Genomic DNA, 54461 nt, shown 5'->3' with positions numbered 1-54461 from the left:
CATTCTCTCCGGCGAGCTCCTCTGGATCCTCATCGCCGCGACGGGTGCGCTCCTCCTCGTCGTCTACGGGCTCGTGCAGCTCGCCTCGCACGGTTCGCGCGGTCAGACGTTCGGCAAGCAGCTGCTGCAGCTGCGCACCGTCCGCGCCGACACGCTCCGTCCGATCGGATTCTGGCGCGCGGTCCTCAAGGCCGGCATCCCCGTCGCCGCGGGCGTCGTGCCCGTGGTGGGAACCGCCGTCGTGCTGCTGTCGCCGCTGTGGGATCGCGAGGGACGCCGCCGCGGCTGGCACGATCATGCGGCGCGCGCGTGGCTCATCGACCTGCGCGCGGTCGACCCGACCGACCCGATCGCGTTCGAGGCCGCGCGCGGCCGGGCCAGGGCGCGCGTCGACGCCGCGCCCGTGCCATTCGCCGCGCCATCGCCGTCGCCATCCGCTGCCGCGCCGTCGTCATCCGCCGCGTCCGCGCCGTCGCCAACCGCCGCGTCCGCGCCATCCGCGCCGGCCGAGCCCGCACCATCCGCATCGGCGCAGGCGCGCGTGCGCCTCGACACGGGCGAGGAGTACCTCGTCTCGGGGCTCTGCCTCGTCGGCCGGATGCCCGCACCCGAGCCCGACGAGCGCGTCGCCTACGCGCTGCCCGTCCGCGACGACGCGCGCTCGGTGTCCAAGACCCATTTCGCCCTCGACGTGCGGGCCGAAGGGATGGCGGTCCTCGATCGCGGTTCCGGCAACGGCACGCGCGTCATCCGAACCGGCGTCGAGTACCCTGTCGCCGTCGGTGTCCCTGTTCCGATCCGCCCAGGCGACCGCATCCGCTTCGGCGATCGCACGATGGAGGTCCTCCATGTCTGACAACCTCATGAGCGCTCCCGACAGCGCTCCCACCGACACCGTGCCGGGGGCCGAGCGCCCGCTCCGCGTCGAGTTCGCCGGCGAGTGGTTCACGGTGAGCCCGAGAGCGCGCTTCTCGATCGGGCGCGAGGGCGACCTCGAGGTCGACGACAACCAGTACCTCCACCGGCACTTCCTCGAGCTGTCGTTCAACGACGGCCTCTGGTGGCTCGCGAACGTCGGGTCGCGCCTCGCGGCGACCGTCTCGAGCGCGGGCGGAGCGGTGCAGTCGTGGCTCTCGCCCGGCGCCCGCATGCCCGTCGTCTTCGCGCAGAGCGTGATCGTCTTCACCGCCGGCCCCACGACGTACGAGATCGGGCTGCACACGGAAGAGGCCCACTACGCCGTCTCGAGTCAGGTGCAGACGTCGATGAGCGGCGAGACGACCGTGATGCCGGTGAGCTTCACGCCCCTTCAGCGCGTGCTCATCGTCGCGCTCGCCGAGCCCATGCTGCGACGCGAGGGCGTGAGCGTGAGCGAGCTGCCGTCGTCGAGCGCCGCGGCCGCCCGGCTCGGGTGGACGATGAGCAAGTTCAACCGCAAGCTCGACAACGTCTGCGACAAGCTCGACCGGATGGGCGTGCAGGGCCTGCGCGGAGGCCCCGGCAAGCTCGCGACGAACCGCCGCGCGCGGCTCGTCGAGTACGCGGTGTCGTCGCAGCTCGTGACGCGCGCCGACCTGCCGCTCCTCGACGACGAGGCGCTGCGGAACTCGACCGAGGAGGACTGACCCCCCATCCGGTTGGATGGGGGCATGCCCTCTCCTCGCGTCGTCGTGTGCGGCCCCTCCGCCTGGAACCACCTCATCGTGCTCGACCGGCTCCCCGAGCCCGTTCCGCACATGCAGTTCGCCGAGCGCGCCTGGCACACGGCGGGCGGCACATCGGCCGGCAAGGCGCTGCACCTTGCCGACCTGGGCGTCGACGTGCGCCTGCGGACGCCGGTCGGCGACGACGCCGATGGCGCGCGTCTTCTCGCGGCGCTCGAGGCGGCAGGGGTCACGGTCGACCGGGTCGCGTCGGAGCGCACCGAGCGCCACGTCAACCTCATGGCCGACGCCGGCGCGCGCGTGTCGCTGTACGTCTCGACGCCCACCACGCCGTCGTCGGCGGATGTCGACGCGGCCGCGCTCGCCGTGGCGGAGGCCGACATGGCCGTCGTCGACCTCAGCGAGCTCGGGATGCTGCTCGTCGAGCAGTCGCTCGCGACCCCGCTGTGGATCGACCTGCACGACTACGACGGCTCGTCGGCCTTCCACGAGCCGTTCGTCCGCGCTGCCGACGTCGTCTTCATGAACGACGACCGCACCGACGACCCCTGGGCGCTCATGCGGTCGTGCCTCGACCGCGGCCCGCGCCTGGCCGTCTGCACGCGCGGAGCGGAGGGCGCGGTGGCCCTGTCGGCGTCAGACGAGCGGTTCGAGGTCGCGGCCGCTCCCGCGACCGTTGTCGACACGAACGGCGCGGGCGACGCCTTCATGGCGGGCTTCCTCGCGGCGACGGCGCGCGGGGCGGCGGTCGACGAGGCCCTGCGCGCCGCCGCCGAGCAGGCCCGCATCGCGATCGGATCGCGGCACCTGCACCCCGCGCTCGAGAGCGCCGTCGGCGACTGAGTCCGCCCCTACACCCGCAGCGCCTCCGCCACGAGATCCTGCACGCACGCGGCGCCGGCGAGCTGCCCCGACGCGACAGCGGCCGCGACCGCGTGCAGCGGCATCGGCAGGCCGGGCGGCTGCGCGATGTCGCCGGCGGCGTACACGCCCGCGCGGCTCGTGCGGCCGAACCCGTCGACGACGATCGCTCCGCCGTCGCTCATGGCGAGTCCGAGGTCCGCGGCGAACGGCGCGGCCTGCCGCCACGCGGTCGACGTGAACATCCCCGCGAAGTGCTCGCTCGAGCCATCCGAGAACCGCGCGGCGACGCCGTCGCCCTCCTGCGCGATCTCGGCGATCCGGCCCGAGCGGATGGCGGCGCCGAGCCGCGCGAGCACACCCGCCACCTCCGGGGCGACGGGCTCGTCACCGGGCAGGACGACCGTCTCGGCGGCGATCGGAGCGAGCATGGCGACGAGGCGCGGCGTGTGCTCGCCGGCCCCGATGATGCCGACGCGTCCGCCCGAGAACTCGTGCCCATGGCAGAACGGGCAGTGCGCGACGGCGTCGCCGAACGCATCGGCGAGCCCCGGGATGTCCGGCAGGGCGTCGGCCACGCCCGTCGCGAGGATCACGCGGGCCGCATCGACGCGATCGCCGTTCTCGAGCTCGAGGGCGAACGCTCCGAGGTCGCCCGTGATCGACACGACCTTCCCCTCGTCCGACGTGATCGTCGGGTAGGAGGCGATCTCCTCGCGTGCCGCGGCCCGGAACGCGGCGGGCGGGCGTCCGTCGTTCGTGACGATGTTGTGCATCGCGCTCGTGGGGGCGTTGCGGTAGACGCCCGAGTCGATGAGCGCGGCCGAGCGGTGCATCCGGCCCAGTGTGAGGGCGGCCTGGAGGCCGGCCGGGCCTCCTCCGATGATCGCGACGTCGTGCATGTGCGGCTCCTTCCGGATGGTGCGGGTTGCGGGAGGAGGCCAGTGTGTGACTTCATGTCGACATGAAGTCAAGTGCGTGGACGGTCGGCGAGCTGGCTGAGCGATTCGGGCTGGCGACGCACGTGCTGCGCCACTGGGAGGACCGCGGGCTCCTCGCGCCCGAGCGCGACGGCGCAGGGCGGCGCCGCTACGGCGAGGCCGACGCGTATCGCGTCGCGGTCATCATCGCGAGCAAGGCCGCCGGGATGAGCCTCGATCAGATCCGCGCGCTCGTCGACACGGGCGCGGCCGGGCGGCATGAGATCCTCGAGCGCCACCTCGCCGAGATCGACGAGAGCATGGCCGCGCTCGAGCGGGCGCGCGCGATGGCGCTGCACGCGCTCGAGTGCCGCGCGCACGACATCTCGACCTGCCCGAACTTCCGCGCGAACGTGGCCGACATCGTCGCGGGCACGCGTCGCGGGATGGGGTTCCCCGGCGCGCGAGCGCAGGAGAATCCGCCGAGAGCAGGACGGCAGGGGCCGATCGGTCCTGTCGCGGCGCGATCGTCCTGATCCCGCGCGGGCGCTCCGGCCATCCGCCGACGACGGATGGCCGGAGCCGGGCTCAGAGGTAGGTGCGCGTGAGCTGCTCGGCCAGGCCCGAGTAGGTCGCGGGCGTGAGCGCGAGCAGGCGCTGCTTCGCCTCGTCGCCGATGTCGAGGCCCTTCACGAACTCGGCCAGCTCGGCCGCGCCGACGCGGCGACCGCGCGTGAGCTCCTTGAGGAGCGCGTAGGGGTCGCTGATCTGCGAGCGGCCCGCGACGACCTCGGCGCGCACGACGGTCTGGATGGCCTCGCCGAGAACCTCCCAGTTGACGTCGAGGTCGGCGAGGAGCACGTCGCGCGAGAGCGAGATCTCGCCGAGACCCCGGCGCAGGTTGTCGAGCGCGAGCAGCGAGTGCCCGAACGCGACGCCGATGTTGCGCTGCGTCGTGGAGTCGGTGAGGTCGCGCTGGAGGCGCGACGTGACGAGCGTCTGCGCGAGCGTCGTGAAGATGCCGCCCGCGATCTCGAGGTTCGCCTCGGCGTTCTCGAAGCGGATCGGGTTGATCTTGTGCGGCATGGTCGACGACCCGGTCGCGCCCGCGACGGGGATCTGCGCGAAGTAGCCGAGCGAGATGTACGTCCAGATGTCGCTCGCGAGGTTGTGCAGGATGCCGCCGGCGTGCTTCGCGCGGTCGTACAGCTCGACCTGCCAGTCGTGCGACTCGATCTGCGTCGTGACCGGGTTGAACGTGAGGCCGAGCGACTCGACGAAGTCGCGTGCGAGGTTCGGCCAGGCCACCTGCGGGTCGGCCGCGAGGTGGGCCGACCACGTGCCGGTCGCACCCGAGAACTTGCCGAGGTACTCGGTGCCCTCGATCTGCCGGATGACCCGGTCGAGGCGCCACACGAAGACGCCCAGCTCCTTGCCCATGGTGGTCGGCGTCGCGGGCTGTCCGTGCGTGCGCGAGAGCATGGGCGCGTCGGCGTGCTCGTGGGCGAGCGCGCGCAGGCGCTCGACGACCGCGCGCAGGGCCGGCAGCCAGACGCCGATGACGGCGCGCTTCACCGTGAGGGCGTACGAGAGGGAGTTGATGTCCTCGCTCGTGCAGCCGAAGTGCGTGAGCTCGGCGATCGCGTCGAGGCCGAGCTCGGACAGGCGGTCGCGCACGAGGTACTCGACGGCCTTGACGTCGTGGCGCGTGACGGCCTCGCGCTCGGCGAGCCAGTCGATCTCGGCCTGGCCGAAGGTGAGGTAGAGGGCCCGCAGCCGGTCCTTGTCCTCGCCCGACAGCGGCGCGGTGCCGAAGAGGGCGTTGTCGGTGAGGGCGATGATCCACTCGACCTCGACCTCGACGCGGGCGCGGTTGAGCCCCGCCTCCGACAGGTAGTCGCCGAGCGGCGAGACGACGCCCTGGTAGCGGCCGTCGAGCGGGCTCAGGGGCTGGATGGGGAATGCGGTCACGATGAGCCTCCGGTGACGGGCTGGCGCGCGCTCGCGTGCGGATGGCGGAAGGGAGCGGCGGGACAGCGGCGTGGCTGGCCCTCCCGATCATACTCAGCGCGGCATCGCGGCCCCTCACCGCGTGCACAGGCGGACGACACGCGCGCGGGCCGTCCACGCGCCCGCCCCGTCGTCTTCCCGGGCCGCCGTCCGCACGATCCTGGACGCATGATGACGCAAGACGAGCTGGCCGCGATGATCGAGATCGCCCAGCGCAGGATGGACGAGATCGCCGGCGAGCTGCGCGAGGTGGCGGCGTCGGTCGAGGGCGTGTCGCTCCTCACGACGTGGCGGTCGGAGGCGGCCGACCGGTTCCGCGCGTCCGCCAGGGATCTCCTCACCGCCCTGCACAGCGCGGCGTTCCGGTGCGAGGCCGAGGCGCGGGCGCTGCCGTCCGCCGCGGCGACGGTGCTCTTCCCCGCGGCATGATCGACGTCGGCTCGGGCGGCGCCGTGGCCGTCGATCCCTCGGAGCTGCGCACCCTCGCGGCGCAGCTGGATGGCGACGCCGCGCGGCTGGGCGACCTCGCGCGCGAGATCGGCGGCGTCGCGCACCTGCTCGGCGACGTGCTCGCGGCGGTCGAGGGGCTGCACGCGTGCGCCTCGACCGTCGCGGCGGACGCCGCATCCGCCGGAGACATCGCGCGGGCGATGCGCTTCGCCGCCGACACCTACGAGATGGTCGAGCTGCAGGCGCGCGCGCTCATGGAGCAGCAGGACGCAGACGCGCGAGGCCCGCTCGCCGAGCTCCTGCGGATGCGCCAGGAGCAGCTCGAGCAGCGGAGCCCCGGCGCGGGCGAGGAGGCGGAGCGCCTGCTGAGCGCGTGGCGCGCCGAGCACGGCGGCGAGTTCCTGCGGCAGATCGACCGGGGCCCTGGCTGGCTGCTCGGGATGTTCGGCCTCTCGGCTCCGCTCATGTTCGCGCCCGTGCCGTTCATCATCCAGGGGCTGCGCCGCGCGCGCACGGGGCGGATCCCCGACGGCACCTCCCTGCGCGGGCGTGCCCCCGAGCCGGTGATGCGGCCGGGGGCACGCGGGGAGCCGGGGCGCGCTCCGCTGTCGTTCGGCGATCTCGCGTCTCGCGTGCCCGACGGCGATGACGCGACGATCCGCGTCGAGCGGTACACGCTCGCGGATGGCCGACGCGAGTTCGCCGTGTACGTCGCGGGCACGCAGGGCGAGAGCGGCACGGTGCTCGACTGGGACTCGAACGTGCGCCTCTACAGCGGCGAGCGATCGCAGGCGTACGCGGCCGTCGAGCGCGCCCTCGAGGAGGCGGGGGCGCAGCCGGGCGACGTGCTGCACGCGGCCGGGTTCTCGCAGGGCGGCATGATCGCGGGCTGGCTGGCGGCCGAGGGACGCTACGACGTGCAGACGCTCGTGACCCTCGGCGCGCCCATGGAGCTCGACACCCGCTCCGACACGGTCGTGGTCACGGTGCGCCACGACGACGACCCGTTCCCGCTGCTCGTGGGCGGCGGGGCGCCGCATGCGCCCGGCTCCGACCGAAGCGTGCTCATCGAGCGCACGCTCGATCCGGCGAGCACGCCGTTCGACATCGCGATCCCCGCGCATCGGCTCGAGGCGTACATCGAGACGATGCGCTCGTTCGACGCCTCGGGGGATCCGAGGGTCGCCGCGCTCGGCGAGCGCCTCGCGCACCTGCAGGAGGCGCCGACCGTCGAGGTGTTCGACTTCCGGCCCGAGAAGTCGCCCGAGCGGTCGGCGCGGGAGGGAGGCGGTGCGTTCTGACCCGCGTCAGCGGGCGCGCTTCTGCTGCGGGCGCAGGATGACGCCGAACAGCCAGTTGATGATGCTGATGAGGATGCCGGCGAGCACGGCGGGCCAGAAGCCGTCGAGCCCGAGACCCCATCCCCACGACGACATCACCCAGGCCGTGACCCACAGCAGCACGCCGTTGAGCAGGAGGGAGATGAGGCCCAGCGTCAGGATGAACAGCGGGAAGGCGACGATCTTGATCGCCGTGCCTACGATCGTGTTCACGATCGCGAACACCGCCGCGATCGCGAGCAGCGTGAGCACGAGCTGCAGGTCGCCGCCGGGCGCGAACGGCGTCACGGTGACATGCAGGAACGGGATGAGGCTCACGATCCAGATCGCGAACGCGTTGACGACGACGCGGATGACGAAGCGCATGCCCGCAGTCTTCCACCGCCGTCTGCATCCGCGCTGGCCATCCGGCGGCGGTCCCTAGAATCGACCCGTGACCACGCCAGAGCCCGTCCTCCCGCGCATCCGTCCCGAGATCGCGGCCCTCCCGCCGTATCGCCAGGGCAAGGCCGCGGGCGTCGGCGGGTTCAAGGTCTCGAGCAACGAGAACCCATTCGACCCGCTTCCGAGCGTCGTCGAGGCCGTCCACGGGGCGTCGGCGCTGAACCGCTACCCCGACGCCACGGCCGCCCGCCTGCGCGAGAAGCTGGCCGAGCGCTGCGGCGTCACGGCCGACGGCGTCATCGTCGGGGCGGGCAGCGTGTCGCTGCTCGCCGCGTTCATCCAGGCCGCCGCGGGGGCGGGCGACGAGGTCGTCTACGCGTGGCGATCGTTCGAGGCGTACCCGAGCCTCGTCCTCGTCGCGGGCGCGACGGGCGTGCAGGTGCCGCTGCTGCCCGACGGGCGCCACGATCTCGACGCGATGGCGGCCGCCGTCACCGATCGCACGCGCGTCATCCTGCTCTGCACGCCGAACAACCCCACCGGGCCGATCATCACGGCGGCCGAGTTCGCGGCGTTCATCGCGCGGGTCCCCGCCGACGTCCTCGTGCTCCTCGACGAGGCCTACGCCGAGTTCGTGACCGACGCGGCGCGCGTCGACGGGCTCGCCGAGCGCGTCTTCGAAGCGCACCCGAACGTCGTCGTCCTGCGCACCTTCTCGAAGGCCTACGGGCTGGCGGCGCTCCGCGTGGGCTACGCGATCGGGCACCCGCGCGTGCTGGACGCCGCCCGCAGCACGGCCATCCCGCTGTCGGTGACCGCGCACGCCGAGGAGGCGGCGCTCGCGAGCCTCGACGCGGCCGACGAGCTCGAGGCGCGCGTCGCCGAGATCGTCGCCCGGCGCGACGGTCTCGCCGCGCGGCTGCGCGAGATCGGATGGCGCGTGCCGGCCGCCGAGGGGAACTTCGTGTGGCTGGACGGAGCGGATCAGGCGGTCGCAGACGCGTTCGAGGAGGCCGGCATCATCGTGCGGCCGTTCCCCGAGGGCATCCGGATCTCGGTCGGCGAGCCCGAGGCCGTCGAGCGCATCCTCGAGGTCGCCGCGGCCGTCGCGCCGGCCTCCTGATCGTCCGCGCATCCGCCGCGACGCATACGACTGTGGGGTGCGGACCACGAAATCGGCGATCCGTTGTCCGCCGTGTTCCCCCGCCCGACCGCCGCAGGGCGATTAGCGTGGAGAAGTGACTTCGTCAGACTTCCTGACCGATCCGGAGACGGTTCGCGTCCTGGCCCCGGACGGGACCTTCGCGCCGTCCCCCGCGGCGGAGCGGTACCTGCCCGTGATCGAAGCGCTCGGCGACGCCGATCTCGAGCAGTTCTACCGCGACATGGCCGTCATCCGCGCATTCGACCAGCAGGCGACGCTCCTGCAGCGGCAGGGGCAGCTCGCCCTGTGGCCGCCGTCGTTCGGGCAGGAGGCCGCACAGGTCGGGTCCGCGCGCGCGACGCGCCCCCATGACCACGTCTTCCCGTCGTATCGCGAGCACGTCGTGGCGCGCATCCGCGGCGTCGACCCGATCGACATCATCAAGCTCATGCGCGGCCTCACGCACGGCGGGTGGAACCCGTGGGAGGAGCGCAACGGCAACACGCACATCTACACGCTCGTGCTCGGCTCGCAGACGCTGCACGCGACCGGCTTCGGGATGGGCCTGAACTTCGACGGCAAGACCGGATCGGGCGACCCCGAGAAGGACGAGGCCGTGATCGTCTACTACGGCGACGGCGCATCGAGCGAGGGCGACGTGCACGAGGCGATGGTGTTCGCCGCCTCGTACAAGAGCCCGACCGTCTTCTTCCTGCAGAACAACCAGTGGGCGATCTCGGTTCCGGTCGCGACCCAGGCCAGCGCGCCGTTCGCCGCGCGCGCGGCCGGCTACGGCATCGGCTCGGTCCGGATCGACGGCAACGACGTGCTCGCGAGCTACGCCGCGACGCGTATGGCGCTCGACGAGGCGCGCTCGACGCCCGGGCCGCGTGCGATCGAGGCGGTCACCTACCGCCGCGGCGCGCATACGACGAGCGACGACCCCACGAAGTACCGCACGGAGGACGAGGAGGCCGCCTGGGCGCAGCGCGACCCGATCGCCCGCATGCGCGCGTACCTCCTCGCGCGCGGGGCATCCGAGGCCTTCTTCGCCGAGGTCGATGCCGAGGGCGCCGACCTCGCTGCCGACGTGCGCAAGCGCACGGTCGAGCTGCCGGCGCCCGTGCCCGCGGACATGTTCGCGCACGTCTACGCCGATCCGCACCCCCTCATGGACGAGCAGAGCCGCTGGCTCGCCGACTACGAGGCCTCGTTCGAGGAGGGACGCGCATGACCCTCGAGACCCTGACCTTCGCGAAGGCCCTCAACGCCGGCCTGCGCCAGGCGATGGCCGACGACCCGCGCGTGCTCATGATGGGCGAGGACATCGGCCGCCTCGGCGGCGTGTTCCGCATCACCGAGGGCCTGCTCGCGGAGTTCGGTGAGCAGCGCGTCCTCGACACCCCGCTCGCCGAGTCGGGCATCGTCGGCACCGCGATCGGCCTCGCGATGAACGGCTTCCGCCCCGTCGTCGAGATCCAGTTCGACGGCTTCGTGTTCCCCGCGTTCGACCAGATCACGACGCAGCTCGCGAAGCTCACGAACCGGCACGAGGGCGCCCTGTCGCTGCCCGTCGTCATCCGCATCCCGTACGGCGGTCACATCGGCGCGATCGAGCACCACCAGGAGAGCCCCGAGGCGTACTTCACGCATACCCCGGGTCTGCGGGTCGTGAGCCCCTCGACGCCGAACGACGCCTACTGGATGATCCAGGACGCCATCCGCTCGAACGACCCCGTGATCTTCATGGAGCCGAAGAGCCGCTATTGGCCCAAGGGCGAGGTCGACCGCAGCGAGCGGCCCGCGCCCCTGCACGCGAGCCGGATCGTGCGGCGCGGCACCGACGTGACGCTGGTCGGCCACGGCGCGATGGTCACGACGCTCCTGCAGGCCGCCGCGCTCGCCGAGGCGGAGGGCACGAGCTGCGAGGTCGTCGACCTGCGCTCGCTCTCGCCCGTCGACTACGGGCCGATCATCGACTCCGTGAGCGCGACCGGCCGCATGGTCTACGCGCAGGAGGCGCCGCAGTTCACGAGCCTCGGCAGCGAGATCGCGGCGACCGTCGCGGAGCGCGCCTTCTACTCGCTCGAGGCGCCCGTGCTGCGCGTCTCCGGTTTCGACGTCCCCTTCCCGCCCGCCAAGCTCGAGGGCGCCTTCCTGCCCGACGCCGACCGCGTGCTCGAAGCCGTGGACCGCGCGCTCGCGTACTGAGAGGATCGACGGATGCAGACCTTCCACCTCCCCGACGTCGGCGAGGGCCTGACCGAGGCCGAGCTCGTCGCGTGGCGCGTCAAGCCCGGCGACGCGCTCCAGGTCAACGACGTCGTCGCCGACATCGAGACGGCGAAGTCGGTCGTCGAGCTGCCCTCTCCCTACGCGGGGGTCGTCGGCGAGCTCCTCGTGTCGGAGGGCGAGACGGTCGACGTCGGAACCGCCATCATCACGATCGCGGAGGCCGACGACGCGGCCCCCGAGGAGCCCCGAGGAGCGGCGGATGGCGCTGCCGCGAAGGAGGGCGGCGGCTCGGTCCTCGTCGGGTACGGATCGGGGGGCGAGGCGTCGACGCGCCGACGCCGCAAGCGCCCCGAGACGCCGCCCGCGAAGCCCGCCGGCGTGCTCGCGAAGCCGCCCGTGCGCAAGCTCGCACGCGACCTCGGCGTCGACCTGTCGGAGGTGCGCGCCACGGGCCCGGCCGGCGAGGTGACGCGCGACGACGTCGTGCGCCACGCCGAGCAGGCGTCGGTGTTCCGCAACATCTCCACGCCCGAGTGGTCGCCGGTCCGCGAGGAGAAGATCCCCGTGGCCGAGCCCGCGGCCCCCGAGGCCCAGCCCTGGACATCCGATCCCTCCCGCGTCGAGTCGATCCCGGTCAAGGGGGTCCGCAAGGCGACCGCGAACGCCATGGTCGGATCCGCGTACTCGGCGCCGCACGTGTCGGTGTGGACCGACGTCGACGCGAGCCGGACGATGGAGTACGTCAAGCGGCTGAAGGCGTCGCCCGACTTCGCCGACGTCAAGGTCTCCCCGCTGCTCATCATGGCGCGCGCCGTCATCTGGGCGGTGCGCCGCACGCCCATGATCAACGCGGCGTGGGTCGAGGAGGAGGACGGCGCGAAGATCCACGTGCGCCACTACGTCAACCTCGGCATCGCCGCGGCGACCCCGCGCGGCCTCCTCGTGCCGAACATCAAGGACGCGCAGAGCATGTCGATGCGCGACCTCGCGAAGGCGCTCGAGCGGCTCACCGTCACGGCGCGCGAGGGCAAGACGACGCCCGAGGACCAGCGGGACGGCACGATCACGATCACGAACATCGGGGTGTTCGGGATGGATGCCGGCACGCCGATCATCAACCCGGGCGAGGCCGGCATCGTCGCGATGGGGGCCATCCGCCAGAAGCCGTGGGTCGTCGACGGCGAGGTGCGCCCGCGCTGGGTGACGACCGTGTCGGGGTCGTTCGACCACCGCATCATCGACGGCGACAAGATCAGCCGGTTCATCGCCGACATCGCGTCGGTGCTCGAGGAGCCGGCGCTCCTGCTCGACTGACGGACGGCCGGCGGGGCGCCGAGGTGACTCCACGGGGCTGCGGGGGTGCCTGCTCGAGTCGCAATTGGCGTCCGCATACCGCGGTTTCGGGCCGCGAAGTGCGACCTGAACAGGGGGGTGGGGGGACGGCGCGCCGGCGTCAGTCCGCGCCGGCACCCTCCCACGCGGGGAACGGGTCGGGCAGGTCGGCCCACGCCTCGGGGCCGGCGGCGAACTCGTCGTCCGTGAGGCACGCCGCGTCGAGGGCGGCGACGATGCCGGCGCGATCGAGGTCGAGGCCGATGAACGCGAGGTCCTGCCCGGCGGCGAGCAGCTCGTCATCGACGCCCAGGTCGTCGTCGGTCGCGAGGGGCTGGAACGACAGCATCCGCCCGACGTGCTCCCAGTGCGCCGTGACGTGCGGCCGCGTCGCGAGGCGGCAGAAGCCGGCCGAGCGGAGCACCGTGCCGAAGACGCCCGCGTCGACGGGGCCGTCGAGCAGGGCCGCGAGACGGCCGGGATGGAACGGGCGCAGCGCCTCGTAGCGCAGCGCGCTCACGCGCGCGTCGGTCATGTGCGGTGCATGGCCGTCGTTGAGCACGGCGATCCACCCCGGGCGCTCCTGCACAGCGGCGTACTCGGTGTGGAGCTCGGGCGCGGACGACGGCGCCGGATGGAGGCGCAGGCGGCAGCGAGGGCTCAGTGCGCTCACGATCGCGAGCGCGAGCGACAGGTCGGGCGTCGAGAGGCGCTCCCAGCCCACGAGGACGACGGTCGACGCGTACTCGATCTGCGTCACGGCCGCGAGCGCGGCGGCCCGCAGCGTCCTGCCCCCGTCGGGCGCCCGATAGGCCAGGTAGTCGTCGCGCCCGAGGTCGTCGAGCAGGTGGGGCGCATCGACCACGCACGTGACGCCGACGAGGCGGGCCGGCGACGACGGATGCGCGAACTCGCCGATGATCTCGGTCGTCGGCGTGCCCGTGGGGAACTCGATCACCGCGCCCGCACGCGTCTCCACCCACGGCGCGAGGGCGATCGCCTCGTCGACCGGGTCGAGCGAGACGGCGAGACGCGAATCGGGGATGACCGTGCGCGCCGTGTGCTCGGCCGTCTCGACCGCGTATCGGAGGCGCTCGGGCGGGCACGTGCCGACCACGGCGACGACGTCGATCTGCGGCATGAGGTGGTCCTTCCGTTGGGCAGGCGGGTCTGCACACGCTACCTTAGTGAGAACCATTCTCACTAACGGAGGTCGTCATGAAGGTCCGCGCATCCCTCAAGTCGCTCAAGAATCAGCCGGGGGCGCAGGTCGTGCGCCGCCGGGGCCGCGTCTACGTCATCAACAAGCTCAACCCTCGCTTCAAGGGCCGACAGGGGTGATCCGATTCGAGAACGATTCTCATTTCGTTTAGTCTGGAGTCATGATCGATCGCCGCCTCGCCCTGCCCGCCGTCATCGCCCTCCCCGCGCTCGCCCTCGCCGGCTGCGCGACGGCGTCGAGCGGTGAGACGGGCGACGGCGGCGACGCCTTCCGGATCGTCGCCTCGACCAGCGTCTACGCCTCGCTCGCCGAGCAGCTCGTGGGGGACGCTGCCGAGGTGACCGCGATCATCGACTCGCCCACGCAGGATCCGCACTCGTACGAGGCCACTGCGCGCGATCAGCTCGCGGTCGACGGCGCCGACATCGCCATCCTCAACGGCGGCGGGTACGACCACTTCATGGAGGAGCTCGTCGAGGCCGCGGGGACCGAGCACGTGCTCACCGCCGTCGAGTTCTCGCACGCCTACCCCGGCAACGAGGGGCATGAGGAGGGCGACGGCCACGACCACTCCGCGGAGGCGGAAGAGGAGCACGACCACGCCGAGGAGGAGGGCGCCTCTCACGAGGGCCACGACCACATCGAGGGCTTCAACGAGCACGTCTGGTACGACCCGCACACGATCGCGCACGTCGTCGAGGATCTCGCGGGCGAGCTCGAGGAGCTCCTCCCCGACGCCGCATCCGACATCGCTGCGGCCGAGGAGGCGCTCGTCGCCGACATCGAGGGGCTCGAGGCGTCGCTGGATGAGATCTCCACCGCGCATGCGGGCTCGCACGTCTTCTTCACGGAGCCCATCGGCGGCTACCTCGCCGAGGCGGCCGGTCTCGAGGACGTCACGACCGACGGCTTCGCGGAGGCGGTCGAGGAGGGGCAGGATGTCGCGCCCGCGACGCTCCTCGCCGCGACTGAGGCGATCGAGGGCGGCGAGGTCGACGTGGTCGTCGCGAACGCGCAGACCGGCGGTGCGGAGACGTCGCGGATCATCGAGACGGCCGAGGCCGCGGGGGTCCCGGTGGTCGAGTACGCCGAGACGCTCCCGGAGGGGCAGACGTACGTCGAGTGGATGGCCGACAACATCGCCGCCCTGGGCGACGCTCTCGAGGGCTGATGCGCGGCGGGGGAGTTCCCGCTCTCACGGAGAACGATTATCAATCCGGGACTAGGCTGACGGTCATGCCCGAACCCGTCCTCGAGATCTCCGGAGCCGCCCTGCGCCTGCGCGGACGCGAGCTGTGGTCGGGGCTCGACCTCGCCATCCGTCCCGGCGAGTTCGTCGCCGTGCTCGGGCCGAGCGGGTCCGGCAAGACCACGCTCCTGCGCGCGATCCTCGGTCTCCGGCAGCTCAGCGCCGGCTCGATCCGCGTCGAGGGCAAGCCCGTCCGCAGGGGCAACCGCCGCATCGGCTACATCCCGCAGCAGCGGCCGTTCACCCCGGGAACGAGCCTGCGCGCCCGCGACCTCGTCGCGCTCGGCGTCAGCGGCTCACGGTTCGGCCTGCCGATCCCGCGGCGCGGCGACCGCGCGCGCGTGGATGCGCTGCTCGACGCGGTCGGCGCGACGCGGTACGCGGATGATCCGGTCGGGTCGCTCTCGGGCGGCGAGCAGCAGAGGCTGCGGGTGGGGCAGGCGCTCGCCGACGCGCCGGGTCTGCTCCTGTGCGACGAGCCGCTCTCGAGCCTCGACCTCGCGAACCAGCGCGCCGTGACGGCGATCATCGACCGCGAGCGCGCCGAGCACGGCGCCGCGGTGCTGTTCGTGACGCACGACGTGAACCCGATCCTCGACTCGGTCGACCGCATCCTCTACATCGCGGGCGGCCGCTTCACGTTCGGCGCTCCCGACGAGGTGCTCCGCACCGAGGTGCTGAGCGACCTCTACGGCGCTCCCGTGCAGGTGCTGCGCGCGGGCGGCCGCCTCGTGGTCGTGGGGATCCCGGACGCCGAGCCGCACCATCCGCACGAGCACCACGATCACGCCCACCATGACGCGGAGGCGCACGCATGAATCCGCGCATCCTGCCCGGCGTCGAGTGGAGCGACGTCTTCTCGTTCGACGACTACGGCGCCCTGCTGCAGCTCGTGTCGAACTCGATCATCGCCGCGGCGGCCCTCGGCATCGTGGGCGGGCTGATCGGCGTCTTCATCATGCAGCGCGACATGGCGTTCGCCGTGCACGGCGTGAGCGAGCTGTCGTTCGCGGGCGCCGCCGCCGCGCTCCTCTTCGGCGGCAGCGTCGTGATGGGGTCGCTGCTCGGCGCCGTGGCGGCCGCGCTCATCATCGGCGCCCTCGGTGCGAAGGCGCGCGACCGCAACTCCGTCGTCGGAGTGCTCATGCCCTTCGGGCTCGGCATCGGCATCCTCTTCCTGTCGCTCTACGAGGGCCGCAGCGCGAATCGCTTCAGCCTGCTCACGGGCCAGATCGTCTCGGTCTCGAGCCCCGACCTCGGCTGGCTCATCCTCATCAGCGCGATCGTCTTCGCGGGCCTGCTGCTCATCTGGAATCCGCTGCGCTTCGACTCCCTCGACCCGCAGTCGGCCGAGGCGCGCGGCGTGCCGACCCGGCGCGTGAGCATCCTGTTCATGCTGCTGCTGGGCCTCATCGTCGCGGTCGCCGTGCACATCATCGGCGCCCTGCTCGTCATGGCCCTGCTCGTGACGCCCGCGGCGGCGGCGATGCGGGTGAGCCACGGTCCGCTCGCCGTGCCGCTCCTGTCGGCGCTGTTCGGATTCGTCTCGGCGGTCGGCGGCATCCTCCTCGCGATCGCGGGAACCCTGCCGGTGAGCCCCTACATCACGACGATCTCCTTCGCGATCTGGGGCGTGTGCCGCCTCATCTCGTGGCGTCGCGATCGGGCCCTGCGCACCGGCGATGCTCAGTCGGCGCCCAGCGCCGCCCCGAGCATCGCATAGGCGCCCGGCCTAGAATCTCTCGTATGGCCCAGCGGAACACGTGGCAGCGCGAGCGCGTGCGCGACGCCCTCAGCGACGCCGAGGGATTCGTCAGCGCGCAGGCGCTGCACGCGGCCCTGCGCGACGAGAACACGGGCATCGGGCTCGCGACGGTGTACCGTGCGCTCGCCGGGCTCACGGCCACGGGCGAGGCCGACACGCTGCAGAGCCCGGACGGCGAGGCGCTCTACCGCGCATGCTCGCAGGGGCATCATCACCACCTGATCTGCCGCCGCTGCGGAAAGGCCGTCGAGATCGAGGCCCCGCCGGTCGAACGGTGGGCACAGGAGACCGCCGCGAAGCACGGCTTCCGCGAGGCCGAGCACATGATCGACATCTTCGGGATCTGCGCCGAGTGCGCGGCCGAGAAGGACGCCGCCTCGGCGTGACATCCGTCACGACGAGCGAGCGCCCCGCGCAGCCGCCGACATCCCGGAGCCGTCTCGCGATCGGGCTGGGAGCCGGGCTCGCGGTCGTCGCGGCGCTGTTCCTCATCGACGCGCTCGCGCCCGCGCTCTTCCCACAGCCGCTGCCCACGCGCGCGCAGGACGGCCTCACGCTCTCGCTGAGCGTGCTCATCGAGTCGCTCCCGTTCGTCGTGCTCGGCGTGCTCCTGTCGATCGTCGTCCAGGTGTGGGTGCCTGCGCACGTGATCGAGCGCGCGCTCCCGCGGCAGGGCTGGGCGCGGCGGGCGGTGCTGTCGCTCCTCGGCATGCTCATCCCGGTATGCGAATGCGGGAATGTGCCGTTCGCGCGGGGGCTCCTCATGCGCGGGCTCACCCCGGCCGACGCCCTGACCTTCCTCGTGGCGGCGCCGATCGTCAACCCGATCGTGATCCTGACGACGCATCAGGCGTTCGGGTGGGACGGCGGCATCCTCGTGGCGAGGCTCGTCGGCGGCTTCGTCATCGCGAACCTCATCGGATGGCTGTACAGCCGCCATCCCGACCCGGAGCGCATCCTCACCGATCGCTTCCGTGACACGTGCGAGGTCGTCGCGGGCGAGCAGGGCGACCGCGCGCGGCGCAGCCTTGCCCAGTTCGTCGTCGAGCTGCGCGCGGTCATGCCGGCGCTCGTCATCGGGTCGGCGATCGCGGGAGCCGTGCAGGTGCTCATCCCCCGCAGCGTGCTCATCGCGATCGGCTCGAACCCCGTGCTGTCGATCGTGGCGATGATCCTCCTCGCGATGACCGTCGCGATCTGCTCGAACGTCGACTCGTTCTTCGCGCTCTCGTTCGCCTCGACGTTCTCGTCGGGCTCGCTCGTCGCCTTCCTGCTCGTCGGGCCGATCGTCGACGTGAAGATGCTCGCGCTCATGCGCACGACCTTCACGGCGCGCGTCCTCGCGGGCATCGTGGCGGTCGTGCTGCTGTCGGCCTTCGTCATCGGGATCGGGGTGAACCTCGTTGCGTGACGATCGGATGGCCGCCGTGCGGAAGGCGGGCGCACGCTGGCTCGGCGTGGGCCTCGCGTCCGTGCTCGCCGTCGTGACGATCGGGCTCGCCGTCACCGGCCGGCTGCAGCTCTACATCAACCCCGCGCAGACGTGGTTCGCGGTCGGGATGGCCGTGCTCGCGCTCGCGGGCACGGTGTGGTCGTTCGCGCTCCCGCTCGGCGCCGAGGCCGACCACGGCCACGACCACGGCCCCAGTGGCGCCCACGATCACGGTGGCGCCCACGCCCACGCCCACGCCCACCACGCCCGCGTTCACGGCCCGGCCGACGGGCACCACCCCGATCAGCATGTCTCGATCGCCGCGGGAAACCGACCGCCATACCCGCCGGGAGTGAGACATGCAGAGGGGCGGCTGGGCGCCGGGGTACGTGGGGTCGTAGGGGCACGTGGGGTCGCGGGGACGCGGCGCGTCGCAGGGGCGGCGGCGGTCGTGGTCGGCGGTGTGGCGGCATCGGCCGTCGCGGTCGCGGCGCTCGTCCTCCCGCCCGCGTCGCTGTCGGTCGAGCTCGCGATGGACCGCGACACGGGCACGCCGCCGCTCTTCGCCGGAGCCGACACCGTCACCCTGGCCGCGAGCGGCGACACGAGCGGGTTCGGCATCGGGGAGTGGTCGACCGTCTTCGCGACGGCGACGAACCCCGACGCCTATGCGGGCAAGGAGGTGACCCTCACGGGCTTCGTCACGCCCGACGAGGAGAGCCCCGACGGCGTCCGCCTCGGGCGCCTCGTCATCACGCACTGCGTGATCGACGCGCAGCCCGCCTCCGTTCCGGTGTCGGTGCCCGAGGGCACGGCCAGCCTCGCCGTCGGCGAGTGGATCGAGGTCACCGGCACGATCGCCGCCGACGCGTCGGGCGCGCTCTCCATCGAGCCCGAGACCATCACGGCCGTCGACCCACCGGAAGATCCGTATGAGTACTGACGGCGGGCGTCCTCTCAGCCGCCGGGAGCTGCGCGAGCGGACCGAGGCCGCGCGAGCCCCCGAGGCCGCGCGAGCCCCCGAGGCCGCGCGAGCCCCCGAGCCGCCCCAGCCCGAGCCATCCGAGCCCGCACCATCCCGCCCCGCGGAGCCCGCGCCATCCGCGCGGCCTCGCCGCTTCGTCGGGGCGATGCTCGCGGTGCTCGGCGTGCTCGCGGTGCTGGCCGGCGGCGGCGCGGCCGTGAGTCTCACGCAGGGGCCGCGCGTGAGCACGGTCGAGGTCGACGCCGAGGCGGCCACGCAGGCCTCGGGGAGCCGCGTCGTCCTCACCGCGAACCAGGCCCTCGCCGACATCGACGCGTCCCAGGTGACCGTCTCTCCTGAGACCCCGTTCACGGTCGACGCGGCCGGGCGCATGGTGGGCGTGCGGTTCACCGTGCCTCTCGACGACGACACCGAGTACACGGTCACGATCGACGGCGCGGAGAGCGTGGGCGGCGGGCCGGCGGCGACGCTCGAGACGACCTTCACCACGCCGCCCGCGGAGATCTTCCTCCTGCAGCGCGACGCCGACGGCGACGACACGATCTTCCGCAGCGACATCTCGGGCGACGCGGCGGTGCCCGTCTACACGGCGGCGTCGATCGACGACTTCCGGGTCACGGGCGAGCACCTCGTCGTCTCGGTGCGCGAGGACGACGCCTCGGCGCTCTACGTCGCCGACCGCGACGGTTCGCACGCGGAGAGGATGCCGCTGCCGGGCGAGGGCACGATCACCGGCCTCCAGGTCTCCAGCCGCGGCGAGCTCGTCGGATACACCTACACCGACCTGCAGCTGAGCGAGACCGAGGGGAGGGCGAGCGTGCTCTTCACAGCAGACCTCCGCGAGCCCGATGCGGAGCCCGAGCCGATGGTCGTCGGCGACGAGGAGCCGAGCATCGCGAGCTGGCGCTTCGTGCCCGACTCCTCCGCGCTGCTGTTCGTCAACTTCGCGGGCGACCTCATCGTCTACGACCCGGCCGCCGAGAATCCGTCGCCGACCGCTCTCGGCACGGCGTTCGCGATCGACGCCGTCACGCGCGGCACGTACACGGCGTTCATCGAGCGCCTGGATGTCGCCGGCGGCGTGCAGCTCGACCTCACCACCGGCGACGAGACCGACCTCGTCGAGCCGTCAGACGACCTCGGGCAGCCGGGTCGCGTGCTGCCGGTGCCCGGCGGAGGGACCGTGCGGGAGTTCGTCCGGCTCGGGGCGGATGGCACGCCCGAGGCCCAGCTGGTCGCGTACGTCGACGACGAGGGCGCGTCGCGGACGCTGCTCGAGGCGACGGGCGCGGATGGCCTGCTCCAGACGTGCGTGTCGCCGAGCGGCCGGTACGCGGCGGCTCTCGTCGCTCCCGATCTCACGACGAACCGCTACGACTACGACGCCCTGCAGCCGCTGCCGACGACGCTCGAGACCCACATCATCGAGATCGAGACCGGCGAGGAGGTCTCGAACCTGTCGGGCTTCGGCATCAGCTGGTGCGACGTCGGCCCGTGGGACTCGGTGACCGGATGACCGACGGTCTCCACGCGGCGACGCGCGAAGAGCTGCGCGGTCTCCCCGTCGAGGTCGCGCCCCGGCTTCTCGGCGGGCTCCTCACGACGACGATCGACGGCGACGAGGTCGTCGTGCGGCTGACCGAGGTCGAGGCGTATCACGGGCTCGGCACGGGCGACGTCCATGATGCCGGCTCGCACGCCCGCATGGGGCGCACCGCCCGCAATGCGACGATGTGGGGCGAGCCCGGCCATCTCTACGTCTACCTCAGTCACGGCATCCACTCGTGCGTCAACGTCGTCTGCGGCCCCGAGGGAGAGGCCGGCGGAGTCCTCCTGCGCGCGGGGGAGATCGTGCGGGGTGCGGATGTCGCACGCCGGCGGCGCGAGGAACGCGGCGTCGCGCGCACGGATCGGGATCTCGCCCGCGGCCCCGGTCGCCTGGGCGACGCCGTCGGGCTGCGCTACCCCGTGCACGACGGGATCGATGCCGTGACCGGCGAGCTGCAGGCCGGCGCGACCGCCCGCCTGCAGCTGCGGGACCATCCGATCGGGTTCGTCTCGGGGCCGCGCGTGGGCGTCGCGGGCCTCGCGGGCACGAGCGCGTTCCCGTGGCGCTTCTGGATCCCGGGAGACCCGACGGTGTCGGCGTTCCGCCCAGGCCGCGGCGCCGTCGAGCCGCGCTGAGGCGCGTGCGCCGCCCGTGGACGGCGCACGCGCCTCAGCGGCTCAGTACACGTAGGGCCATCCGCCCGAGTAGCCGAGCAGGTTGATGCCGAGGCGCGAGGCGCCTGCGTCGTCGTAGTAGTGGTAGAAGAGCACGTCGGCGTCCGCGTCCGCCAGCACGGCCTGGTGCCCGGGACCGTGGATCGATCCGTGGCTCGCGAGGATCTCCGTTCCGCCGCCCGCGGTCATGGCGACGCCGTTGCGGTCGAGATAGGGCCCCGTGATCGACGTCGCGCGGCCGACCATGACGCGGTACGTGCTCGCGGCGCCCTGGCAGCAGCGGTCGAACGACACGAAGAGGTAGTAGTACCCGTCGCGGTAGTGGATGGTCGGCGCCTCGATCGCGCCGCCGCCGCGCCCCGCGATGCTCGCGAACGTGCTGTCGAGCCGGAGGCCGGAGACGTTGCTGAGGCGGATCATCTTGATGCCCGACCAGAAGGATCCGAACGACAGCCACCACCGTCCCGTGTGGTCGATCACGAGGTTCGGGTCGATCGCGTTCCAGTCGTTCGACGTCGTCGACGAGATGATCGCGCCCTGGTTGGTCCAGGTGCCCGGAGCGCCGCTCGTGCTCGTCGCGAGGAAGATCGCGGAGTTGTTGGAGCCGAAGGTCGACGCCGAGTAGTAGAGGTAGTACTTGCCGTTGGCATAGGTGATGTCGGGCGCCCACACCGTGTTCGTCCCGTTCGTGTAGCCGTGCACCCACGGCATGCCGCCGGGGAAGGCGACGCCCGCGTCGGCCCAGGCGGTGCGGTCGCCCGAGGTCTTCAGGGGGATGTTGTCGCCGGTCTGCGCGAGCAGGTAGGTGCCGTCGGGCTTCTTCACGACCTCGGGGTCGTGCGTGTAGGTCGAACCGGTGACGTAACCGGGATTCGGATACGTCGCCGCGGCGGTCGGCTCGGCGCCGCCGGGGGCGACCAGCGGCGCGAGAGCGACCGCGAGGGCGAGCGCGAGGGCGATGCCGGCGCGTCGTCTGCGGTGCGGGCGGGGGAATGCGGCCATGAGACCTCCTCGTCGAGGTGATGGATGCGCTCGACTCCGAGCGCGTGGCCAGTATTCCAACGTTGGAAATGCTGCGTCAAGGGGGAGGCGGGGCCCGGTCGCCCGGGCCCCGGACCTCACAGGCGCGCGGCGACCCACTTCCAGCTGGCCGCGGCCGATTCCTCGGGAGCCATGGTCGCGCGGTCGACCTCGACGATCACCCAGCCGTCCCAGCTCTCCGGAAGCGCCGCGAGGGCGCCGTCGATGTCCAGATCGCCGAGGCCCGGCTCGCGGAAGATGCCGCGGTCGACCGCCGTGCGGTACGGCGTCGGCTCCCCTCGCGTGGCAGCGGCGATCGAGAGATCGAGGTCCTTGACGTGCAGATCGATCACGCGTTCGGCATGGCGCCTGATGAGAGTGGCCGCGTCGATGCCCGCCCACGCGAGGTGTCCGATGTCGAACGAGGCGCCGAGGAGCGCGGAGGGGATGTCGGCGAGAGCCTGCTCGATCTCGGCTTCGGTCTCGATCCAGGTGCCGATGTGGTTGTGGAGCCCCGCACGGACACCCTCGGCGGCGAGCACCTCGGCCGCGCGGCCGATGACGTCGATGACGCGGCTCAGGCGGCCCGGATGGAATCCCGCGCCGACCGCTGCGGCGTCGCGAGTTCGGATCGCGCCCGGCGCCCAGGTCACCTCCGGAGCGAGGAAGATCGTGTCCAGGCCGAAGAAGAGCGATTCCTCGGCTCGTCGCCGCACGCCGTCGAACCATCGCACGCCCTCGGCGGACGCGGGATCGAACAGCACGCCGTGATCCTCCGGGAGGGCGACACTGGCGTATCCCGGGGCGAGGGCGAGGCCTGCGTCCTCGACCATCCGCCGGTAGTCGAAGAGCGTCTGCGTGTCGAGCACCTCCATCATCGTCGCGGCGAATCCCGACGCCCGGATGGCGCGGAGCACGCGAGGGTAATCGGCGCGGAAGGCCGGGTCAGCGAAGAGCCAGAGGCTCTCGCTGTCGGGGTCGGAAGGATCGGCTTTGACGTTGATCCACGGGATCGGGTTGAGCGCGACGCGGTCGGCGCGCAGCAGAGGACGATCGGTCATGGTGTTCCCTTTCGAAGGTGGTCGGGCGCGAGGCGCTGCGCGATGGCGCGGGCGGCGCGCACGGCCGTGATCGCGCCGGTGAGGGTCGCATTCGCGACGACGGCCGTGGGCACGACGCCCGTGCCGGCGAGGTAGAGTCCCTCGATCCCCCACACGCGGCCATCGGGGTCGCACACGCTCGTCCCGTCGTCCTCCGCGCCGCTGCGCACGGTGCCGGTGAGATGCAGCGAGGAGCCGGGGGCGAGGTGTGCGAGCTCGGTGGCGGGGTCGATCGCGCCGAACGCCTCGGCGGTCTCCTGAGCGACGACGAGCGCCCGATCGATGAGGGCGCGGTCGGCGTCGGAGTAGGCGAACTCGATGCGCATGCGCGGCATGCCGGCGAGATCGTGCTCGGTGTCGGAGAAGATGACCCGGTTCTCCGGTCGGGACTCGACGGGGGTGTACAGCGAGACGCCGACGGAATGCGCGATCGCGTGCCCGTCGTCATCGACGTAGGTCACGTTCATGACCTGGCCATGGAACGGCTGGCGCGGGCCGTTGTGGGGGATCCAGAGGGAGTCGGTGCAGAACTCCCCCGGCTGGGCGGTCGGGAGGTCGTCGAGGGTGAGGCGGAAGCGCTCGAGGTCGAGGAGCGCGCGCGACGCGATGAACGCGTGCTCGTTGAGATACCGCCCGAGGGATTCCGGGCGGATGCCCGATGCGTAGAGCAGCTGAGGCGTGCGGAGAGCGTCAGCGCAGACGAGCACCGTGTCCGCACGCACCTCGGTCTCGGCTCCGTCGCGGATGTCGCGCACGCGCGCGCCGGAGACACGACCCTCCTCCACGATGAGAGACGTGACGAGTGCTCCGGTTGCGAGCGCGAACGCGTCGTCGGATCCGTCCGCGATGGGAGGGAAGATCGTCGAGGGGCTCGTCCGCAGCAGAGTCCCGTCGGCGCCGCGGCGCACCGCCATCGGCATCGCCTGCGGGCGCCGGTTGTCCGGGGCGGCCGCTCCGAACCGCGCGTCGAGGACCTCGAGCACCCGGATTCCCAGGGCGGTCGGGCCGATCGACGGCGCGCAGACGCCGAAGACCCGCTGCGCAGCGGCGAGGTCCTCATCCCACTCTTCGTCATCCGCGAAGACCTCCGATCCCGCCGGCCAGGGTGTCGCCGCGGTCCAGTGCACACCCATCCCTCCCGCGTTCCATGCGATCGCCGTCGCGGGCATGGCCTCGGCCTCCTCACCGAAGGCGAGCGTGTGGAACATCCCCGGCGCGACAGCGTCGATGGCGTCAGGCACCGCCCGCACGACCTCGGCGCCCGTGTACATGCCCTGGATCCCGGAACGGACCCGGGTGTTGTACTGCCCCCAGATGGCAGGGTCCGCGATGTCGTGCAGGTGGACGCCCGGCGTGGTGCCGATGGGCGCGCCGGCATCGAGCATCGCGATGCGGGCCGAAGGGGCCTGCTCGCGGAGAAGGCGCGCCGCCGTGGCGCCCATGAGCCCTCCTCCGACGATGAGAACGTCTGCGCGTGGGAGGTGGATCACGGGGTCTCCTTGTCGAGGCGGTCGGCTGAGGCAGGGCTGAGCCGGATGACCGGCCCGAAGAGGGCGACGTCCATGCGGTCGAGGACGAAGCGCAGCGCCCCGATCAGCGGCGCGTCCGCGCCCACGGAGGTCGCGCGGAGCGCCATGCCGGGGGCACCGGCTCGTTCGAGCGCTCTGCGCACGAGGGGCAGGAGGATGTCGGCAGCGTCCTCGGCGCCGCCACCGAGAACGAACAGCGACGGGGCGACGGTCCAGGAGAGGATGACCAGGACGGCTGCGACGTGCTCGGCGTACTCCTCGACGAGCGCCAGCGCGTCGGCGTCGCCCTCTCGAGCGCGCGCGACGAGGGCGAGCGCGGCGCGTCGTTCCGAGGGGTCGGGCGATGTCAGCGCCCCGACGGGCGTGTCGTGGATGGCGTCGGACGGGAGTGGTCCTGCCTCGATGAGCTCACCCGCGCCGCCCTGGAAGCCGCGATGCACCGTGCCCCTGATGAGCGTGCCGATGCCCGTGCGGGCGCCGAGGATCGCCCAGATGACGTCATCGTGGTCGCGGGCGACGCCGTGCCAGCGCTCCGCCAGGGCCGCGAGGTTGGCGTCGTTGTCCGCGAACCAGGGAACGTCGATCCGGGCCGCGAGCTCGTGCGGAAGGGAGACGCCGGCCCAGCGATCGGTGTGAACGAGGCGCCGGACCACGCCGTCGTCGTCGATGGCGCCGCCCGAGGCGATCGCCCCGGCGCGGAGTCGGGCGGGCGACGCGCCAGCGTGCTCGACGGCTTCCCTGACCAGCTGCGCGACGTCGTCGAGCGTCGCGGCGGGGTCGCCGTAGTCGCGCAGTTCGCGGCGCGCGCGGCCGAGGATCCGCCCGCGCGCATCGGCGACGACGGCCGACGCCTCACGCGTCGTCACCCGCGCCGCTGCGAGCAGCGCATGGTCGGCGCGGAGCTCGAATCGCCGGGCGGGGCGGCCGGCGGATCCCGTCGTCGGCACGCGCTCGAGCTCGTCGACCCAGCCGGCAGAGACGAGCTCGCGGAGGATCAGCTCGACGGTTCGGCGGGAGAGGCCGGCGGACTCTGCGACTGCGCTCATGCTGAGCGGTTCGGTGGCGACGGCGAGGGTGCGCAGGGTCACTGACGTGTTGACGCGGCGCAGCGCGCGGGGATCGATGCCGGCGATCGCGGCGTGACGCGCCGTCATTTGAGGCCCGCCGCGGCGATGCCCTGCACGAAGTGCCGCTGCAGGAGGAGGAAGAGGACCAGCACGGGGAGCATGATCACGAACGCGCCCGCGAGCACGAGCCCGTAGTCGAGGACGTGCGCGGAGGCCCGGCTCGTGGCGGCGAGGGCGACGGGGAGCGTGTAGGTCTCGGATGACTGGGCGACCACGAGCGGCCAGATGAAGTTGTTCCACGACGTGAGGAACGACATGATCGTGATCGTCGCCACGGCCGGTCCTGCCAGCGGCAGGAAGATCCGCGCGAAGATGCGGAACTCTCCCGCCCCGTCGAGGCGCGCCGCTTCGATGAGCTCGTCGGGTACCGACGACGCGTATTGGCGCATGATGAAGATCGAGATCGGAAGCGCGACGCTGGGCAGCGCGATCCCCGCGAGCGTGTCGACGAGACCCAGATTGACGGTGATCACGAACTGCGGGACGAACACGGCCGTCGCGGGGATCATCAAGGCGGCGAGGACCGCGCCGAACGCGATCCGCTTGCCGGGGAAGTCGAACTTGGCCAGCGCGTACCCGGCAGCCGTGCCGGCCACGACATTGCCGACGACCACGATCGCCGCCACGACGATGCTGTTGATCATGTACGACCCGAAGCCGACCTCGGTGAACAGGCGAGCGAAGTTGTCGAGGGTCGGCTCCGCCGGGAACCACGCTCCGGGGTTCTGACGGATCTCCCGCAGGCTCCGCAGCGACCCCGAGGCCACCCAGACGAAGGGGAGCAGCGTCGCGAGTGCGGCGACGATGACGGCCGTGTAGAGCAGGGGGCGTCCGATGCGGACCCGGAAGGCGGTGGCGGTCATGTGCGTGGCCTCAGGATCCGGAACTGGACCGCGCTCACGAGGACGACGAGCGCGAGCATGATGAAGGACGCGGCGGACGAGAGGCCGTACTCGCCGAATCCGAACTGGCGGTAGGTGTACAGCGCAACGGACTCCGTCGAGCCGAGCGGGCCGCCGTCCGTGAGCAGATACGGCTCGTCGAAAACCTGGAGGTAGAAGGTCGACAGAAGCACCGACACGAGGAGGGTCGTCGGGAGGAGCAGGGGCATCGTCACATGGATGAGACGTGCCCACCATCCGGCTCCGTCCAGCGCCGCGGCTTCGTGCACCTCCTCCGGGACAGCCTGCAGACCGGCGAGGAAGAGGACCATGGCTGTGCCGAAGTTGCGCCAGATACCGAGCAGGATGACGACGGGCATCGCGAGGTCCGTTTCGGTGAGCCAGCCGGGCCCCGCGAAACCGAGCCATCCGAGAGCCTGGTTGACCGTGCCGTCCGCCTGGAACGCGTACTGCCAGATGAGCGCGATCGCGACGACGTTCGTCACCACGGGAGCGTAGAAGACGGTCCGGAAGACACCGCGGAGACGGCGGATGCCCGTGTTCAGGGCGAGCGCCAGGGCGAAGGCGGCCACCATCGTGAGCGGCACGCCGACGACCACGAAGACGGCGGTGTTGCCGAGGTCCTTCAGGAATCGCTCGTCACCGAAGAGTCGCAGGTAGTTCTCGAGGCCGACGAGGTTCACGGCCAGCGGGTTCCGCAGATCCGTCCCGCGCAGATCCGAGACGCTGATCGCGAGCGCAGCGATCGCCGGCACGGCCGTGTACACGAGGAAGATCAGGGCGAACGGAGTCAGGAACATCCATGCGACGGATGCCCGGCGCCGGCGACCGCGTGTCGCGCGCGGCACCCCTTGGGCGAGGGCGGTCATGTCGCTCGACTCACTCCGCCCCGGTGCCGAGGGCGTCGGCGAACGACTGGATGTCGGCGGCGGCCGCCGCGGCGGTCTTCCGTCCCTTCGCGACCTGCTCGATCTCCGCGCCGAGCTGGGTCGCAACCTGCGGCCACGTCGTCGAGGCGGGATAGGTTCTCGCCTCCTGCAGCTGCGTGAAGAACGCGTCCAGGAGCGGCTGGTCGGCGATCGCCGGGTCGCTCCATGCGGCCTCGACAGCCGGCATCGAGCCGTACGCCGCGTACTGGGCGAGCTGCGTCTCCTCCTCTGCCATGTGGCGGATGAGCTTCCAGGCGGCGTCCGATGCGTCGCTGTCGGCCAGCACGCCCCAGCTGCCGCCCGCGAGGGCGCCGGTCGATCCGCCCTCGCCCGCAGGGAGCGGTGCAGTCGCGACGTTCTCCTCTGTCCAGCCCTCCTGCCCGGCGACCTCATCCAGCTGCCCGATGACCCACGGTCCCGTGATCGTCGCCGCTGTCCTCCCCTGGACGAAGTAGGGCTGGGCATCGAGGAACTGAGGTCCATCGAGGTCGGCCGTGCCCGACGTGAAGAACGAGGCGTTGTACTCGATCGCCGCGATCATCTCCGGAGTGTCGAGGGTCCACGCGGACCCGTCGGCCGAGGTCAGTTCCCCGCCCGCCTGCCAGAGGAACTGGGCGAGCGTCTGGCCGCTGTACTTGTCCCACCCGATGTCGGCGCCGAGGCCGTGGACGGCGCCGGCGCTCTGGAGCCCCTCGAGGAACGGGACCATGGCGTCCCAGGTCGCCGGCGCCTCGACGTCAGCCGCGCGCGCGATGTCGGCCCGGTAGACGAGGGCGTACGTGTACGAGTACCACGGCACGGAGTAGGCGACCCCGTCCTGCAGGCCGGATTCCCATGCGCCCGTGAAGAAGGAGCTCTCGTCGACGAGCCCGTCGGGCACCGGCGCGAAGGCTCCTGTCTCGATGAACTGCGGCTCGGTCTCCGGGTAGAGCTGAGCGACGTCCGGGCCGGTCCCGGCGGCGATGGCGGAGCGCAGCTTCGTCTCGTACTCCGTCTCGGGCACGAGCGTGATCTCGAGATCGAGATCCGGGTTCTCGGCGAGGAACGGCGCGAGGACGTCCTCCAGGACCTTCGCGTCGCCATCCGGGGCCCAGAGGGAGACGGCGCCGCGAGCGGCGGAATCGTCGACGGTGTCTGTCGATTCCGCGACGCCTGCGTCGGCGGCGCGTCCGCAGCCGGTGAGGACGAGGACGCCGATCAGGCCGACGGCGCCGAGGAGGTGAGGAGAGCGGGGGGAAGTGGGCATCGAGTGCTCGTTTCTCGGAGGGGGAGTGGAGCATTGTGCGTGGATGTAGCGAAATCGTTCGCGTGCATCCGAGGACGACCGTACGAGCGCCGTGTTTCCGCGCGGTGTCACCGCCGTCACCCACAATTTCGGCGGTTGTCGCAAAATCCCCGTCCCGTGCGGGGCGCTCCGATTCGGGCGACACGCCCGACTGTGCTAGGATCGACGTTTGTCTGCGTGCACTCCTGCGCGCAGTTCGTGCGGCCCCACCTGTACACAGCCCGGTCTCCGGGTGGGTGACGGCTGCGCAGACAAGAGATCTTGGGTGGAGCCGTCCGGCTCCACGGTAGTGAAGGAGTGAACCATGGCTGCTGTGTGCCAGGTGACCGGTGCCGTACCCGGCTTCGGTCACAATGTCTCGCACTCGCACCGACGGACGAAGCGCCGCTTCGACCCGAACGTGCAGAAGAAGACGTACTACGTTCCGTCGCTCGGCCGTAAGGTCACGCTGAACGTCTCCGCCAAGGGCATCAAGGTGATCGACGTCCGCGGCATCGAATCGGTCGTGAAGGACCTGCTCGCGAAGGGTGTGAAGCTCTAATGGCGAAGAAGGCTCAGGACGTCCGTCCCATCATCAAGCTGCGTTCGACCGCGGGCACGGGCTACACGTACGTGACCAAGAAGAACCGCCGCAACAACCCCGACCGCCTCGTGCTGAAGAAGTACGACCCGGTCGTGCGCAAGCACGTCGACTTCCGCGAGGAGCGTTAATCATGGCGAAGAAGAGCAAGATCGCTCGCAACGAGCAGCGCAAGGCCGTCGTCGACCGCTACGCGGCGAAGCGCCTCGAGCTGAAGAAGCAGCTCGTCGACCCGAACGCGACGGACGAGCAGCGCGAGGCCGCTCGCGTGGGTCTGCAGAAGCTGCCCCGCAACGCGTCGCCCGTGCGTCTCCGCTCGCGCGATGTCATCGACGGCCGCCCTCGTGGCGTGCTGACGAAGTTCGGCATCTCGCGTGTCCGCTTCCGCGACATGGCGCACCGTGGCGAGCTGCCCGGCGTGACCAAGTCGAGCTGGTAAGCACTCGCTTCGGCGAGAGGGCGGGACTCCTTCGGGAGTCCCGCCCTCTTCCTTTTCCCGCCTTCCGAACCGTCACTTCCGTCACATCCGTCACATCCGAGGGGCGACACGCCGGGCGAATCGCGCGGAAAGCCGCGAGAATCCGCGGAATTCCGGGGCGCGTTGGTACATTCATCACGGTCGCAAGACCACCGGAGGCAAACGCCTGCGGTCCGTTGAAACGTCGCGGCGTCCTCACGCCGCTGGAGGATGACATGGCCGACAAGACCATCACCAAGACCGAGCTCGTCGCGAGCATCGCCAGCGCCACCGGTCAGAGCCAGGCCGCCGTCTCGGGCGTCCTCGACGCTCTGTTCACCTCGGTCTCCGAGTCCGTCGCCAAGGGCGCGAAGGTCTCGATCCCCGGCTGGATCGCGTTCGAGCAGGTCGACACCGCTGCCCGCACCGGCCGCAACCCGCAGACCGGCGAGGAGATCGCCATCCCCGCGGGCAAGCGCGTCAAGGTGACCGCGGGCTCGAAGCTCAAGGCCGCCGTCAAGTAAGACGTCTGCCGCGTCGAAAGGGCGCCGTCCTCCGGGACGGCGCCCTTTCGCATGCCCCCACGGAAGGGTGAACGATCCGGACATGCCCCGCGCGGCGTCCGCCCAGGGGCGCGCGCATAGGGTTGAGGGGTGAACCCGCGCGCGCTGCGGGCCGCTGGGCCCCTCATCCTCGTCGTCGCGGCGATCGCAGCCGTCATCGCGGGTCTCGTGATCGGCGGCGGTGCCGCCGAGCGGTTCAGCGCCGACCCCGGCGCCTTCGTCCGCTGGGGTCTCCCGATCGCGAAGCTCGTCGTCAACCTGGCGGCGGCGACGATGCTCGGCGCGCTGGTGCTCGCGCTCTTCGGGCTGCGCGCGCAGGAGCGCGAGTTCGACGTCGCGCTCGACACGGCCTCGATCGGCGCCGCCGTGCTCACCCTCTCGAGCGGCGCGGTCGGGTTCCTGACGTTCCTGTCGTCGTTCAACCCGCAGCTCAGTCTCGGCGCCGAGTTCGGCGCGCAGCTCGGCCGCTTCCTCACGCAGACCGAGCTCGGCAGCGCCTGGCTCCTGACGACCGTCCTCGCGGCCGTCGTCACGATCCTCGCGTTCGCCATCCGCTCGTGGACCCCGACGCTCCTCACCGCCGTCCTCGCGGCCATCACGCTCGTCCCGATGGCCACCCAGGGCCACTCGGGCGACCTCGCGGGCCACGACGCGACCGTGACCGCGCTCACGCTGCACATCGTCGCCGCGGCGGTCTGGCTCGGGGGCCTGCTCCTGCTCGTCATCCTGCGCCCCGCCATGGAGGAGGGGCGCCTGGGCCCGCTTCTCGCGCGCTACTCGTCGCTGGCGCTCGCGGCGTTCGTCGTCGTCGCGGTCTCGGGCTACGCGCGAACCCTCACGTCCATCGGGCAGTGGGACCAGCTCCTCACCCCGTACGGGGCCATCCTCATCGCGAAGATCGTCGCGCTGCTCGCGATGGGCCTCCTCGGCGCGCTCTACCGCCGTCGGCTCCTCGCGCGGGCGGCGGATGGCGCGGGCGCGTTCTGGGGTCTCGTCGCGGTCGAGCTCGCGTTCATGGGCATCGCGAGCGGAGCGGCTGCCGCGCTCGCGCGCACGTCGCCGCCGGTCGGGGAGATCTCGGCGCCGCAGTCGACGCCGGCCGAGATCCTCACCGAGGCGCCGCTGCCTCCCGAGCTGACGCCCGCCCGCTGGCTCACCGCATGGGACGTCGACCTGCTGTGGGTGTTCGTCGCGGGCTTCGGGCTCTTCTTCTACTACGCGGGGGTGCGGCGCCTGCGTGCGCGCGGCGACGCGTGGCCCGTGCACCGCACCGTGCTGTGGACGATCGGCATGGTCCTGCTCGTCTGGGTGACGTGCGGCCCGCTCACGGCGTACGGCGACTACCTCTTCAGCATGCACATGCTCGGGCACATGCTGCTGAGCATGGCCATCCCGCTGCTCCTCGTGCCCGGCGCACCGGTCACGCTCGCGGCTCGCGCCATCCGCAAGCGCGAGGATGGCACGCGCGGCGGCCGCGAGTGGATCCTCTGGGCGGTGCACAGTCCGTTCGCCCGCGTCATCACGCACCCGCTCGTCGCGGCCGGCATCTTCATCGGGTCGCTGTGGGCCTTCTACTACACCGACCTGTTCCGGTGGTCGCTGTACGACCACCTGGGCCACGAGTGGATGATCGTCCACTTCCTGCTGTCGGGCTACCTGTTCGTCATGTCGCTCGTCGGCATCGACCCCGTGCCGTACCGCCTGCCGTACGCGGGGCGTCTCGTCACCCTCATCGTCACCATGGCGATGCACGCGTTCTTCGGCATCTCGATCATGAGCCACTCGGGTCTCATGGTCGCGGAGTGGTTCGGCGCGATGGGCCGCACGTGGGGCGCCACCCCGCTCGAGGACCAGTACACGGGCGGCGGCGTCGCATGGTCGATCGGCGAGATCCCGACGCTCATCACGGCCGTCATCGTCGCGATCCAGTGGAGCCGCAGCGACGAGCGGACGCAGAAGCGCGCCGATCGCCACGCCGACCGCACGGGCGACGCCGAGCTCGAGGAGTACAACGCCCGCCTCGCCCGTCTGGCCGAGCGCGACCGCCGTCGCGGGCTCTGACCCTCAGCCCTCATAGGCCGTTCACAGACCGGTGAACGGCGGCGCATAGCGCCGTTCTCCAGCATGGACGCATCACCGCCCCCGAGCGGGCGGACGCGAGACAAGGAGACGGATCATGGCGCGCATTCCCGAGCCCGAGCAGACGCCCGACGGGCCGGCCTACGAGGGCCGGCTCCTCGCCCGACCGGACGAGGAGGTCGTGGACCAGGGTGCCGGCTTCGACCTCAAGACGCTGGTCAGCCGCCGAGGTGTCCTCAGCCTCGTCGGAGTCGGCGTGGGCGCCGCGACGCTCGCGGCCTGCGCGCCCGCCGCGACGAGCTCGACGAGCACCTCGACCCCGAGCGCGACATCGGACACGTCCGCGAGCACATCCACCCCGTCGCCGACGGCAACGGCCGATTCGACGGAGGCTGCGCTCCCCGACGGCGAGATCCCCGACGAGACAGCGGGACCCTATCCGGGGGACGGGTCGAATGGGCCCGATGTGCTCGAGGACTCGGGCATCATCCGCAGCGACATCACGTCATCGATCGACGGGGCGGCCACCGCCGAGGGCGTCCCCCTGACCTTCACCCTGCGGCTGACCGACATGGCGAACGGCGACGCGCCGTTCGAGGGCGTGGCCGTGTACGCCTGGCATTGCGACGCGCAGGGCCGCTACTCCATGTACTCGTCCGGCGTCGAGGACGTCACCTACCTCCGAGGCGTCCAGATCGCCGACGCGAACGGGCAGGTGACCTTCACGTCGATCTTCCCCGCGTGCTACTCAGGACGCTGGCCCCACATCCACTTCGAGGTGTACCCCGACGCGGCGTCGATCTCCGACTCGGCGAACGCGATCGCGACGTCGCAGCTCGCGCTTCCGCAGGCCGCGTGCGAGACCGTGTACGCGCTCGCCGGGTACGAGGGATCGACCGCGAACCTCGCCCAGGTGACGCTCGCGAGCGACAACGTGTTCGGCGACGACGGCGGCGCGCTGCAGGTCGCGACCCTCACGGGCGATGCGACGGGCGGCTACGCGGCATCTCTCGTCGTCCGCGTCGACACGGCGACCACGCCGACGGCCGGCGCGGCACCCGGCGGCGGAGCTCCCGTCGGCTAGACGTCCGGCGACCCGATGCTGATCGCGGCGGAGCCGTCGGGCAGGATGTCGATGGCCCCGTCGATCGTGAAGGTCACGTCCTGGCTCACGTGGAAGATCGAGCCGTCGTAGATCGACTGCACGTCCATCTCGATGTGGGCGATCGCGCCGGCGGGCGCGATCGCCCAGTACGCGCCGTCCGGCACGACGGCGACGTTCGGCTGCGCGGCGATCGACCAGGTCGGCGGCGTGATCACGCGCTCGTAGGTCTCGTAGCCGAAAGGGCAGCCGGTCGGCTGAAGCACCCGCTGCGTCGTGCACTGCTCGAGGAAGTCGTGCACCTGACCCGTGATGATGTCGTTGAACTCGTCGGTCGGGCGCGCCTGCACGTCGACGGGGACCGCCGCGAGGGACTGCTGCGCGAGAGCGCGGACCGGCGCGGCCTCCGCGGCCGACGTGTCGACCGAGACGGCGTACGCGCCCGGCGCGAACACGAGCATCGAGACCGGATCGAGGGGCGCGGCATCCGCCCCGTCGGGTGAGACCTGCCGCTTGTCGAGCTCGAACCCGTTGACCGTGAAGCGCATCGAGCCCCGCACCGTCACGTCGAGCACGGCGAGGGGCGTCGTCTCGAAGCGCCAGGCCGGGACGAGGCCCGACCATCCGTCCTGCTCGACGCGGAACGTGGAGCGCCCTTCCTGGCCTGCCGCGGAGAACGAGAGGGTCAGCTCGACGACGCCCTCCGACATCCGCGACGCGATCACCTTCACGTCGCCGAGGTCGTCGGACAGCGCCGATCCGCGCAGCAGCGCGTCGCTCACGGTCGTCGGGATCCCGGCGGCCTCGAGATCCGCCGAGTCGACGGCGACGCCGGGGATCGTGAGCGCGTCGGCCGCGCGCCCGTCGGCGAGCATCCCGACGTACCGCTCCACGAAGGCCTCCGGGCCCCAGAAGACGCGATACAGGGCCGCGAAGCCCGCGGCGATCGCCGCGACGAGGAGCAGCCCGACGACGACGAAGCCCGCCACCTCGGCGGTGCGCCCCCGCTCGCGCCGGCGGATGGCCGTGGCCGGGGAGGGCGCGTCGGCCGACCCTCCGCGCGAGGGCGCGGCGTCGGTCACGGCCTGCTCCATGCGGCCAGTCTAGGAACGACACGCCGGGCGGAGCCTGCGAACGGCTGTGGAGTGCCGGAACCGGGCCGCGTTCACCTCTCTACGATGGAAGGGTGACCGCACCTGCTCTGTCGGCGGAGCAGGAAGCCCTGTTCCGCCTCATCGAGGACACGCGCGAGCATGTCTTCATCACGGGGCGCGCGGGCACGGGCAAGTCGACGCTGCTGCGCCACCTGACGTGGCACACGAGCAAGCAGATCGCGATCTGCGCGCCCACGGGCGTCGCGGCGCTCAACGTCGAGGGCCAGACCATCCACTCGCTCTTCAAGCTCCCGATCGGGCTCATCGCCGACCAGGATCTCGAGCAGAGCGACGCGACCCGCAAGCTGCTCAACGCGATCGACACGCTCGTGATCGACGAGATCTCGATGGTCAACGCCGACCTCATGGACGCCATCGACCGGTCGCTCCGCCAGGCGCGCGGCCGGCGGCGCGAGCCCTTCGGCGGCGTGCAGGTGGTCATGTTCGGCGACCCCTACCAGCTCGCCCCCGTCCCGCCGCGCGGCGACGAGGCGCGCTACATCGCCGACCACTACCGCTCGTTCTGGTTCTTCGACGCCCACGTGTGGGCCGGTGCCGAACCGGGCGGCGACGGGCTCATCGACCTGGGGCGCCACGGCGCGGATCTGCACATCCGCGAGCTCACCCACATCCACCGTCAGTCCGACGACGGGTTCAAGGCGATGCTGAACGCCGTCCGGTACGGGCGCGTCACCGCCGACATCGCCGAGAAGCTCAACCGCGCGGGCGCGCGCACCCCGCCGTCCGACCCCTCCGATCCCGTGATCACGCTCGCGACGCGCAACGACCGCGTGAACGCCATCAACGCGAGGCACCTCGCCGCCCTGGCCGGGAGAGAGCAGACCGCGGTCGCCGAGATCAGCGGCGACTTCGGCCGCGGCGACGTGTACCCGGCCGACGAGCAGCTCAAGCTCAAGGTCGGCGCGCAGGTGATGTTCCTCCGCAACGACGTGTCGGGCCCCGACGGGCCGCGCTGGGTGAACGGCACGATCGGCATCGTCACCCGCATCATGGGCGACTCCGTGCGCGTCGAGGTCGACGGCGAGGAGTTCGACGTCGAGCCGACCGTGTGGGAGAAGCACCGCTACTCGTACGACGCGGCGTCGAAGAAGCTCAGCCGCGACGTGGTCGCCGAGTTCACGCAGTTCCCGCTCCGCCTCGCGTGGGCCGTCACGATCCACAAGTCGCAGGGCAAGACCTACGACCGCGCGATCGTCGATCTCGGCTCGGGCGCCTTCGCCCCCGGGCAGACGTACGTCGCCCTCTCGCGCCTCACGTCGCTCGACGGCCTGTACCTCACCCGTCCGCTGCGGCCATCCGACATCCGCGTCGACGAGGACGTCCGCCGGTTCATGCGGGCCGCGTGGGAGCGCGACGCGGCGGGCATGCGCTCGGCGGCGACGGGCTGAGCGCCGCGGAACGTCACGGTTCTGCATCCTCGCCGGGATCCCGGGCAAGGGTCGCCTAAACTCGACCTCGGAGCAACTGGGGGGTTGTGGAATGCGGAAATCCACTGTGCGCGCGCGGATGGCGCGCGCCTCGGCGGTCCTCGCGGGACTCGCGGCGATCGCGCTCGCGGCGTCCGGCTGCACGGCGAGCGCTGCGGCTGCCGGATCGGAGGTGCCGATCGCCTCGTCGGAGCTTCCGAAGAAGACCGTCGAGCAGCTCGAGGCGGCGGTGGACCACGCGATGCAGGGTGCCGGAGCTTCGGGCGCCCTCGTCTCGGTCTGGATCCCCTGGGCCGGGGCCTGGGTCGAGGGCATCGGCACGACCGGCCCCGACTCGGACGAGCCCGTCACGACCGACATGCGCTTCCGCGTCGGCGAGGTCACCCGGGCGATGACGTGCGACGTGCTCTACCGGGTCGCCGACGAGGGCGTCGTCGCCCTCGACGACCCCGTGAGCGAGTGGGTGTCGAGCGTCCCCAATCTCTCCGACATCACCCTCCAGCAGCTCTGCGACGGCACGTCGGGCCTGGGCGACGGCCGCGACCGCCTCTCCCCGCAGTTCACGGCCACGCCGAAGCGCGAGTGGAACCCGCGTGAGCTCGCCGCGACCGGCATCGCCGAGCGCGGGCGCGTGGGCGCTGAGGTCCGCGACTCGGACGCCGGGTACATCCTCCTCGGCATGGCCCTCGAGCACGCCACCCGCGAGAGCATGCACACGCTGTTCGAGGAGTACCTCGCCGAGCCGCTCGACCTGACCGCGACCGAGCTCCCCAAAGACACGGCCGCCGAGCCGGGGGAGCCCGCGCTGCGCGGCTGGATCTCGGACGGCGCGGATCGCGAGGCCGGCTGCGTCGCGCCGACGGAGTACACGACGAGCTCGTCGAGCATCGGCTTCACCGACTCGGGCGCGACGAGCACGATCGGCGATCTCGCCCGCTTCGGGCAGTCGCTCGCGCTCGCGTCGGTCGACGATGAGGGCGAGCGCACGGAGCGCTGGTCGAAGGCGCTGCCCTACGAGGGCGACGACTACGTCAGCGGCGCGTACATCGCGGGCAGCCTCGTCGGCCAGAAGGGCGCGGCGCTCGGGTACCTGACGAGCGTGTACGCCGACCCGCAGACGGGCATGACCGTCGCCGTCGCGCTCAACAACTCGGCCGCCGGCGCGGATCTCGTGGGCGCGCTCGCGAAGGAGCTCGCGGCGATCGCGTCGAAGGCGCCGGCCGCGGACGGCCAGGAGCAGCCCGAGTTCGGCCTCCCGTGGACCGCGGAGGACTTCCACGCCGTCGTCGCCGAGAAGGCGGTCTGCCCGATCGACTGACGTCGACGGCGCCTACTCCGCGTCGCCGCGCTGACGGCGCTCGCGGGTGATCAGCGTGATGGCCATCGCGACGGCGACGCCGAGCACGGTCTCGATCGCGCGGTCCGCCATGAGCTGCGCCACCGGCAGCGGATGGCCGAGCTGCACCATGCACAGCGCGAGCGGTGTGATGAAGAGCAGCGCGACCGTGTAGTTCCGGCCGATGAACAGCTCGGCGCCGAGCTGCATCACCGCGATGATGAGGATGAGGGCGAGCGGCGGCGGCGCGAAGGCCAGCACGGCCCACGTGATGAGCACGCCGACGAGGGTTCCGACGACGCGCTGCGTGCCGCGGAGGAGGCGCGCGGATGCCGTCGGCGCCGCCATCGGGACGACCACCGAGACGATCGCCCAGTACGGATGGCCGATGCCGATCGCGGTCGCGACGGAGCCCGCGAGCACGACGCCGAGGCCGTACCGGACGAGGTAGTGCCGCAGCGGCCACTCCGGGCCGTCGCCAGGCAGGGTGCCGGGGTCCGCGGGGCGGCGCGGCCAGGTCTGCGCGACGCGCGCGATGTGGCGCCGCCAGAGGTGGCGACCGAGCGAGGTCAGATAGGTGAGCGCGAGGCTCAGCGCGAGGGCGGCGGCCGACACGAGCGCGGCGGGCACGAGGTCGGCGGCGGTGCGGGCGGTCGAGGCGCACGCGCCGAGCGCGAAGACGTGGAAGAGCACGCCGGGCGGGTGCCAGTTGCGTCGGTGCGAGACGACCGCGATCCCGGTCGCGAACACGGCCGCGACCGGGATGAGCAGCCACTCCCGTCCGGGCGAGAGCGCCACCGCGACGCCGAGGAGGATCGCGAGGATGAGCGTCAGCCCCGCCTCCGCCTGCGAGCGCAGCCGCTCCGGGAGAGGGAGGGTCCGGCCGAAGATCGACGACAGCGCGCCGAACGACGCGTACATCGCCCAGTCGAGCCGGTCGGCTCCCCAGAGCACGAGGAGGGGCAGCAGCACGGACAGCGCCGCCCGGATGGCCACGGTCCACTCCCCGCGCGCCGGCTGGATGCGGAAGAGGTCGCGCAGGAAGGAGGGAGGAGCCATCCCCTCTATTCTCCTCCTGCGGTCAGGCCGCGACCGCGACCGCGTCGGCGGAGACCCGGGTGCGCGCCATCCCGGCTGCCACGGCGAGCACGGCCAGGGCGGCGGCGGTCATCGCGGCGCCGACCCAGATCGGCGCGGTGTAGCCGAGGCCCGCGGTGATCGCGACGCCTCCAGCCCACGCGCCGAGTGCGTTGCCGACGTTGAACGCGCCGATGTTCGCGCCCGAGGCGAGCGTCGGAGCCTGGCCGGCATACGCCATGATGCGGCTCTGGAGGCCCGGGACGGTGCCGAAGCCGAAGCCGCCCATGAGGAAGAGGGCGACGACGGTCGCGATCTGCGATCCGGCGAGCAGGGCGAAGAGCGCGAGCACGACGACGAGCGCCGCGGTGAAGACGATGAGCGTCCGGTCGATCGCGCGGTCGGCGAGCCGGCCGCCGACGCCGTTGCCGAGCACGAGGCCGGCTCCGAACACGACGAGCAGCCAGGGCACGGCGCCTGCCGCGAAGCCGCTGACCTCGGTGAGCGTGTACGCGATGTACGTGAAGGCGCCGAACATGCCGCCGAACGCGAGGACCGTGACGACGAGCGAGAGCCAGACCTGGGTCGAGCGGAACGCGCGCAGCTCGCGGCGCAGGCTCACGCGCTCCTCGGGAGCGGGGATGGCCGGGACGAGGGCCGCGACGCCCGCGAGCGCGATGAGGCCGATCGCGGAGATCGCCCAGAACGTGGAGCGCCAGCCGAGCTCCTGGCCGAGGAACGTGCCGAAGGGCACGCCCAGCACGTTCGCGGCCGTGAGGCCCGTGAACATGATGGCGATCGCGCCGGCCTTCTTCTCGGGCGCGACCAGGCCCGCGGCGACGACCGAGCCGATGCCGAAGAACGCGCCGTGGCAGAGCGCGGCGAGGATGCGCCCGGCCATGGCGGTGGCGTAGTCGGGTGCGAGCGCGGTGAGCGCGTTGCCGAGGATGAAGAGGACGACGAGGCTGAGGAGCACGGCCTTGCGGGGCAGGCGGATGGTCGCGGCCGTGAGGAGGAGGGCGCCGACCACGACGCTGAGCGCGTAGCCCGAGATGAGCCATCCGGCGGCCGCCTCCGAGACGGCGAAGTCGCGTGCCACCTCGGGCAGCAGGCCCATGATGACGAATTCCGTGAGTCCGATTCCGAAGGCGCCGATGGCGAGGGCGATCAGTCCGAGGGGCATGAAGGGGTCTCCTGGTATGCTCGGTTTACTTGCACGCGCGGGATTTTGCGGCGGCCCGAGAAATACTGCCACACGCGGATACAACGCGCAAGCAACTATCTGGAGGAGACATGGGAATCGCCGACGACGCGGTCGAGGTGCGCGCGCAGGGATGGCGCACGCTCGCGGCCCTGCATGGCCTCATCGAGACCGCCCTCGAGCGCGCGCTCGCGACATCCGTCGAGCTCTCGGTCGTCGAGTACACGGTGCTCGACGCGCTGAGCCGTCAGGACGGATGGCACATGCGGATGCAGCAGCTCGCGGGCGCCGCCGCCCTGAGCGCGAGCGCGACGACGCGGCTCGTGAACCGGCTCGAGGACCGCGGGCTGCTCACGCGCGTCCTCTGCGCGGACGACCGCCGCGGCATCTACACCGAGCTCACGCCCGCCGGACGCGATCTCTTCGAGCGGGCGCGCCCCATCCACGACGAGACACTCGAGCGCGTGCTGGACGAGGCCGCGGCACGACCCGAGCTCGCTCCGGTCGTGCACGCGCTGCAGGGTGCGCCGGTCTCAACGTAGGGCGACGTCGCGGAACGCCGTGATGAACGAGTAGCCGGCGTCGTTCTTCGTGACCGAGAGGTTGAGCCCCATGTGCGGCTCGAGCGTCGTCACCTTGTCGAGTGGCGCCACGACGATGATCTGGAAGCCGAGGCCGAGCCACGCGCGGATCGCGCGCCCCGTGAACGCGCTGTCGGCCTTGACGAACCCCTCGTCGAGGAAGACCGGCGCGAACCGCGGCCACGAGCGCGTCTGATCGCCGAGCTGGTACCGCAGGGCGGCGCCCACGATGAACGCCACGAGCTCCTGCGACTCGCCGCCCGACTTGTCGCCGAGGGTCGAGTAGGTGCTCACCTCGCGGCCGTCGGGATCGATGCGGCTCGCCGTGATCTCGATGTGGCGGCGCACGTCGAGCACCTCGTCCCGGCGCGGGTTGACGCCCGACTCGGGGAGGTCGATGAGGTCGATGAACTCCTGCAGACGCGCGAAGCGCCGGTCGGCCTCCTCCGCGGTCCACTCGCCCGTGACATCTGCGGAGAGCTCCCTCAGCTGCGTCTTGATCGACTCGATGCGCTCGGGGTGCAGATGGCGCATGTCGATGCGGAGCCGGTCGGTCTCCGACGCGAACGGCAGATCGCGGAGGATGTCGTTGACCGGCTCGAGGCGCTCCTCGATGCTCAGCAGGGCGTGGCCGAACGAGTCGCTCAGCATCTTGAGGTCCATCGTGCTGACCTCCTGCAGGTGACGCCGGAACTCGAGCCGGTGCTGCGAGAGGCCGTGGTGCGTGATCTCCTCGTAGATCGCGGCGAACTCGTCGTACGCGTCGACGGTCGTGCCGCGGTTCGGATCCGGCCACCTCTCGTTGTAGGCGGCGAAGATGCGCTCGAGCGACGCCGCGGTCGAGTCGAGCGTGGCGTGCGCGCGGCGGACGTCCAGCTGCAGCTCGTCGGCGAGCCGGGGGACGGCCTTCGCGAACCGGTCATGCGTCGCGTCGGGCTCGATCCGGCGGAACTCCCGGTCGAGGTGCGCCGCGTCCTCGTCGGTCAGGACGATGTCGGGGCGCTCGGCCAGGCGGTCGCGCTCGGTCGCGACGGCATCCTGCCGGTCGACGATCGCGCCCCACGTGCGCTCGAGGTCCTCGAGCGCAGCCGCGCGGCGGTAGCGCTCCTCGCGTGCTGACTCGAGGCGCTCGGCCGCCTCGCGCAGCCGCTCCTCGAGCTCGACGAGAAGGTCCGACCGGTCGAGGATGGCCTCGCGCTGCGCCTCGAGCTCGGCGACCTCCTTCTCGACGGAGGCGACGTCGATCGACGCCCACTCGACGTCCTGCACGCGGCGGTACGCCTCGGCGACGCGCTGCACCTCGTCGGCCTCGCGCTCGTGTGCGGCTCGGGCCTCCTCGTGTGCGGCGATGCGGGCGGTCGTCTCGGCGATCTCCGCCTCGATCTCCTGCCGGCGCGCGGCGTTGGAGAAGCCGAGGATCGAGCGCTCGCGCGGATCGCGGCCGTGCGCACCGCGTCGGCCGTGCGACGTCTGGCCGTTGACGGTGACCTTGGGCTCGTCGCCGCCGAGCTCGGCGGGCGAGTCCACGCAGAGGTGGTCGCCCGCGACGACGCGCCGCTTGACCCACGCCGTGAACGGCGAGTCCCGGAAGACGAGGCGCCCCGAGATGTACCGCGGGTCCGACGGGGTCTCGGCGTCCTCCGACAGGTCGACGCCGTCGAAGCGGATGCGCCGCGTGAGCTTCATCGACTCGATGGCCTCGCGGATCTGCCGCTGCCGCCGCGCGTCCATGAGCATCGTCATGCCGATGCCCGACAGGGTGACCTCGGCGGCCGTGCGCCACGGCTCGTGGTCGGGGTGCACGTCCATGAGCTCGGCGGCGAAGGGCAGGTCGGATGGCTCGAGCCCGCATGCGCGGGCGATCTCGCGCCGGGTGCGGTCGTAGGCGTCGGGGATGAGGCTGTCGCGCCCCGAGAGCGATTCGAGCTCTGCGGCGTCGCCGCGCCGGCGGCGGGTCAGGTCGCCGATCGCGAGGACCTCCTCGTCACGACGGCGCTTGAGCTCGACGAGCCGGTCGTCGACGCCCTCGAGGAACGTCGCCGCGGCATCCTGCACGGCGCGCAGCGCGCTCTCGGTGGGGAACTCCGCGCCGAGCGTGCGCACGCGCTCCTGCAGGGTGCGCCGGGCGTCGGCGATCCGCGCTGCGCGGGCCCGCGCCTCCGCGACCCGCGCGTCGAGCCGGGCGAGCAGGTCGCCGCCGTTCTGCGCCCGCTGCTCCTTGATCTCCTCGACCTCGACCGCGAGCGCGGTCTCGGCCGAGAGGGCCAGCGTGAGCGCCTCCTTCTCGGCGTCGCGCGCGGCCTTATTCGCCTCCTCGGCCTCGCCGAGCAGGCGGTACTCCGTCGTCAGGCACCACAGCCGGAAGGGCGTCGCGTCGTCTCCGCGCGTGAGGCCGTAGCGGTCGAGGCGCGCGACGCGGTCGCGTGCGCTCTCGTAGTCGTCGTGCAGGTGCGCGATCTCGGCGAGCATCCGCTCCTTGGCCTCGTCGGTCGCGAGGCTCTCGTGACTCTGCTTGAGTGCCTGGAACTGCGCGAGCACGGCGTCCGCGGCCGCGTACGTCGGCGGCTCCTCGAGCACCATCTCCTTGTAGAGCCGGTCGACGGTGCGCACCTGGTGGCCGGCCTGGATGCGCGAGAGGAGGCGCAGGGCGTTGTCGCTGTTGCCGCCCTCGCCGATGCCGAGCCGGGCGGCGACCGCGGAGAGGAAGTCCTGGGTCGTCTCGTAGGAGCGCAGCCCCGTGAACCGGGCCCGCAGGGCGCGCGGATCGAACCGGCCGTCCGCGAAGTCGGCGAGATCGGGCAGATGGAAGTCGCCCTCGACGGTGAGCTGGCGCGTGCGCACCTCGGTGCTGCGCTGGGCGCCCGCGGGCGCGAAGTACGTGCGCAGGGCCGTGTACCGCCGGCCGGAGCCGTCGACGAAGGTCATCGAGATCGCGCCCCACGCGCTCGTGCCGTCGCCGCGGAGCACGCGCTCGACGTCGCGGACGGTGTCGCGCTTGCCGCGCAGGTACGTCAGCACGTTGCGCTGGTCGGCGCCGCGGGCCCGGCCGACCGTCGCGTCGTTCGAGGCGCCGTTGAAGGGCACGGTCGACGGCATCATGAGCGCGATGTACGCGTCGAGGAGCGTGCTCTTGCCCGTGCCGGAGCCGCCCGAGATGAGGGTCGCCTCGCGGTCGAAGTCGACGCGGTGGTGGCCGTGGAAGCCGCCCCAGTTCAGCACCTGGAGGTGGCTCGCGCGCCACTGGGCGGTCTCGTCGTCGTACCCGGCGATGAGCAGATCCGTCACGCGGCGTCCTCCTCGTCGTCCTCGTCCTGCGGTGCGTCCTCCGGCTCATCCGCCGCCGGCTCGATCCGCCGCCGCAGCGCGTTCTCGGGGCGGTTCTGCTCGGCCAGCCACTCCTGGATGACCCGCAGCCGGTCGATCGGCAGGAGCGTCTCGATCACGGGCGAGATGAGGAAGCGGTCGTCGCCGTCGGCCTTCACGAGGATGCCGGCCTTGACGAGCGAGTCGACGGCGGCTCCGGCCTTCTTCTCGTCGCCCGAGCGGTCGGTCGCGTGCGCCGGGCGGAACTGGGCCACCGCGGCGAGGCAGTCGTCGCGGTCGATGTGGGCGTGCGGGCGCCCGCTGCCGCGCTCGGCGAGGTGGCGCTGGCGCAGGTGCGCGAGGAGGACGGTCTCCTCGCGGGTGTAGGCGGAGTCGCGCAGGAGCGGGGGGACGTACCCCGACGCCTCGGAGCGGATCTGCACCTTGTAGGCGACGCCGCGATCGCGGTCGATCACGAGGTCGAGGAAGAGGTCGTTGAGACGGCTCTTGATGAGGCGCGCGTCGCGCAGGAGGACGGGCCACTCCTCGCGCTCATCGGTGATGATCTGGTGCTTGAGCATCACGACGAGGCAGCGGCGCTGCTCGAGCGTGAGCATGCCGTCGTCGCCGTCGAAGAGCGACAGGGCGGTGTCGTCGGGCGCGTTCTCGATCGCGTCGGGCGTCGTGAAGGCGTCGTCGGCGAAGGCGTCGTCAGGCGTCGTCATCGTCGTCTCCTGTCAGGTCGGTCGGCGGCTGCAGGCGGGGGAGCGCGAGCGCGCGCTCGGTGCCGTCGGGGCGGACGGTGCGGACGACGCCCCCGTCATCGGCGATCCCGCCGGGAAGGCCGTCCCGGGCGGCGAGGTAGGCGAGGCCGAAGACCTCGACGGGGCGGCGCAGGTCGTCCGGGAGGGCGTTGAACGCCGCCGAGAGGGTGGTCGCGCCGTCGGCGGCCGCGGCGTCGAGGCCTCGGCGCACCTCGTCGAGCAGCGGGCCGCCCTGACGCCGGACGTCGTCGAGCGACGGCGGCGCCGGCGCGAGGTCGGAGACGTCCTCGAGCGCGGGAGCGGGCTTCTCCCGGCTCGGATCGTAGAAGCGCGTGCGGAGGTGCTCGATATCGAGGCGCGACGGCATCCACGGCAGCGGGACGGTGTCGCGGGCGCGGGCGGTCTCCATCCACACCGCGAGCTCCTGCTCGACGCGGCGCAGCGTGCGGGTGACCTCGCGCTCCTGCAGGGAGTCGTACGCCGCGAGGTACTCGGCGAGCGACTGCGACGCGCGCTGCTGGCGCGTCTGCACGTCGCGGAGACCGCGGCGCAGCAGCGCGTCGGCGTTGACGAACGCCGCGCGCTCGTCGGGCGACAGGTCGCGCGCGAACGGATGGCTCATGATCGCGCGGAGGTCCTCGCGGAACTCGCCGAGCAGGTCCTCATCGCTCAGCACGGTGAGGGCTCCCTGGAACGCGCGGCCCTCGCGGGTCTGCGACGCGAGGCGGGTGCTCGAGGCGAGGTACGCGCCGAGCACCTCGCCCTTGGGGCGCTCCTCGGCGCGGAAGTCGCGCACCATCTGGTCGTGGATGGCGTCGAGCGCCTCCTCGACGCGGCGGAAGTCGCCGGGGAGCTGGCCGAGGAGGTCGACGAGATCCGTGTAGCCCCCGAGCATCCGCTCGTCGTCGGCGATCTCGACCTCGCCGCCCGCCGCGATGCGGTCGCGCTCGGCCGTGAGCCGCGCGATCTCGGCGTCGAGCACGGCCATCCGCGTCGTCTCGTCGGGGTTCGCCTCGGTCGCCCAGCGGCGGACCGCGTCGAGGATGGTGGTGAGCCGCGACTCGCTGAGCAGAGCGCGCTCGCGCGAGAGCTCGCTGTGCATCCGCATCGCCGCGAGGGCGTGCGACGTGAGCTCGTAGGCCTCGCCGCCGTCGTCGAGCGGGACGCGCCGCAGCCACTGGCTGCGCATCCACGACAGGCACAGCGCGCGCCCCTCCTCCTGCGCGGGGACCTCGAAGCCCGCATCGCGCAGCTCGTGCAGGTAGGTGTCGACCTGCACGTGCAGGCGCTCGGCGCGGACCTGCTTGATCTCCTGCGAGAACGAGGCGCGGAAGATCGCGAGGATGAGCGGTGCCCAGCGGCTGCGGACGAGGCTGAGCGCCGCGCCCTCGCGCGCCTCGGTGAGGCGTGCGACGTCCCTGGGGACTCCGCTCACTCGGGCCGCTCCGTTCTGCGCTTCGGGGGTTCTCGCCGCACGGCGGCGGCAACCCTCGATTCTCTCACGGAGGCCGGGATGGTCCGGATGCCGGGTGCGCGGCGAATGTCCCTCTCGAGGATGACGCGGTTCGGCCTGCGGGGTGATCCCCTCGCGGCTGCCGCCCGCGAGAGTGGGATCACCGTCGTTCGAAGAGGGAGAAGCCGATGTCCACGGTCCAGTCGGTCGGAAGCGAAGTGCTCGTGCGCGGTGCATCCGCCGCCAGCGCGGTCGTCGAGGTGCTCGTCCTCGCGGGAGTGGCGGTCTTCATGGTGGGGGTGGTCGTCGTGTCCCAGGTCGTGCAGGCCGTCGAGGCCGCCAAGGAGGCCCGCAGCCTGCGGCGGCGGCCGCGGCACCTGACGACCACCCCGCTCGGCCTCACGCCTCCACGCGCGCGGGCTTCGTGAAGCAGAACGCGATCGCGCCCACGAGGAGGAGCGCTGCGGAGAGATAGAAGCCCGACTCGAGCATGCCGGTCGCGTCGGCGAGGGCGCCGGTGAGGTACGGCGCGAAGATCGACGACAGCATCCCGGCGAAGTTGAAGTAGCCGTACGCCCTCGAGTACATCTCCTGCGGAGTGTTCTCGGCCAGGAACGCGATGAGGATCGGGTCGAGCGCGAGCTTGCCCACGAGGCCGTAGACGACGAGTCCCGCGATCATGAGCGCGTAGTCGCCCGTGAGCGGAACGAGGATCTGGCAGAGGCCGCCCAGCAGCGCGAGGGCGATGATCAGCGGCCGTGTGTTCGACATCCGGCGGGCGAGCATGCTGAGCACGATGGCCCCGGGGATCGAGGCCCAGGGCACGAGGGAGGCGATGATCCCCGTCTGCGCGGGGGCGACGTCGCGCACCTGCTGCAGGTAGGTCGGCAGCCACGTGAGCATCGAGAAGAAGCCGTACAGCGAGCAGAAGATCAGCACGTACGTGAGCAGGTGGTTGCGCGAGAAGAGCGCGCGTCGCGCCGGCGCGTCGGGAGTCACCACGCTGCGCGCGGCGGCGAGCCGTGCGCGGTGCTCATCGTCGATCGGCGCGAGGAAGTAGTGGATGAGCCCGGCCACCACGACCGTCGCGATGCCGAACACGAGGAAGGTGACGTGCCACGGCAGGCCCAGCGTGAAGGTCAGATAGCTCGACCCGATGAATCCGAGAGAGATGCCGACGGCCATCCCGCTGTTGATGACGGCCGCCGAGACGCCGCGCCAGCGCTTCGAGACGTAGCTCGACGAGATGCCGTAGACGGGGCTGTAGTACGTGCCCTCGCCGACGCCCGTGAACGCGCGGAACATGAGGAAGATGAGGAACGTCGACGCGAAGCCGCTCAGAATCGTGCCGATTCCGAAGAGCACGTAGCCCACGACCACGACTCGCACGCGGCCGAACCGATCGGCGATGTACCCCGTCGGGATCTGCATGAGCGCGTAGGTGAGGAAGAACACCGTGGACATCAGGCCCAGCTCGGTGCGCGAGAGGCCCCACTCCTCCTGGATCACCGTCATCACGGGCGAGAGGATGTTCCGATCGGCGTACATGAAGACCCAGCCGAGTGAGAACAGGGCCGTCACGAGGAGCGGCCCCGGTCGGCGTCGGCTCGCGGGGAGCAGCCGCCTGGCGGGGGAGGGCGGTGCGGTCGGGGCGGGGATCGTGGGACGCGACTGCGTGGACGTGGTCATCTGGCTCCTCGGCGCCGGGCTCGAATGGTCGTCTCATTCGAGCGGAGCCGTGTTGCGGCCGATCCCGCGCCGTGTGAAGGCTCTGTTACGCGCCCGCTACCCGATCCGGAGCCCTTCCGGCAAGCACCTCCCGTCGCGCGAGCGCACGTGCGGATACTCGAGCATGAGGACATTCGGCGTGGAGGAGGAGCTGCTGCTCGTGGACGCGACCACGGGGCGGCCGCGTCCGCTCGCGCCCGAGATCCTCGCGCAGGCGGCCGGCCGCGAGCTGGCCGGATTCGCGCTCGAGTCGGAGATGGACCAGGAGATGCTCGAGGTCATCTCGCCCCCGTGCGCGACGGCCGACGAGCTGCGGTCGTTCGTGCTCGCGGGGCGGGAGATGGCGGATGGTCTCGCTCGCGAGCTCGATGCGCGCGCGGTCGCGCTCGCCACGTCGCCCATCCGCGGTCGGCCGCACACGAGCGTGAGCCCGCGCTACAACGCGGTGCTGGAGCGCTTCCGCGGACTCGCCGCGGCGACGCTCGAATGCGGCCTCCACGTGCACGTGTCCATCGCGGACGCGGAGGAGGGAGTGGCCATCCTCGATCGCATCCGCGCCTGGCTGCCGATCCTCCTCGCGCTGAGCGCCAACTCGCCCTTCCGCGACGGCGCCGACACGGGGTACGCGAGCTACCGCCATGTCGTCTGGCACCAGTGGCCGACCGCCGGTCCGCTCGAGCTCCTGCACACGCCCGCCCGCTACGAGCAGCTCGTGCAGTCGCTCCTCGCGACGGGCGGCATCCTCGACGACGGGCAGCTCTACTTCGACGCGCGTCTGTCGCGGCACCATCCGACCGTCGAGATCCGCGTCGCCGACGTCTGCCTCGATCCCGAGGACACGATCACGATCGCCGTCCTCGTGCGCGCCCTCGTCGACACCGCGGCCGCGGCATGGCGTGCGGGCGAGCCGGCCCCCGACATCCCGACGCCGACCATCCGCCTCGCCTCGTGGATGGCGGCGCGGTGGGGCGTTCGCGGCGACCTCGTCGACCCGGGCACGGGGCGCGCGGTGCCCGCGGCGGATGCCGTCGAGACGCTGCTGGGTCACGTCCGCGCGGCCCTGCGTGCGAACGGCGATGCGAAGCGGGCGCAGACCGGCGCGCGGGACATCCTCGTGCGCGGCACAGGCGCCGAACGGCAGCGGGCGCGGCACGAGCTCTCCGGATCGCTCGCGGGCGTCGTGCTCGGAAGCGATCACGAGGGCTGAGCGGCGCTACCCCACGACGGTGCGCACGGCCTCGAGGAGCGTCCGGCGCACGCCGAGGTCCTCGGCGGTGTCCAGGGCGCGACCTGCGTAGCACTCCCATCCTTCGCCCGTGCAGCAGAGGTATCCGCGCACCTGGTCGCCCACGGCGACCTGATAGCAGGTCAGGGTCACCGGGATCAGCCGCGCGCCGAGCGACCGCACGGCCTCCGGCGTTGCGCTCCGGGCCTCTCGGGCATCTGAGATCACGCTCACGGTTCTCCTCCGCTCTCGACAGCGCTGTCGATCCGTCCGCTCATGTGCCGTCCAGTGTCGCGTCCGCGACTCTCCGGAGCACACGGGTTGACAACGCCTGTCGAACGTGAGGGGCGAGGGCGCGCGAAGATACCCGTCGTCGCGCTGCCCCGTGCCGGAGGCGCCTGTCAACCCCGTGGGATCCGCCACTGCGCCCTGATTACCTCGGAGCATGACCGCATCCGCCTCCGCGCCCTCGAGGCCCTCCGACGGATCCGCCGCGGACGGCGTCCCGACGCTGTGCCTCGACGCCACCCATCGCCTCGCGCGCGACGGCTACGCCTTCGGCCTCCGCGGATACCGGGACGTCGGGGCCGACGCCTTCCGCACCCGGCTCGTCGGGCGCCCCGTCGTGGTCGCCCGCGGATCCGAGGCCGCCCACGTCTTCGGCGCCGGCGGCTTCCGACGCAGCGGCGCCATCCCGCGATCCGCGATGCACCTCCTGCAGGACGAGGGCAGCGTCCAGGCGCTCGAGGGCGAACGGCACCGCGTGCGCCGCGCGCTCCTCCTCGAGATCGCCGAGCGCGGGCGCGGGACGCTCGTGGCGCTGTTCCGCTCCGAGTGGGGCGCCGCGGTGGAGGAGGTCTCGGGGGAGCGCACGAGTCTGCTGGATGTCGCGACGACGGCGCTCGCACGCGCTGCGTTCCACTGGGTCGGGGTGACGCCGCCGCCTGTGGAGGAGCGCGCGATCACGGCCGGACTGCGCGGCATGATCGACAGCGCGGCGAGCATCGGCCCCCGCAACTGGGCGGCACGCGCGCACCGTCGCCGGGTCGAGCGCTGGGCGGCGTCGCTCGTGTCCTCCGCCCGATCCCGGGGAGACGCCGTCTCGATCGTCGGTCGCCTCGCGCACCACGAGGAGGATGGCCGCCCGCTCGACGTCGAGGTCGCCGCGGTCGAGCTGCTGAACCTCCTGCGCCCCGTCGTCGCCGTGGCCCGGTTCGTCGCGTTCGCGGGGCACGCGCTGCACGCGCATCCGGAATGGGCGGCGCGGGTCGGGACCGGCGACGCCGAGACGACGCGCTGGATGGCCGACGAGGTGCGGCGCTTCTACCCCTTCTTCCCGATGATCGGCGGGATCGCGACCGCGCCGTTCCGCCTGCGCGGAGAGGAGTTCCCGGCGGGCCAGTGCCTCCTCTTCGACCTCTACGGCACCGACCACTCACCCGAGCTCTGGGAGCGGCCGGACGTGTTCGACCCGTTCCGCTTCGCGGACGCCTCGCCGCACGCGATCGTCGCACAGGGCGTCGGCGATGGCCCCGGAGCGCACCGGTGCCCCGGCGAGCTCGCGACATCCGATCTCGTCGCCGAGGCGCTGTCGCTGCTCGTCAACAGCTCGCGATACGAGGTTCTGCCGCAGGATCTGCGCATCAGCCTGCGGCGCATCCCGGCACGGCCGGAGGGCGGGATGGCGGTGGTGTTCGCATGAGCCTGCCCGTTCTGCGCACGCTCGAGGAGCTCGCGGGCGCAGTCCGCGCGGCCAGGGGCCTGCACGTGCGCTACTCCGCGGGGCCCGATGCCGATGCGTCGCGGACGAGCATCGACACCGAGAGCGGCCTCGAGCTGCCTGGCCTGTCGGTGAACCCGCTCGATCCGGAACCATGGTGGACGCGCCCGCTCGACGACTGGCTCGCCCGCCAGCTCTGCCAGTACCGCCACCTGGAGGAGAAGGACGCCGAGCGCTATGCGTGGGTTCTGCGCGGCCGCGAGGCCGGTCGCGGCCCCGACTGCGAGCCGCTGCTCGCCGACGTCGAACCCGTCGCGAGACTCGCCGACGCGCTTCTCGACGAGGCCGAGGAGCGGTATCGCGCCCGCTTCGACGCGGGACGCGGCCCGGCCGATGGCGACGAGGGATGAGCCGCGCCGACATCGAGCGCACCGCGCGCGAGCGCTTCGGGCTGGATCGGCTTCGCCCTGAGCAGGCGGAGGCGATCGCGGCGGCGGTCGAGGGGCGTGATGTGCTCGCGGTCTGGGCGACCGGATCGGGCAAGTCCGCGGTGTACCAGGTCGCCGGTGCGCTGCGCCCGGGGCTCGCGGGGGTCGTCTCGCCGCTCATCGCCCTGCAGGAGGATCAGCTCGTCGGTCTCGGGGATGCGCCATCCGCGCCCGGTGCCGTCGCACTGAACTCCGCGCGCGGCGTGCGCGCTCAGAGAGAGGCCTGGCGTCGGATTCGCGAGGGCGACGCGGAGTACGCGCTTCTCGCACCCGAGCAGCTCGTGAAGGATGATGTCCTCGACGCGCTCGCCGCATGCGATGTCTCGCTGCTCGTCGTCGACGAGGCGCACTGCATCACGTCGTGGGGGCACGACTTCCGCCCGGACTACCTCCTCCTCGGAGGGCTCGCCGATCGGCTGGGGCGCCCGCCAATCGTCGCCCTCACGGCGACCGCGTCGACGCCCGTCCGCGAGGAGATCGTTCGGCGCCTGGGAATGCGCGAGCCCGCGGTGCTCGTGGGCGACATGGATCGTCCGGAGATCTCTCTCGCCGTCCGCCGCCATCGCGACGACGCCGCCAAGCGCTCCGCCGTCGTCGACGAGGTCGCCGGTCTCCGCGGCACGGGTCTGCTGTACACCTCGACGCGGAAGGACACCGAGCGGTACGCGCACGAGCTCGCGGATCGCGGCGTGCGCGCGGCGGCCTATCACGCGGGTCTTCGCGCCGCCGAGCGCCATCGCGTGCATGAGGCATTCCTCGACGACGAGGTCGACGTCGTCGTGGCCACCTCGGCGTTCGGGATGGGCATCGACAAGGAGGACGTGCGCTTCGTCGTGCATGCCGATGCACCCGAGTCGCTCGATGCGTACTACCAGGAGGTGGGTCGCTCCGGTCGCGACGGCGCGGCAGCGCAGGCGACGCTGCACTATCGGCCCGAGGACCTCGCGCTGCGTCGGTACTTCGCGGCCCGCTCTGCCGATCCCGACGATCTGCGGGGTGTTCTCCGGGCCATCCGTGACGGACGCCGGCGCCGCGCGGAGATCGCGGATGCCGCGGGCGTCCCGGCCCGCAGGGTCTCGGCCCTGCTCACGCTCCTGTCCGACACCGGCACGGTGCGCCTCGACCGGCGAGGGGCCGCGCTCGTGCGCGGGGTGGACGACGATTCGGCGGTCGACGCCGCGCTCGCGCACGTCGAGGACCGGGAGCGCATCGACCGATCGCGCATCGAGATGCTCCGCTCCTATGCCGAGGCGCGGCGCTGCCGACGCCAGGTGCTCCTCGGCTACTTCGGCCAGGAGGTCGCCGACGCGTGCGGCAACTGCGATGTGTGCGCGGAGGAGCGGGGAGAGGGGCCGGATCCGACGGACGTTGCCGTGTCAGACGCGCCGGATGCGGCGTTCCGCGCGGGCGATCGCGTGCGTCATCGCGAGTGGGGCGAGGGCACCGTCATGGAGGTCGAGGAGGATCGGATGACCGTGTTCTTCGAGACGGCGGGGTACCGGGTGCTCGCGCTCGAGCTCGTCGACGAGGGGGGTCTGCTGGACCGGGTCTCTTCGGGCTGACGGGAAGGTGGGTGCGGCATGCCCACCACGGGTCTAGGATCTGTTCACCAGGAGGGCGGCCCGACGCCCGACGTCAGCCCTGGGGAGGGAAGATGACGACCACGCAGGTTGCGCAGATCCACGTCGAGGTGCCGATCGAGGAGGCCTACCGTCACTGGGCGGCGGTCGAGTCGTTCCCGGACTACATCGACGCAATCGACTCCGTACGGCGCATCGACGAGGTGCGCTCGCGATGGTCGGCCACGATCGAGGGCGTCTCCGACGACTTCTACGTCGACATCGTCGATCAGACCCCTCCCGAGCGTCTCGCCTGGCAGAGCACCGACGGCGTCTTCCACAATGGCCGTGTCGACCTCTCTCGCGACGGCACGGGCACCCGGATCGTGCTGCGCATGGCGTGGGAGGTCGAAGGCGATGAGGGCACAGGCTCCGAGCTCGGCGACGGCCCGATGCAGCGCGACCTCGAGCGATTCAAGGCGCTCGTCGAGGGTGCGGCTGCGGCGGAGGGAGATGCGGAGGACGGAGCCGTCGCCTCCTGACCGGCCGCGGCGTCGCGTAGGGTCGTGCGCATGGGCGTCCTCTACTACGGCTCCGAGTCGCTGCCGATCGCGATCGAGGATCGCACCCTCGCGCACCTCAAGGTCGTGATCGTGACCAAGCTCCGCCGCCACGAGAGCTTCGCCGTCTCGTGGCGCCATCCCGAGGGCGAGCCCGCAGGCCGCAGCACGATCTGGGTGCACCCCGCCATCCCGCTCCGCTTCGAGTTCGACGAGCCCGTCGCACCCGAGCTGAACCGAGCCTGGCTCGAGGAACTGGCGACCTCGGCCAATGTCCTCGGCGGTGTCACGCTCGTCGAGGAGCACATCGCACCCGCCGTGTCCTAGTCGGGGCTCTCCGCGCCTTCGCCGGTCCGGGCCTCCGCCGGCGGACCGGTTTCAGGGTGCTGCCGTGGCGAGCTGCGGTTGCGGTTCGATGCGTGCGGGCGTGCCGGGGCCGTGGTCTTCGGGTTCGTGGTGGGCGATGTCGTCGGCGTCGAGGAGGGCTTGGGCGAGGTATTCGGGGGTTGTCCAGTAGTGGCGGAGCCATTCCTGGATGTCCTGTTCGATCTCGAGGTGCAGTCGCCGCTCCCGCTCCCGCTCCTCCTGTTCCCGCTGGCGCTGCTCCGCCTCCCGCTGGTGCTGTTCCTGCTCGCGCTCCTGTTCGCGTTCGTGCTGGCGGGCGTGGCGGCGCTGCTCAGCCTGCTCGCGGTCGCGGTGGTGGCGGGCGAGGGCGTCGGCGATGAGCGGGGTCGGGGTGGCTTCCGCGCGGACCTGCGGGGGTGGCTTCTCGGTGTAGGTGTGTCCGGCGGGGCTGGTCCATTCCAGGACGCCGTCGCCGAGCTGTCGGACCTGCCAGGGCGTGTGGTGCTTGTCCTGGTGGCATCCCTCGCACAGGCAGGCGAGGTTGCCCACGTCCGTGACACCGCCCTGGGCGTACGGGATGGTGTGATCCAGGTCGGCGGTGAGGGCGAGGTTGCGGCACCCGGGGGTGCG

Annotated in this window: 55 protein-coding genes (1 of these 55 running past the window's edge); 35 read left to right on the top strand and 20 right to left on the bottom strand. The window is 72.0% G+C overall.

Going from position 1 to position 54461, the window contains the following annotated elements:
- The 3 genes in view from ACOWU6_RS03830 to ACOWU6_RS03820 are tightly spaced (at most 24 nt apart) and all read left to right on the top strand, a layout consistent with a single transcriptional unit that may run on beyond the window.
- Positions 1-856: the 3' portion of an RDD family protein gene (locus ACOWU6_RS03830; RefSeq protein WP_421074774.1), read on the top strand. It extends 182 nt beyond the left edge of the window; 856 of the gene's 1038 nt are visible here — the last part of the coding sequence; its start codon lies beyond the left edge, outside the window; the stop codon is at positions 854-856.
- Positions 857-863: 7 nt separating this feature from the next.
- A complete protein-coding gene (locus tag ACOWU6_RS03825) occupies positions 864-1625 on the top strand; it encodes a hypothetical protein (protein ID WP_271172683.1) in 762 nt (253 codons plus the stop codon).
- A gap of 24 nt (positions 1626-1649) precedes the next feature.
- Positions 1650-2507 (top strand): carbohydrate kinase family protein, encoded by an 858-nt coding sequence (locus tag ACOWU6_RS03820; protein ID WP_421074773.1) that lies wholly within the window; start codon positions 1650-1652, stop codon positions 2505-2507.
- Between the two features lie 8 nt (positions 2508-2515).
- On the opposite strand, the gene ACOWU6_RS03815 is transcribed toward ACOWU6_RS03820, so the two are convergent.
- Positions 2516-3427 (bottom strand): NAD(P)/FAD-dependent oxidoreductase, encoded by a 912-nt coding sequence (locus tag ACOWU6_RS03815; protein ID WP_421074772.1) that lies wholly within the window; start codon positions 3425-3427, stop codon positions 2516-2518.
- A 62-nt stretch (positions 3428-3489) separates the two neighbouring features.
- Between ACOWU6_RS03815 and ACOWU6_RS03810 the strand changes: the two genes are divergently transcribed.
- Positions 3490-3981: a MerR family transcriptional regulator gene (locus ACOWU6_RS03810; RefSeq protein WP_421074771.1), complete on the top strand. Its 492-nt coding sequence runs from the start codon at positions 3490-3492 to the stop codon at positions 3979-3981.
- Between the two features lie 52 nt (positions 3982-4033).
- On the opposite strand, the gene purB is transcribed toward ACOWU6_RS03810, so the two are convergent.
- Positions 4034-5416, bottom strand: a complete 1383-nt coding sequence (gene purB, locus ACOWU6_RS03805; RefSeq protein ID WP_421074770.1) for an adenylosuccinate lyase — start codon at positions 5414-5416, stop codon at positions 4034-4036.
- Between the two features lie 207 nt (positions 5417-5623).
- Between purB and ACOWU6_RS03800 the strand changes: the two genes are divergently transcribed.
- Both ACOWU6_RS03800 and ACOWU6_RS03795 read left to right on the top strand, forming a co-directional pair.
- Positions 5624-5884, top strand: coding sequence for a hypothetical protein (locus ACOWU6_RS03800; protein WP_271172628.1), 261 nt, complete (start codon positions 5624-5626; stop codon positions 5882-5884).
- Entirely contained in the window at positions 5881-7206 is a 1326-nt protein-coding gene (locus ACOWU6_RS03795) for a hypothetical protein (protein WP_421074769.1), read from the top strand. Before ACOWU6_RS03800 ends, ACOWU6_RS03795 begins: the two co-directional genes overlap by 4 nt.
- A gap of 6 nt (positions 7207-7212) precedes the next feature.
- Here ACOWU6_RS03795 and ACOWU6_RS03790 read toward each other — a convergent pair whose 3' ends face one another.
- Positions 7213-7611, bottom strand: coding sequence for a phage holin family protein (locus tag ACOWU6_RS03790; RefSeq protein WP_271172630.1), 399 nt, complete (start codon positions 7609-7611; stop codon positions 7213-7215).
- Positions 7612-7678: 67 nt separating this feature from the next.
- Between ACOWU6_RS03790 and ACOWU6_RS03785 the strand changes: the two genes are divergently transcribed.
- The 4 genes from ACOWU6_RS03785 (at position 7679) to ACOWU6_RS03770 (ending at position 12322) form a co-directional block, all read left to right on the top strand.
- Complete coding sequence (locus ACOWU6_RS03785; protein WP_421074768.1) at positions 7679-8752, top strand: histidinol-phosphate transaminase; 1074 nt, start codon at positions 7679-7681, stop codon at positions 8750-8752.
- Positions 8753-8867: 115 nt separating this feature from the next.
- Positions 8868-10007: a thiamine pyrophosphate-dependent enzyme gene (locus tag ACOWU6_RS03780; protein WP_421074767.1), complete on the top strand. Its 1140-nt coding sequence runs from the start codon at positions 8868-8870 to the stop codon at positions 10005-10007.
- Complete coding sequence (locus tag ACOWU6_RS03775; RefSeq protein WP_271172633.1) at positions 10004-10984, top strand: alpha-ketoacid dehydrogenase subunit beta; 981 nt, start codon at positions 10004-10006, stop codon at positions 10982-10984. Before ACOWU6_RS03780 ends, ACOWU6_RS03775 begins: the two co-directional genes overlap by 4 nt.
- A gap of 12 nt (positions 10985-10996) precedes the next feature.
- On the top strand, positions 10997-12322 hold the full coding sequence (locus ACOWU6_RS03770) for a dihydrolipoamide acetyltransferase family protein (protein WP_421074766.1): 1326 nt from the start codon (positions 10997-10999) through the stop codon (positions 12320-12322).
- Positions 12323-12461: 139 nt separating this feature from the next.
- Here the strand turns inward: ACOWU6_RS03770 and ACOWU6_RS03765 are convergent, their stop codons facing one another.
- Positions 12462-13481 carry a GTP-binding protein gene (locus tag ACOWU6_RS03765; protein WP_421074765.1) on the bottom strand — a complete coding sequence of 340 codons (1020 nt, stop codon included), beginning with the start codon at positions 13479-13481 and terminating at the stop codon, positions 12462-12464.
- Positions 13482-13558: 77 nt separating this feature from the next.
- On the opposite strand from ACOWU6_RS03765, the gene ykgO reads away from it, so the two are divergent.
- The 9 genes from ykgO to ACOWU6_RS03720 all read left to right on the top strand — a co-directional run bounded on the left by ykgO (position 13559) and on the right by ACOWU6_RS03720 (position 21177).
- Positions 13559-13681 carry a type B 50S ribosomal protein L36 gene (gene ykgO, locus ACOWU6_RS03760; RefSeq protein ID WP_067949122.1) on the top strand — a complete coding sequence of 41 codons (123 nt, stop codon included), beginning with the start codon at positions 13559-13561 and terminating at the stop codon, positions 13679-13681.
- A gap of 41 nt (positions 13682-13722) precedes the next feature.
- Positions 13723-14733 (top strand): metal ABC transporter solute-binding protein, Zn/Mn family, encoded by a 1011-nt coding sequence (locus tag ACOWU6_RS03755; RefSeq protein ID WP_421074764.1) that lies wholly within the window; start codon positions 13723-13725, stop codon positions 14731-14733.
- Positions 14734-14798: 65 nt separating this feature from the next.
- Complete coding sequence (locus ACOWU6_RS03750; RefSeq protein WP_421074763.1) at positions 14799-15629, top strand: metal ABC transporter ATP-binding protein; 831 nt, start codon at positions 14799-14801, stop codon at positions 15627-15629.
- The gene (locus tag ACOWU6_RS03745) at positions 15626-16534 is read left to right on the top strand and encodes a metal ABC transporter permease (RefSeq protein ID WP_421074762.1); all 909 of its coding nucleotides are present in this window, start codon (positions 15626-15628) and stop codon (positions 16532-16534) included. Before ACOWU6_RS03750 ends, ACOWU6_RS03745 begins: the two co-directional genes overlap by 4 nt.
- A 23-nt stretch (positions 16535-16557) precedes the next feature.
- On the top strand, positions 16558-16962 hold the full coding sequence (locus ACOWU6_RS03740) for a Fur family transcriptional regulator (protein WP_271172639.1): 405 nt from the start codon (positions 16558-16560) through the stop codon (positions 16960-16962).
- Entirely contained in the window at positions 16959-17987 is a 1029-nt protein-coding gene (locus tag ACOWU6_RS03735) for a permease (protein WP_421074761.1), read from the top strand. The genes ACOWU6_RS03740 and ACOWU6_RS03735 overlap by 4 nt, the downstream gene beginning before the upstream one ends.
- Before the next feature lie 7 nt (positions 17988-17994).
- The gene (locus ACOWU6_RS03730) at positions 17995-18951 is read left to right on the top strand and encodes a TIGR03943 family putative permease subunit (RefSeq protein ID WP_421074760.1); all 957 of its coding nucleotides are present in this window, start codon (positions 17995-17997) and stop codon (positions 18949-18951) included.
- Positions 18941-20509, top strand: a complete 1569-nt coding sequence (locus ACOWU6_RS03725; RefSeq protein WP_421074759.1) for a hypothetical protein — start codon at positions 18941-18943, stop codon at positions 20507-20509. Before ACOWU6_RS03730 ends, ACOWU6_RS03725 begins: the two co-directional genes overlap by 11 nt.
- Complete coding sequence (locus ACOWU6_RS03720; protein ID WP_421074758.1) at positions 20506-21177, top strand: DNA-3-methyladenine glycosylase; 672 nt, start codon at positions 20506-20508, stop codon at positions 21175-21177. Before ACOWU6_RS03725 ends, ACOWU6_RS03720 begins: the two co-directional genes overlap by 4 nt.
- A 42-nt stretch (positions 21178-21219) precedes the next feature.
- Here ACOWU6_RS03720 and ACOWU6_RS03715 read toward each other — a convergent pair whose 3' ends face one another.
- The 7 genes from ACOWU6_RS03715 to ACOWU6_RS03685 form a co-directional block, all read right to left on the bottom strand.
- The gene (locus tag ACOWU6_RS03715; RefSeq protein ID WP_421074757.1) at positions 21220-22218 is read right to left on the bottom strand and encodes an arabinan endo-1,5-alpha-L-arabinosidase; all 999 of its coding nucleotides are present in this window, start codon (positions 22216-22218) and stop codon (positions 21220-21222) included.
- Positions 22219-22334: 116 nt separating this feature from the next.
- On the bottom strand, positions 22335-23297 hold the full coding sequence (locus tag ACOWU6_RS03710; protein WP_421074756.1) for a sugar phosphate isomerase/epimerase family protein: 963 nt from the start codon (positions 23295-23297) through the stop codon (positions 22335-22337).
- The gene (locus ACOWU6_RS03705; RefSeq protein WP_421074755.1) at positions 23294-24826 is read right to left on the bottom strand and encodes a GMC oxidoreductase; all 1533 of its coding nucleotides are present in this window, start codon (positions 24824-24826) and stop codon (positions 23294-23296) included. The genes ACOWU6_RS03710 and ACOWU6_RS03705 overlap by 4 nt, the downstream gene beginning before the upstream one ends.
- Positions 24823-25911 carry an ROK family protein gene (locus tag ACOWU6_RS03700; protein ID WP_421074754.1) on the bottom strand — a complete coding sequence of 363 codons (1089 nt, stop codon included), beginning with the start codon at positions 25909-25911 and terminating at the stop codon, positions 24823-24825. The genes ACOWU6_RS03705 and ACOWU6_RS03700 overlap by 4 nt, the downstream gene beginning before the upstream one ends.
- A 104-nt stretch (positions 25912-26015) precedes the next feature.
- A complete protein-coding gene (locus ACOWU6_RS03695; protein WP_421074753.1) occupies positions 26016-26855 on the bottom strand; it encodes a carbohydrate ABC transporter permease in 840 nt (279 codons plus the stop codon).
- A complete protein-coding gene (locus tag ACOWU6_RS03690) occupies positions 26852-27763 on the bottom strand; it encodes a carbohydrate ABC transporter permease (RefSeq protein WP_421074752.1) in 912 nt (303 codons plus the stop codon). The genes ACOWU6_RS03695 and ACOWU6_RS03690 overlap by 4 nt, the downstream gene beginning before the upstream one ends.
- A 10-nt stretch (positions 27764-27773) precedes the next feature.
- Complete coding sequence (locus ACOWU6_RS03685) at positions 27774-29069, bottom strand: extracellular solute-binding protein (protein ID WP_421074751.1); 1296 nt, start codon at positions 29067-29069, stop codon at positions 27774-27776.
- Positions 29070-29412: 343 nt separating this feature from the next.
- Here ACOWU6_RS03685 and rpmB point away from each other — a divergent pair, with 343 nt between their 5' ends.
- From rpmB to ACOWU6_RS03655, 6 genes are all read left to right on the top strand, one after another.
- Positions 29413-29649 carry a 50S ribosomal protein L28 gene (gene rpmB, locus ACOWU6_RS03680; RefSeq protein ID WP_271172651.1) on the top strand — a complete coding sequence of 79 codons (237 nt, stop codon included), beginning with the start codon at positions 29413-29415 and terminating at the stop codon, positions 29647-29649.
- Positions 29649-29819: a 50S ribosomal protein L33 gene (rpmG, locus tag ACOWU6_RS03675; protein ID WP_155049151.1), complete on the top strand. Its 171-nt coding sequence runs from the start codon at positions 29649-29651 to the stop codon at positions 29817-29819. Before rpmB ends, rpmG begins: the two co-directional genes overlap by 1 nt.
- A 2-nt stretch (positions 29820-29821) precedes the next feature.
- Positions 29822-30127 (top strand): 30S ribosomal protein S14, encoded by a 306-nt coding sequence (gene rpsN, locus ACOWU6_RS03670; protein ID WP_271172652.1) that lies wholly within the window; start codon positions 29822-29824, stop codon positions 30125-30127.
- A gap of 254 nt (positions 30128-30381) precedes the next feature.
- The gene (locus tag ACOWU6_RS03665; protein WP_271172653.1) at positions 30382-30669 is read left to right on the top strand and encodes an HU family DNA-binding protein; all 288 of its coding nucleotides are present in this window, start codon (positions 30382-30384) and stop codon (positions 30667-30669) included.
- Positions 30670-30798: 129 nt separating this feature from the next.
- Positions 30799-32769 (top strand): cytochrome c oxidase assembly protein, encoded by a 1971-nt coding sequence (locus tag ACOWU6_RS03660; protein WP_282978484.1) that lies wholly within the window; start codon positions 30799-30801, stop codon positions 32767-32769.
- Between the two features lie 115 nt (positions 32770-32884).
- Complete coding sequence (locus ACOWU6_RS03655) at positions 32885-33871, top strand: intradiol ring-cleavage dioxygenase (RefSeq protein ID WP_421074750.1); 987 nt, start codon at positions 32885-32887, stop codon at positions 33869-33871.
- Here ACOWU6_RS03655 and ACOWU6_RS03650 read toward each other — a convergent pair.
- Complete coding sequence (locus ACOWU6_RS03650) at positions 33868-34983, bottom strand: hypothetical protein (RefSeq protein WP_421074749.1); 1116 nt, start codon at positions 34981-34983, stop codon at positions 33868-33870. The genes ACOWU6_RS03655 and ACOWU6_RS03650 overlap by 4 nt on opposite strands.
- Before the next feature lie 92 nt (positions 34984-35075).
- Between ACOWU6_RS03650 and ACOWU6_RS03645 the strand changes: the two genes are divergently transcribed.
- Positions 35076-36452: an ATP-dependent DNA helicase gene (locus tag ACOWU6_RS03645; RefSeq protein ID WP_421074748.1), complete on the top strand. Its 1377-nt coding sequence runs from the start codon at positions 35076-35078 to the stop codon at positions 36450-36452.
- A gap of 91 nt (positions 36453-36543) precedes the next feature.
- Entirely contained in the window at positions 36544-37809 is a 1266-nt protein-coding gene (locus ACOWU6_RS03640; protein ID WP_282978493.1) for a serine hydrolase domain-containing protein, read from the top strand.
- Between the two features lie 12 nt (positions 37810-37821).
- Here ACOWU6_RS03640 and ACOWU6_RS03635 read toward each other — a convergent pair whose 3' ends face one another.
- Together ACOWU6_RS03635 and ACOWU6_RS03630 are read right to left on the bottom strand one after the other, a co-directional pair.
- Positions 37822-38886, bottom strand: a complete 1065-nt coding sequence (locus tag ACOWU6_RS03635) for an FUSC family protein (RefSeq protein ID WP_421074747.1) — start codon at positions 38884-38886, stop codon at positions 37822-37824.
- 22 nt (positions 38887-38908) lie between these two features.
- Positions 38909-40087 carry an MFS transporter gene (locus tag ACOWU6_RS03630; RefSeq protein WP_421074746.1) on the bottom strand — a complete coding sequence of 393 codons (1179 nt, stop codon included), beginning with the start codon at positions 40085-40087 and terminating at the stop codon, positions 38909-38911.
- 110 nt (positions 40088-40197) lie between these two features.
- On the opposite strand from ACOWU6_RS03630, the gene ACOWU6_RS03625 reads away from it, so the two are divergent.
- On the top strand, positions 40198-40647 hold the full coding sequence (locus ACOWU6_RS03625; RefSeq protein WP_421074745.1) for a MarR family winged helix-turn-helix transcriptional regulator: 450 nt from the start codon (positions 40198-40200) through the stop codon (positions 40645-40647).
- On the opposite strand, the gene ACOWU6_RS03620 is transcribed toward ACOWU6_RS03625, so the two are convergent.
- The 3 genes from ACOWU6_RS03620 to ACOWU6_RS03610 are packed head-to-tail and all read right to left on the bottom strand — an operon-like array spanning position 40639 to position 46188.
- On the bottom strand, positions 40639-43971 hold the full coding sequence (locus ACOWU6_RS03620) for an ATP-binding protein (protein WP_421074744.1): 3333 nt from the start codon (positions 43969-43971) through the stop codon (positions 40639-40641). The genes ACOWU6_RS03625 and ACOWU6_RS03620 overlap by 9 nt on opposite strands.
- Positions 43968-44714, bottom strand: coding sequence for a DUF4194 domain-containing protein (locus ACOWU6_RS03615; RefSeq protein ID WP_421074743.1), 747 nt, complete (start codon positions 44712-44714; stop codon positions 43968-43970). Before ACOWU6_RS03615 ends, ACOWU6_RS03620 begins: the two co-directional genes overlap by 4 nt.
- On the bottom strand, positions 44701-46188 hold the full coding sequence (locus ACOWU6_RS03610) for a DUF3375 family protein (protein ID WP_421074742.1): 1488 nt from the start codon (positions 46186-46188) through the stop codon (positions 44701-44703). Before ACOWU6_RS03610 ends, ACOWU6_RS03615 begins: the two co-directional genes overlap by 14 nt.
- Before the next feature lie 206 nt (positions 46189-46394).
- Between ACOWU6_RS03610 and ACOWU6_RS03605 the strand changes: the two genes are divergently transcribed.
- Complete coding sequence (locus ACOWU6_RS03605; RefSeq protein ID WP_282978501.1) at positions 46395-46634, top strand: hypothetical protein; 240 nt, start codon at positions 46395-46397, stop codon at positions 46632-46634.
- Here the strand turns inward: ACOWU6_RS03605 and ACOWU6_RS03600 are convergent.
- On the bottom strand, positions 46606-47895 hold the full coding sequence (locus ACOWU6_RS03600; protein ID WP_421074741.1) for an MFS transporter: 1290 nt from the start codon (positions 47893-47895) through the stop codon (positions 46606-46608). The two genes, ACOWU6_RS03605 and ACOWU6_RS03600, sit on opposite strands and share 29 nt — an antisense overlap.
- A gap of 163 nt (positions 47896-48058) precedes the next feature.
- Here ACOWU6_RS03600 and ACOWU6_RS03595 point away from each other — a divergent pair, with 163 nt between their 5' ends.
- Positions 48059-49141: a carboxylate-amine ligase gene (locus ACOWU6_RS03595; protein WP_421074740.1), complete on the top strand. Its 1083-nt coding sequence runs from the start codon at positions 48059-48061 to the stop codon at positions 49139-49141.
- 6 nt (positions 49142-49147) lie between these two features.
- Here the strand turns inward: ACOWU6_RS03595 and ACOWU6_RS03590 are convergent, their stop codons facing one another.
- Entirely contained in the window at positions 49148-49393 is a 246-nt protein-coding gene (locus ACOWU6_RS03590; RefSeq protein WP_271172671.1) for a hypothetical protein, read from the bottom strand.
- Between the two features lie 211 nt (positions 49394-49604).
- Between ACOWU6_RS03590 and ACOWU6_RS03585 the strand changes: the two genes are divergently transcribed.
- The 5 genes from ACOWU6_RS03585 (at position 49605) to ACOWU6_RS03565 (ending at position 53813) form a co-directional block, all read left to right on the top strand.
- The gene (locus tag ACOWU6_RS03585) at positions 49605-50861 is read left to right on the top strand and encodes a cytochrome P450 (RefSeq protein ID WP_421074739.1); all 1257 of its coding nucleotides are present in this window, start codon (positions 49605-49607) and stop codon (positions 50859-50861) included.
- Positions 50858-51289: a DUF6098 family protein gene (locus ACOWU6_RS03580; RefSeq protein ID WP_421074738.1), complete on the top strand. Its 432-nt coding sequence runs from the start codon at positions 50858-50860 to the stop codon at positions 51287-51289. The genes ACOWU6_RS03585 and ACOWU6_RS03580 overlap by 4 nt, the downstream gene beginning before the upstream one ends.
- Complete coding sequence (locus tag ACOWU6_RS03575) at positions 51286-52929, top strand: RecQ family ATP-dependent DNA helicase (RefSeq protein ID WP_421074737.1); 1644 nt, start codon at positions 51286-51288, stop codon at positions 52927-52929. Before ACOWU6_RS03580 ends, ACOWU6_RS03575 begins: the two co-directional genes overlap by 4 nt.
- A 92-nt stretch (positions 52930-53021) precedes the next feature.
- On the top strand, positions 53022-53468 hold the full coding sequence (locus ACOWU6_RS03570) for an SRPBCC family protein (protein ID WP_421074736.1): 447 nt from the start codon (positions 53022-53024) through the stop codon (positions 53466-53468).
- Between the two features lie 30 nt (positions 53469-53498).
- Positions 53499-53813 carry a hypothetical protein gene (locus ACOWU6_RS03565; protein WP_271172676.1) on the top strand — a complete coding sequence of 105 codons (315 nt, stop codon included), beginning with the start codon at positions 53499-53501 and terminating at the stop codon, positions 53811-53813.
- 51 nt (positions 53814-53864) lie between these two features.
- On the opposite strand, the gene ACOWU6_RS03560 is transcribed toward ACOWU6_RS03565, so the two are convergent.
- The coding region (locus tag ACOWU6_RS03560) for an HNH endonuclease signature motif containing protein (protein WP_421074735.1) at positions 53865-54461 on the bottom strand (597 nt) is incomplete at its 5' end.

This window comes from Microbacterium sp. SA156, assembly GCF_049065455.1.
Lineage (GTDB): Bacteria > Actinomycetota > Actinomycetes > Actinomycetales > Microbacteriaceae > Microbacterium > Microbacterium barkeri.
This window is presented reverse-complemented; position numbering and strand designations above follow the sequence as displayed.

Excerpts from the sequence above, each read along its gene's own strand:
- ACOWU6_RS03825 (WP_271172683.1), top strand. The coding sequence starts at position 864 with ATGAGCGCTCCCGACAGCGCTCCCACCGACACCGTGCCGGGGGCCGAG.
- ACOWU6_RS03820 (WP_421074773.1), top strand. The coding sequence starts at position 1,650 with ATGCCCTCTCCTCGCGTCGTCGTGTGCGGCCCCTCCGCCTGGAACCAC.
- ACOWU6_RS03815 (WP_421074772.1), bottom strand. The coding sequence starts at position 3,427 with ATGCACGACGTCGCGATCATCGGAGGAGGCCCGGCCGGCCTCCAGGCC.
- ACOWU6_RS03810 (WP_421074771.1), top strand. The coding sequence starts at position 3,490 with ATGAAGTCAAGTGCGTGGACGGTCGGCGAGCTGGCTGAGCGATTCGGG.
- ACOWU6_RS03800 (WP_271172628.1), top strand. The coding sequence starts at position 5,624 with ATGATGACGCAAGACGAGCTGGCCGCGATGATCGAGATCGCCCAGCGC.
- ACOWU6_RS03795 (WP_421074769.1), top strand. The coding sequence starts at position 5,881 with ATGATCGACGTCGGCTCGGGCGGCGCCGTGGCCGTCGATCCCTCGGAG.
- ACOWU6_RS03790 (WP_271172630.1), bottom strand. The coding sequence starts at position 7,611 with ATGCGCTTCGTCATCCGCGTCGTCGTCAACGCGTTCGCGATCTGGATC.
- ACOWU6_RS03775 (WP_271172633.1), top strand. The coding sequence starts at position 10,004 with ATGACCCTCGAGACCCTGACCTTCGCGAAGGCCCTCAACGCCGGCCTG.
- ACOWU6_RS03770 (WP_421074766.1), top strand. The coding sequence starts at position 10,997 with ATGCAGACCTTCCACCTCCCCGACGTCGGCGAGGGCCTGACCGAGGCC.
- ACOWU6_RS03765 (WP_421074765.1), bottom strand. The coding sequence starts at position 13,481 with ATGCCGCAGATCGACGTCGTCGCCGTGGTCGGCACGTGCCCGCCCGAG.
- ykgO (WP_067949122.1), top strand. The coding sequence starts at position 13,559 with ATGAAGGTCCGCGCATCCCTCAAGTCGCTCAAGAATCAGCCGGGGGCG.
- ACOWU6_RS03755 (WP_421074764.1), top strand. The coding sequence starts at position 13,723 with ATGATCGATCGCCGCCTCGCCCTGCCCGCCGTCATCGCCCTCCCCGCG.
- ACOWU6_RS03750 (WP_421074763.1), top strand. The coding sequence starts at position 14,799 with ATGCCCGAACCCGTCCTCGAGATCTCCGGAGCCGCCCTGCGCCTGCGC.
- ACOWU6_RS03745 (WP_421074762.1), top strand. The coding sequence starts at position 15,626 with ATGAATCCGCGCATCCTGCCCGGCGTCGAGTGGAGCGACGTCTTCTCG.
- ACOWU6_RS03740 (WP_271172639.1), top strand. The coding sequence starts at position 16,558 with ATGGCCCAGCGGAACACGTGGCAGCGCGAGCGCGTGCGCGACGCCCTC.
- ACOWU6_RS03730 (WP_421074760.1), top strand. The coding sequence starts at position 17,995 with ATGGCCGCCGTGCGGAAGGCGGGCGCACGCTGGCTCGGCGTGGGCCTC.
- ACOWU6_RS03725 (WP_421074759.1), top strand. The coding sequence starts at position 18,941 with ATGAGTACTGACGGCGGGCGTCCTCTCAGCCGCCGGGAGCTGCGCGAG.
- ACOWU6_RS03720 (WP_421074758.1), top strand. The coding sequence starts at position 20,506 with ATGACCGACGGTCTCCACGCGGCGACGCGCGAAGAGCTGCGCGGTCTC.
- ACOWU6_RS03715 (WP_421074757.1), bottom strand. The coding sequence starts at position 22,218 with ATGGCCGCATTCCCCCGCCCGCACCGCAGACGACGCGCCGGCATCGCC.
- ACOWU6_RS03710 (WP_421074756.1), bottom strand. The coding sequence starts at position 23,297 with ATGACCGATCGTCCTCTGCTGCGCGCCGACCGCGTCGCGCTCAACCCG.
- ACOWU6_RS03700 (WP_421074754.1), bottom strand. The coding sequence starts at position 25,911 with ATGAGCGCAGTCGCAGAGTCCGCCGGCCTCTCCCGCCGAACCGTCGAG.
- ACOWU6_RS03695 (WP_421074753.1), bottom strand. The coding sequence starts at position 26,855 with ATGACCGCCACCGCCTTCCGGGTCCGCATCGGACGCCCCCTGCTCTAC.
- ACOWU6_RS03690 (WP_421074752.1), bottom strand. The coding sequence starts at position 27,763 with ATGACCGCCCTCGCCCAAGGGGTGCCGCGCGCGACACGCGGTCGCCGG.
- ACOWU6_RS03685 (WP_421074751.1), bottom strand. The coding sequence starts at position 29,069 with ATGCCCACTTCCCCCCGCTCTCCTCACCTCCTCGGCGCCGTCGGCCTG.
- rpmB (WP_271172651.1), top strand. The coding sequence starts at position 29,413 with ATGGCTGCTGTGTGCCAGGTGACCGGTGCCGTACCCGGCTTCGGTCAC.
- rpmG (WP_155049151.1), top strand. The coding sequence starts at position 29,649 with ATGGCGAAGAAGGCTCAGGACGTCCGTCCCATCATCAAGCTGCGTTCG.
- rpsN (WP_271172652.1), top strand. The coding sequence starts at position 29,822 with ATGGCGAAGAAGAGCAAGATCGCTCGCAACGAGCAGCGCAAGGCCGTC.
- ACOWU6_RS03665 (WP_271172653.1), top strand. The coding sequence starts at position 30,382 with ATGGCCGACAAGACCATCACCAAGACCGAGCTCGTCGCGAGCATCGCC.
- ACOWU6_RS03655 (WP_421074750.1), top strand. The coding sequence starts at position 32,885 with ATGGCGCGCATTCCCGAGCCCGAGCAGACGCCCGACGGGCCGGCCTAC.
- ACOWU6_RS03650 (WP_421074749.1), bottom strand. The coding sequence starts at position 34,983 with ATGGAGCAGGCCGTGACCGACGCCGCGCCCTCGCGCGGAGGGTCGGCC.
- ACOWU6_RS03640 (WP_282978493.1), top strand. The coding sequence starts at position 36,544 with ATGCGGAAATCCACTGTGCGCGCGCGGATGGCGCGCGCCTCGGCGGTC.
- ACOWU6_RS03635 (WP_421074747.1), bottom strand. The coding sequence starts at position 38,886 with ATGGCTCCTCCCTCCTTCCTGCGCGACCTCTTCCGCATCCAGCCGGCG.
- ACOWU6_RS03630 (WP_421074746.1), bottom strand. The coding sequence starts at position 40,087 with ATGCCCCTCGGACTGATCGCCCTCGCCATCGGCGCCTTCGGAATCGGA.
- ACOWU6_RS03625 (WP_421074745.1), top strand. The coding sequence starts at position 40,198 with ATGGGAATCGCCGACGACGCGGTCGAGGTGCGCGCGCAGGGATGGCGC.
- ACOWU6_RS03615 (WP_421074743.1), bottom strand. The coding sequence starts at position 44,714 with ATGACGACGCCTGACGACGCCTTCGCCGACGACGCCTTCACGACGCCC.
- ACOWU6_RS03605 (WP_282978501.1), top strand. The coding sequence starts at position 46,395 with ATGTCCACGGTCCAGTCGGTCGGAAGCGAAGTGCTCGTGCGCGGTGCA.
- ACOWU6_RS03600 (WP_421074741.1), bottom strand. The coding sequence starts at position 47,895 with ATGACCACGTCCACGCAGTCGCGTCCCACGATCCCCGCCCCGACCGCA.
- ACOWU6_RS03595 (WP_421074740.1), top strand. The coding sequence starts at position 48,059 with ATGAGGACATTCGGCGTGGAGGAGGAGCTGCTGCTCGTGGACGCGACC.
- ACOWU6_RS03585 (WP_421074739.1), top strand. The coding sequence starts at position 49,605 with ATGACCGCATCCGCCTCCGCGCCCTCGAGGCCCTCCGACGGATCCGCC.
- ACOWU6_RS03580 (WP_421074738.1), top strand. The coding sequence starts at position 50,858 with ATGAGCCTGCCCGTTCTGCGCACGCTCGAGGAGCTCGCGGGCGCAGTC.
- ACOWU6_RS03575 (WP_421074737.1), top strand. The coding sequence starts at position 51,286 with ATGAGCCGCGCCGACATCGAGCGCACCGCGCGCGAGCGCTTCGGGCTG.
- ACOWU6_RS03570 (WP_421074736.1), top strand. The coding sequence starts at position 53,022 with ATGACGACCACGCAGGTTGCGCAGATCCACGTCGAGGTGCCGATCGAG.
- ACOWU6_RS03565 (WP_271172676.1), top strand. The coding sequence starts at position 53,499 with ATGGGCGTCCTCTACTACGGCTCCGAGTCGCTGCCGATCGCGATCGAG.